This window comes from Psychrobacter glacincola, from assembly GCF_965118485.1.
Classification (GTDB): Bacteria; Pseudomonadota; Gammaproteobacteria; order Pseudomonadales; family Moraxellaceae; genus Psychrobacter; species Psychrobacter glacincola_D.
Genome location: NZ_CBCPJH010000016.1, coordinates 1 through 57671 on the forward strand (window position 1 = coordinate 1; position 57671 = coordinate 57671).

Below are 57671 nucleotides of genomic sequence, written 5' to 3' on the forward strand. Positions count from 1 at the left end.
ACTTGAACCGACACGCTTTTAAAGGCAACGGATTTTGAATCCGTCATGTCTACCAATTCCATCACACCGGCGTGTTAGGTAATAACGTTGATACTGCCAAACATTATTGAATTGGGCTACAGGGTTATCTCTGTATAGGCTGCGTATTATAGCAGCCTATTTTTGAGCGTCAAGAATTATTTATGTTATTTTGAATAAAAATCAGTTTTTAACCAACGAAGGCACGTTCAACGGCATAATCTGCCTGCACACCCATACGCGGTGAAACCGTCAGACCAAAATCATCCAAGATAGCCGAGACTTCAGCATTAAACGGCATACTACCGCATATGAGTACACGATCATCTTCTTTATTCATAGGAGGAAGACCGATATCCTCGAAAAATTTGCCAGATTTCATTAAATCGGTAATACGACCCGTATTTCTAAATTCTTCACGCGTGACAGTCGGATAATAAATGAATTTTTCACGGAAATCTTCACCAAAAATTTCATCATTTGGGAGCTCGTTTTCGAACATATCACGATAAGCCAAGTCGCTAACGCCGCGTACGCCATGTACCAAAATCACCTTTTCAAAACACTCATAGACTTCAGGATCACGTGCTAATGCTAAAAATGGCGCAACACCGGTACCCGTTGACAGCATATAGAGATTTTTACCTGGTAATAGATCGTCTAATACCAAAGTGCCCGTTGGTTTCTTACTCACCAACAGCTCATCGCCGACTTTAATATGCTGCAGACGCGAGGTTAATGGACCGTCTTGCACCTTGATGGAAAAAAACTCTAAATGTTCTTCATAATTAGGACTGGCAATCGAATAAGCGCGCAGCAACGGCCTGCCATCAACGACCAAACCAATCATCGCAAACTCGCCATTACGAAAGCGTAGGCCATCGTCGCGAGTGGTTTTGATGCTAAACAAGGAATCATTCCAGTGATGAACCTCTGTGACTGTTTCGGTGCGGAGTTTTGACATAAATTCCTCGTTAATAAGTGGTTGTCTGTATCGATTAATTAGTCTAAATAAATGCTCATTTGCTATGATAAAGTCAAAATGATGCAAATTTTTAATAGAAGATGAATGCTATCAATGTTATTAGTACTAATTAAGTCATCACGCTGTTATTTTAACATTATTATTCGGCGTTATAAGGGGATGCGGCACGTATAAGCGCAATTTCTAAGCCGTTATTGATGAATGCAAGCCATTCTCAATAAATTTCTCGCTCATCATAACAAACTTTAAAATAAAAATCTGTCAAGCAGCTTTGGGAGGGCATGATAAAATGGAATATCGTTAGTGGATTATTTTCTATGATTTACCGTTTATTCTTGTAGCGCGCTTATTTTAGCTATAAAAACCTGTTTTTTTGGATTTAATTTATGTCTTGTCAGGCGGATTTTCCTTTGAGTAATCATATAGCACCAATTATCGGCTATCATCATGCGCCACTTTCACAGAAATTTGGCGCGCCAAGACAGCCAAATTTGGCTGCATTAACCAGTATTATTGAGATGATTGCGCCTTATGATACGCCAGCTGCGTTTGTTGGTTTGGAAGATTTCAGCCATATTTGGGTCAGCTGGCAGTTTCATCATAATTATCAACATAAAGACAAACAGACTAATAAAGACGATAGTAGCTTTCGTGCACAAGTGCGACCGCCGCGTTTGGGTGGCAATCAAAAAATAGGCGTCTTTGCCAGTCGTAGTATGTACCGCCCGTCAGCGCTAGGATTGTCTGTCGTTAAGCTTGAACAGATTGAGGTTGTAGAAGGGCGGGTGTTACTTATCATTAGCGGTGCTGATATGATAGATGGAACGCCCATTATCGATATCAAGCCTTATGTGGCTTATAGTGATGCGCTACTTGACATAAAAAGTGGCTTTGCGCCCGCTGCGCCGCATTTATTAGAAGTTGTAATCACTGAACTTGCCTATGAGCAATTTGTGCAAATTATAGATAAGCAACATAATTATAATAAAACAGAAAATGCTGCAAATGAAAAACCAACGGTTGAAGGTGTTATTTACGAAACGCAGAAACAGTTGCTTATCTCTGATTTCGATAATATCAAAGCATTGATCGCCCAAGACCCGCGTCCTGCTTATCGACGTAAGGAGATAAATACGCTATTTGTTATGCGTTATAAGTCTATTGATATAAGTTTTCAATTGATATATTCAGGTGAGTTGCAGATAACCGCAGTGGTAGAAATATAAAACATCGCATTGTATATGCTTACTTATAAACTGATTTAAACTATAGAAGAAGAAAATTATGCCTGCTCAACCGTACTCGATAGTGATTGACTTGCGTTGGTGTCTGGATGAGTTATTGGCAGATAAAGTCATCGATCAACGTGGCTATAACTTAGTGATTACTAGCCGACGTACTAAGGCGCAGCATCCGCTATTGACGATTAGCGAGTTTGGCTTATCAAATGGTCATGCACTTGATAATAATAGTGACAATAAATTAACGCTGGCTTGGCTCAATCAATGGCTAGCTGCCAAAGCAGATATGCCACTTATACGTATTGACCCATTAAAGGTCGATGTACCGGCAGTAACGCAGTTGATGTCGTTTGAGTATGCGCGTTCGCAGCATATTTTGCCGATTGAAGTGACGCTTGATGAGGTAGTCATAGGTACCGACCAGCCTTTTTATACTGACTGGCATGCCAATATTGAAAAACTGATTAAATCAAAAAGCTATCGTACGGTCTTTATCAATCCTGAGCAGATGAGTCGCTACCGTCAGGAGTTTTATCAAGTGACGCAAGCGATTGCGGGCGCAAACTCTCTGCATAAGCGTACAGCATCTGATATCACTAACGTCGAAGCGCTATTGCAGCTAGGCGACAACACCAATCCTGATGCCAATGACCAGCATATTGTGAAGGTGGTTGATTGGTTATTGCAGTATGCCTTTGAGCAGCGCGCCAGTGATATTCATCTAGAGCCACGCCGCGAGACAGGCAAGGTGCGTTTTCGTATTGATGGCGTGCTGCATAGCGTCTATGAGATGCCGCTTGCGATTATCGTAGCGGTGACCGCACGTATTAAAATCTTAGGACGGCTTAATGTAGCAGAAAAGCGTAAGCCGCAGGATGGACGACTAAAAACGCGCACGCCAAAAGGTTTAGAGACTGAGCTGCGTCTTTCTACTATGCCGACTGCTTTTGGTGAAAAGCTGGTGATGCGGGTATTTGACCCTGAAGTGCTGGTACGCTCGTTTGCACAACTTGGTCTATCGGGAAAGCAGTTAGAAACGTGGCACGAGCTGACCGCGCATCCTAATGGTATTATTCTGGTCACCGGTCCGACAGGTTCGGGTAAAACGACTACTTTATATAGTACGCTTAAACAGTTAGCGACTGAGCAAATTAATGTCTGTACCATTGAAGACCCCATTGAGATGATTGAGCCCGCCTTCAATCAAATGCAGGTCAATCCTGGGGTTGATTTGCATTTTGCCGACGGTATTCGCTCTTTAATGCGTCAAGATCCAGATATCATTATGATCGGTGAGATTCGTGATGCTGAGACTGCCAATATGGCAGTACAAGCGTCCTTGACAGGGCATTTGGTATTATCAACGCTACATACTAATGATGCGCCAAGCTCGATTACTCGTTTGCATGATTTAGGTATTCAGCCGTTTTTAACCTCAGCGACGATACTGGGCGTCATGGCGCAGCGTCTGTTACGGACATTGTGCCCCCACTGCAAACAAGCGCTCGATGTTACTGCAGATAGTGAAATAGCGATACAATGGCAAGAATTGGTGCAACCATGGCGCGCGCCCGTTCCAGCACAAATATATAAAGCGCAGGGCTGCGAGCACTGTCGTCATACCGGTTATCAAGGTCGCGTTGGTCTATATGAGATTATGCCGTTGTCGAATGAGTTAAAAAAGCTGGTTGCCGCCGATGCGAATTTAGATGTGTTGAAGCAGCAAGCCTACCGCGAAGGCGTACAGCCGCTACGCTTATCTGGTGCAAAGCGTATTAGCGAGGGAGTAACAACTATGGAAGAGGTGATGCGAGTAGTTCCGCTTCATTAAAAACTGCCTTTGCATTAAAAATACGATTATTCAAAATTACTTGAAAAATACTTCTTTTAGAGCAATAAAAATAGATACCCATTTAAACACCTAATTTCAAATCCTTTTTTAATGATAAATTTTTAATAACGAGATCGTTTATGTTTACTGATAGCCACTGCCATCTTAGTCGTCTAGATTTAACCAAGTACGATGCTCAATTATCTGGCGCGATTGCGGCGATGAAAGAAGCTAATGTCACCCGTGCGATGGCAATAATGTGTGATTTTTCTGAATATGATGAGATTGCTAATATCGTCAAGACTTATGGCGACGATACTTTAAATCTTGGTATGAGCGTTGGCATTCATCCTTGTGAAGATATCAGCGTCTTACAAGCGGCAACCGTTGAGCGTTTAATAGCAACGGCAAACGCTGACCATGTATGGGCAATAGGCGAGACGGGATTGGATTATTACTGGTCAACAGAAAATAAAAAAGAGCAGCAAGCCAGCCTTGCGCGCCATATTCATGCCAGTAAAAGCCTGAAAAAACCCCTTGTCATCCATATGCGTGACGCCAAAGAAGATACGATTGATATTTTAAGATCAGAAGGTGCTGAACACGGCATTATTCATTGCTTTACTGAAGATTGGGAAACCGCAAAACGTGCTTTGGATTTAGGGTTTTACATATCATTTTCAGGCATAGTGAGCTTTAAAAGTGCACTAAATATTAAAGATGCAGCAAAAAATATGCCAAGGGACAGAATACTGATCGAAACAGACAGTCCTTATCTAGCCCCTGTTCCTAAACGTGGTCGACCTAATGAGCCTGCGTATGTACCTTATGTCGCTAGTTGTATTGCAGAGATGTATGGCTGTAGTGCGCAGGAGGTCGGAGCTTTGACTGCAAAAAACTTTGAGAATTTACTGGCACAGTACCAGTAAAATGGTTATGCTATGACCACTCAGTCATTTATTGGCTACTTTGACAGTTTACCAGTTACATGATAACAGATTTAGACGTAACTATATGATTGTAAAACCTTAGTTAATAAAAAACGCATAGTACTTTAGTGTGGTCTTCGCGCAGACATTGTATGACTTCATACTCTAGATGGCGATATACCAACGCAAACTGTGGTCATATGCATGATATTGTCAAGTTTTAGGAGAGGTTATGAGTCGTCAGCATCAGTTCAAGGCACGAGAAGAGAATATCTTAGCGATGGCGGAGCAATTGCTTCTTGAGTCAGGCGATGGTGATATCACCTTAGACAGTTTGGCAGACCAGCTTGATTTGGCTAAAGGAACTTTATACAAGCATTTTTCCAGTAAAGATGAGCTCTATTTGCGCATTATTATTCGTTATGAAGAGCAGTTGTTTGAGATTAATCGTATTGATGACTGCCCATCAGCGGGCGTTGCTCGTATGATTTTTCAGCAACTGTTTAACCCACAAAAAGCCATGTTGCTTAATCAAATCGAAGAGCGTTTGGCGGCATCAGTAACGGGTCTTAATCGCTTGTTCGGTGAACTGTATGATATTCGCCGTCAGCGCCTGAAGCGTTTGATTGATATCATTAGTTCTTATTTACAAGAGCAGCACAGTAGCCTAAGTACGCGTGATTATCTATCGTCTATTTGGGCGATGGGTCAAGGCGGTGCAGGATTATTGAACTCAAGCTTTTATCAGCGTTACTTGGGACGCCGTGATACTCTGCGTTATGCCTTTGTGCAGCAAATACTAGAGCTGCCAAGCCATTATCCGGCAGCTGAGCATGAAGTGATGGATGAGGATATGCAGGAATTGGTTGAACAGATTGAGACCGAGTCAGAAGAGCATCGCAACACCAATTATTAAATTTTTACTATATCGTGACAGCTGCGAGTAGTTATTTTATGAAAAGCTGTGTTGTTATATGCTATATAGCAGCACATTAATTTTTATTTGACACAGTCAATCATATCTATCGTTTTATATCTTACCCAATATACTGTCATCCTTAATAGGATGGCACTGTTCTAGATGACCTCTGTATGTCAAAACCCTTATCAGCAATGAAAAATCATCATCCGCAAGCTGGCTTTACGCTGGTTGAGATTGTGGTGGTAGTGGTCATTATATCTATATTTGCTGGCATGATGAGCTTATCGGTGGGTAGCAGTGAGTCACGTAAAAACCGCGCATTCTATGAGCATCTGACGGATTCATTGAACTATGTTCGGCTCCTATCTGCTGAGCGTATGCAGCCGATGGGACTGAGTCTACAAGCCAATAAGCAAGGTCAAGTTACTCCGGTTATTGTCACTCTATCTAATCCGTATATTTCTTATCAAACCGACACTTCTACATCATCTAGGGGCGATAGTACTCCTAAAAACTCAATGGAGCTGTCGGCGGATTTATCCAGTATGTCTAGTGCGATTGAAGATAAATTACAAACGCCAAGCTGGGAGGTTGAGTCAGAAGTTACCTTGCCTGAATTGCCTGCTGGGGTGAGCTTAAGTGTGCAAAGCCTAGATGCTAGTAATATATCCAATGTCGGACAAACCCAAGCGCTACAACCTTGGTTTGCAGATCAAACGGTACCGCAAGTCTTATGGTTTGGTACAGGGCAAGCTGCACCAGTAACCATTGAGGTGCGCCATAATTCGCGTTTGGTCGGTGAAGTCATCACCATTATGCCCGATGGCAGTATGTCGATAGGACAAGGGCAATAACTGATGATTAATAATGAGAAAGCCAAACCTACCTATATAAACCGAAAGCCAACCCTATCAAAGTATGAACACGGATTTACCCTGATTGAAGTGATGGTTGCTCTAGCAATCTTAGCGGTCGTTGCGGTTGCTGCAAGCCGTGCCAGTAGTGCTTATCTGAGCTCAGTCGATATATTACGGACGCGCACGCTTGCACATTTTGTTGCGCAAAACGCTGCAGCTGATTTGCGGATTCAAGAGACTTGGTTGACGGCTAATAAAACCCAAACTATTAATGCCCAAGGTCGTGATTGGCAAGTGACTATGAGTGTTTCTAATGGCATCACACTAGCACTAAAAAAGGTAAATATTGCCGTCGCACCTATTATAGAGGGACAGACACGCACCGCAGTGACGGATATTAATATAATGCTAAGTAACGTTGAGCAAGATATTGGTAGTTTGGACTTAACTGGCTCAAACCCAAATGGAGGTAGTCAGTGAAATCGCAGCATGGATTTACCTTACTTGAGTTGATGGTAGCCATGGCGATATTTGCGATGCTGGCAGTGGCTGGCTGGCAGGTATTTGATAGCGTCACCCGTGCTCGTGAACGGGCACAATTCCATGCAGATAATTTAGCTGTTTTACAGTACGCTTATTTGCAGCTACAACAAGATATCGGACAAATTATTCCTTATCAAGCTTTGAGCGGTCAAAATTCTGTCACTACTAACGATGCCATTACTGATGGTCAAGAAAAAATGCCTTTACCTGAACCTTTTATGAGTTTGGATGGGGAGCGTCTTAGCTTTGTCCGTTTTGCTGACCCTGACCCACGTTATCAAAGCAGTGCTAGCATGCAGCATGTTGAGTACGTTTTTGCCGATGAACGTCTGATTCGCCGTCAATATAGCAGTATAGGCAGAGGCACTGACAATATTAGCTTGGACAGCATATTGCTTGAAGGTGTGACAGCGGCGCGTTGGCAAGCCTATTTACCAGAAATAAGTACAAAGTTTCCCAATAAAGACAGCAGCAGTAATAATGCCAGTTTGAATAGCCAATTTGGGCAAGGGGCAGCTTCAGTCAATGGTCAGCCAGAGATTATGCTTTTACCAAAGGGAGTTGCTGTCACTTTCACTTATCAAGATATACCGATTACTTGGCAATGGGCGCTTGCTCCTCAGCCGATACCCAATAACAGCAAGAGTAATGGGAATACAAACAAGAACGTAGCTAATAATCCCAATGATAACGGTAGTGGTGGCAATAATAGTAACGGCAGCACTGATAGCACAACCGATGGCAAGGTAGAAAGCAATCGCTCAGAGAATAGCATTGAAAATGCGCCGTTTGGTCAATGATAGGGGTTATGATGCCAAGTAAGCCAAGCACACCAATGAAACCTGACTCTCAGCGCGGGGTAGCGCTATTAACTATTTTACTCTTGGTAGTTAGCATTACGGTGGTCGCAGGAGCGATGCTTGCCAGTCAAAAGATTGCAATTAGGCGCAGCGGCTTACTGTTTGATCAAAATCAGCTTTCACAGGATATTAATGCTGGTCAACAATTGGCAGTGACGATGATTCGTGCTGACGCTAAGCTGAATGATACCGATAGTCAGCAAGATATTTGGGCAAAGCCAGTACCGCCTTATATGTTTGGCACGCATGGCATTGGCATCGAATTACGGGATGAAGCCAGTCGCTTTAATATCAATAACTTATATCATAATGGCGCAGTTGATACTGATGCCTTAGACATATTTCAAAGATTGCTAACGCAATTAAATTTGGCGCCAGAAATTGCTGTTGCTGTCCTTGATTACCAAGATGCAGATAGTGAGGTTTATAAAGATGGCGGTGATGAAAGTACAGTTTATGCCCAGCAGTCTACTAACTCAGCGGATAACAGTTTACCTAATCAAGCATTGGTTAATATTGATCAGCTACAAAATATGAAAGGCGTAGATGCTGAAGTATTGGCAGCGTTACGACCTTATATCACTACGGTACCGTATTATTTACCCATTAATATTAATACGGCAAGTCCAGTGTTGCTTGCTGCCTTGCTCGAGGGCGCAAGCAGTCAGCAAATGCAGATGGTCGTGGAATTTCGAGAAAAGCAAGTATTTGAATCTATTGATGGACTTTGGCAACTGCCTATATTTGCAAGCTTAAATCAAGAGCAGAAAAAATCAATAACACCATTATTAGCAGTTGATAGCCAAGCTTTTACTGCGCTGATAACTGCTAGCGATAGTGCCGATGATGGGCAAGAAAGACAACGCTATGCGACCATTATCATTAGTAAAACTGCTGCTGATGCTACGGAAAATAGCAGTGGTAATAATGGTGGCAATAACGGTAATAGCGCTAACAATACTAAAAATGCTGATAATAAAAAGCCCAAAAACGTTAAAGTGGTTTCCCAGCGCCTTTGGGCATTCCGACCTGTTTTTTAGCCGGTATTATTAAAAATCGATAGTGTAGTAAACAGTAAACAGTAAACAGTAAACAGTAAAGGGCTAGTAAAAAGCTAATCACTTAAATGAGTTTCTTCGGTAGATTTCCAGTTATAAGCGCCATAAAACAGCATCTGCGCTTGGCGCGTGCAGTTATGTAGCATCAGCTGTTTTTTCCTTTCAATATCAGCTAAATCAACCTCATCATCATGATCTTCGGTATAAGTCAGCTCGAGCCAATCAATAATCCAAGAAAAGAACATATTGACCCCAGCCTCTGCCAGTAGTCTACGATCGTAAGTATTGATGTGGGTAAAAGCAGGTTGTAGCGCCAAGTCTTCTGCTAAGCTTTGCCCATGTTTTTTGATAAGCTCATTAATGGCTTTACGTACAGAATCTGAGCCACCATAGCGTTCACTGACCAAAAATTGCCAATAGTAAGGCTGCTCACTGACCATATGCAAAAACAACTGAATACTTTTAGCAATTTGACGCTCAAAGCTACGTTTACGTCCAATCTGTAGGCTTTCACTCAAAGTGGCTAGCGTACCACCCAATTCCTCAATAACCAAGGCGCGACCGAGCGATTCCATATCGTCAAAATGGCGATAAAAAGCTGTTGGCACTACACCAACTTCACGCGTCACCTGCCTGAGGCTAATAGAACTAAAGGATTGCCCGGTCATACATAAATCGAGCACCGCATTAAAAAAAGCGTGCCGAGTTTGAAGTTTTTTTTGTTCGCGACTGCTCATAATATTTCAAAATTACCAGATAGATGTCTATCATACTCATTTCATTGCAAAAATACGAATGAAATACGAATGAAGTACGTGGATATGATCTTAAATGTGGCTTTTAAACGATGGTTCCCCAATGTCCTTGCAGCTCTTGAGCAAGTTGATACGCTTCATGGTCATTCATGCCAGTGATAAAATCTAAAATATTAAGCATATTGTGATAGATATCATCGGCTAAGACACGGCGATGCTCATCAAGATGTGGCTGTAGCAATCTTAGTAGGCGCTGCTGCTCAAAGGACATCGATGTGCTGTGCTGATTTGTCCAAGCTAACGGCATAAATGCATCAAGCAGGCGTTGCAGGCATTGATTGGCCATCAACTCCATACGCACTTTACTTGGATGATTAAATATCTTTTCACGAGCCAATTGCTTAGCTTGGGCGATACCGCTCTGAACGCTGGCATCACAATGCGCAAATAGACTGCCTTGTAATGTACCCGCTAGCATCGCATCGCTATTGTTAATAAAAGCGTCAGTGACGGCATTGACTAAGCGCATCATTGCTCTTGCGCGTAATGATGCCAAATGCTGCCTGACCGACATATGTGCTGGCAAGCTAATGCTACTTGGACGCTCGCCAATCAGCTCATAAAAGATAGCAGCTACCTCGTTATAGGTAAGCATATTCAGATTGATACCATCTTCTAAATCTATTAGCGCATAGCAGATATCGTCGGCGGCTTCCAATAAGTAGGCGAGTGGATGACGGGAAAAACCCTCATGCTGCTGCGAGCGCGGTAGACTTAAGCAGGCGGCTAGCTCTTCTAATTGCACGGCTTCACTATAAAAGCAGCCAAATTTCTGAACATTACTAATAGGTTTCCCTTGATAAAGCTCATTGCTATGGGTGGCAAGCCAAGGGTATTTCATAAATGCGCCCAAAGTCGCGCAGGTTAAGCGCATACCGCCCATATCAGGATGATGCTCATTACGGGTAAGTATGCGAAAACCTTGCGCATTACCTTCATAAGCGAGCAAGTCCAATTGTTCATTGCTACTCATGCTTTTCAGCATTGCTTGGCGATCAGGGTGCATAAACCAGTCGCGAATAGCGTACTCTCCAGCATGACCAAATGGTGGATTACCAATATCATGGGCAAGGCAAGCTGCTTGTACAATCACACCAACATCAGCTGGCGATACATTGTTAGGTAAACCACCGTCTAATTTATCATGCAGCTTTTCTGCTGCCATAACGCCTAAAGAGCGTCCAATACACGAGACTTCAAGCGAATGCGTTAAGCGCGTATGAATGCCCAATTGATTGGTCAATGGATGGACTTGCGTTTTTTGATTGAGTTGACGGAAGGAGTGCGAAAACACCAATCGGTCATAGTCTTTATGAAAAGAGGAACGGGCGCTATCTTGCGCCGCGGCTTTTTTATTACTGCCTAAACGCTGGGCACTAAACAGCTTTGCCCAATGGCTACGGCTATTAAGGGGTTTATTAATAGAAGTGGTCATAGTTTATAATCCTTTATTTTTATTATTTAAATATTATTACTCCCAGTATAATAAAAAAAGCCAGCATCGAGGCTGGCTTTTGGTTGTTCTATGCTAAGACTGTGTAAATATACTATCTAATATTAAAGGTTAAGCATTAAACGTTAAAACGGAAATGCATGACATCGCCATCTTGTACGATATAGGTTTTACCTTCTAAACGCGATTTACCGGCAGCCGCAGCGCCTTTTTCACCGTTAAATTCTATAAAGTCGTCATAAGCAATCACTTCGGCACGAATAAAGCCGCGCTCAAAGTCAGTATGAATCACGCCAGCTGCTTGCGGAGCGGTTGCGCCAACAGCGACTGTCCAAGCTCGTACTTCTTTTACGCCTGCCGTAAAGTAAGTCTGCATATCTAGCAAGTCATAACCACCACGAATCACTTGGTCAAGACCGGCTTCTTCCATGTCCATCTCAGCTAAGAAGTCTTTTTTATCGTCTTCATCAAGCTGGGCAATCTCAGATTCGATTTGGTTGCATAGGGCGATAACGATAGAGTCTTCACCAGTAGCGTAATTGCGTACTGCATCTAGATATGGGTTATTTTCAAAGCCATCTTCACTGACGTTAGCGATATACATGGTAGGCTTTAGAGTAATTAAGCCATAACTTCTAATCAGTTTTTTCTCATCAGCATCAAGATTGGCAGCGCGCGCAGCTTGACCGTCGGCTAATAATGGCTCGATTTTCTTAAAGATATCAAGCATAGCTTGCGCATCTTTGTCGCCGCCTTTGGCTTTTTTGCTTAAGTTGTGGATAGCACGTTCAACGGCTTCTAAGTCGGCCAATGCCAATTCAGTATTAATGGTTTCGATATCATCAATCGGGCTAACGCGGCCATCAACGTGTACGACGTTGTCATCATCAAAGCAGCGTACTACGTGTGCAATGGCATCGGTCTCACGAATATTGGCTAAGAACTGGTTACCCATGCCTTCGCCTTTAGAAGCACCGGCGACCAAGCCTGCGATATCGACAAACTCCATCGTGGTTGGCAATACGCGCTCAGGGTTGACGATGTCAGCCAGTGCTTTTAGGCGTGGATCTGGCACAGGAACGATACCGGTATTGGGATCTTTGGTACAAAAGGGGAAGTTTTCAGCGGCGATACCCGCTTTGGTCAAGGCATTAAACAGGGTGGATTTACCCACGTTTGGTAGACCGACGATGCCGCAATTAAAACCCATAACATGCTCTCAATATATTGATAAAATCAGTTGGTATAAAGCTTAAATAAATAGTAAATCAAAATTGGGCGTATTGTAGCAAATTTATCCCAATATGGGTGAGGTTGTTATACTGGGTATTTGGATTTGCATGCCTCATGATCAGTTGCGTTTCGCGCTTTCATTATTATGCTAAGCTATGTTTTATAAATTGAACTTAATGCTGTTCAGCTATCATTGGTAGGTGAGCAATAGCATAAACTTTCATTATAAGCCTCAAAGGCTTTCATCAGATTAAATGCCTCTTTATCTCATATAGTGATAGAGGGTACTGCAAATAATATCAAAGGCAATCGCTCATAATGACCACCACAACTTTTGCGACACACCATTATAATTATCCACAAAACTTCATCGAAATGAAGCCTAAGCTTACGCGGCTTGAGCAGGCGATTAAAAAACTTGAAACCAATCTGATCACTGCGGATACTGAGGTATTAGAGCAAAGGCTTGCCAGTCATTTAGGGTTGCAAGTGGATTATGCCAGTGAACTCAATCCCAATCAGTTATTGGCTGCCACCACCATTGAAGGCAAGGTGTTAGTGATTGCCGGGGCGGGTTCTGGCAAAACCAAAACTTTAACGTATAGAACCAGCTACTTGATAGAAAATGGCGTGTCGCCAAAAGAGATTTTACTGTTAACCTTTACCCGTAAGGCGGCCAATGAAATCAAAAACCGCGCTAAGACATTGCTAGCAAGTTCTTTTTCTGGAGATAATCTAAGCAGTAACGAAGCGCTAAACGATATTACTAGCGGCACCTTCCATTCATTTTGTAATATGCTATTGCGCCAATATTCAGGGCTGCTCGGTATCAATCCGCGCTTTACTATTTTAGATACTGGCGATAGTGAAGATGCCATCGACTTAATTAATAAAGAAAAAAAGTATCCAACCAAAATAACCAATCAAGCGTTTCCGCGCAAAAAAACCTTGCAAAACATCTTTTCAACTTCTAGAAATCGGCGCATTCATATCCGCGAGTTAATCGAAAACAGCTATCCTGATATCGCTGTACACATTCCAGTTATTGAGCAATTGGCGGTCGATTTTCATGAATATAAACGCGCCAATCATTTATACGATTTTGACGACATCATCAGCCAAGTAGTACGGCACCTAAAGCGCAATGACACCTTTCGTCAGCTGCTACAAAACCAATATCGTTACATCATGGTTGATGAATATCAAGACACTAATATTCCTCAAAAAGAATTGATTGACCTTATATGTGCGCCCGCGTCGGTATCGCTGATGGTCGTTGGTGATGACAACCAAAGTATTTATGCCTTTCGCGGTGCCAATTATGAAAATATCTTATTATTTGGTGAAAGCTATCCCGAAGCAAAGCTGATTAAACTTGAGCAAAATTATCGTAGTACGCCAGCTGTTTTAGACTATATCAATGCCTTGTCTGCACAAATCACCTTGGGCTATCAAAAGCAGTTGTACTCTGGTATCGCTATCGACGGATTAAAGCCTATATTTCGCCGTTTGAGTGACGAGGCGAAAGAAGCGAAATATATCGCTGATAAAATTATCGAATTAAAACCCGACTACGGTTATCAAGACTTTGCGGTATTGTGCCGAACATCCTTTCAGTCAAACTATGTCCAACTAGAGTTTATGGAACGTAACATTCCGTTTATCGTTGTAGGCGGTATCCGTTTTATTGAGCGGCGCCATATCAAAGATGTCTTAGCATTTGTTAAAATACTCTATAACCCCAATGACACCATTGCATGGCATCGTATTTTGACTTTGTTTAAAGGGGTAGGGTCAGTGACAGCAACACGCTTGACTCAAGCAATCAATGCCGACAATAACTCATTTGAATCATTGTTAGCGAAAAATTTTGCCAAAAAAAGCCCACAACTTGAGCCACTTTACCAAATGCTGAGTAAAGCCAGTCAAGCAGAATCCGTAGAGAAAATTATCGAGCTGATTCTTGAGTTTTATATGCCAGTTTTAAAAATTAACGAAGATAATTGGCGTGAGCGTAGCGAAGATTTTCGTGTGCTCAAAAATCTAGCGACAGAGCATGATAGCCTTGATAAATTTCTAGAAAATCTTGCTCTTGATCCGCCTAATGATTCAGTGGCGACCGCAGGCGATCTTGAGCAAGGAGATGCGGATAATGACAAAGTCACTATCTCGACTATTCATAGTGCCAAAGGGCTTGAATGGCCAGTGGTATTTGTGAATTCGTTGGTCGATGGTATGACGCCGCATTACCGTTCATTAAGTGATTTTGAAGAGCTTGAAGAAGAGCGTAAGCTATTCTATGTCGCTTGTAGTCGTGCAAAAAGCAGGCTATTTTTAACGGCACCAGATTATTTTTCGAGCTATTCAGGGTATTTCGATAAAGTATCACGGTTTATAGCGGAGTTGCCCGCTGATAAGGTAACGATTGAGACTAGCAAAAAGGCTATAGATGAGAGTGATGATCCAGTTTGGTGGTAATGGAGTGAATCCAATGTCAAGGTAGATACGATATTAAAATCTATTAAGCTGATATTTTAACTTTTTCTAGAATTTAATGTTTTAAAGAACTGCTTTTTTGAATAAATATTTTCATTATTCCTTTTGCTATTCCTTCCAAAAATAGCTTCTGAAAAAATACATAACCAAAAGTATTTAATAGCAAAAATATTTATCAGATAAGGGTTTAATATTTGCCTCAATGCGTTACTATGACTACCTTATCTGTTATATCTATTTTATTACACACTCTGTATTAAGACCTTAAAAAAAGGACAGGTTATGCGCTATGAAGTTATCGTTATCGGTGCAGGTATGGTTGGCACATCGGTTGCTTGGCATCTACAAAAAAATAATACTGAAGTTTTGCTTTTAGATAAAAAACTGCCAGGTTCAGAAACTTCGTATGGCAATGCTGGATTGATTCAACGCGAAGCGATACATACGCATCCGTTTCCGCGCCATCTGACTGAGATGATACGGGTATTGCCGAACCAAGGGACGGACATTCGCTATCGTATACCGGCGATTCTTCGTTATCATCAGGCGCTATTACAATACTGGAAGTACTCTACTCCGGCTTCAGTGAAAAAAATCGAAGCCGAATGGCAGACCCTGATTGCGCATTGCACCAGTGAACACCAAACCATGATTAGCGCCGCGGACGCTGAATATCTGATCAGCCGGAAAGGTTGGTTGCAGTTGCATCGTTCTGAAGAGACTTTGAAAGTAGCTGTTGCTGCCGCAATCAAAGATCGCAATCAGGGCGTTGAGCATAATGTATTGACAGTAGAAGAATTAAAAGTCATGGAGCCTAGCGCAAATTTTGATGGCTTTGTCGGTGCGATTCATTGGTTAAACTCTTGGCAAGTTTCAAACCCAAGCTTATTGGTTAAAGCCTATGCAAAAAACTTCCAAGAAATGGGCGGCACCATTAAAGAAACCAGCGTCAAAGAAATCGTACAAGAAGCAGACGGTTGGAAAGTCATCACTGATAGCGAGACGTTTTATAGTGATAAATTAGTCATCGCAGCAGGACCTTGGTCTAATGATTTGATTAAGCCGCTTGGTTATGATTTGCCATTATTCCCAATGCGTGGCTATCATCAGCATTTTAAAGTGACGGATAAAAATACCATCAATCACAGTATGTTTGATATGGACAAAGGCTTTGTCATGGGTCCGATGCAACAAGGTATCCGTATTACTACCGGTGCTGAGATGACTACCATGGATGCGCCAAAGAATTTTGGACAATTAAATACGGTGCTCAAACTGGCACGTAAAATATTACCATTGGAAGATGCAGTCGAGAGCGAAGCATGGGCAGGTTCACGTCCTTGTATGCCAGATATGAAACCGGTTATTGGTCCTGCTGATAAACATGATAAGCTATGGTTTGCCTTTGGTCACAGTCATCAAGGTTTCACTTTAGGACCGATGACTGGTCGTCTGGTTGAAGAGATGATTCATGAAAAGCCACTATTGGTCGATATTGCACCCTTTAGCGCCGATCGCTTTTCTAAATAATGTACCCAGCCTATAAATATAATGCTATAAGGATAAAAAATAATGAAAAAGCTGCATAGTAGTGAGCGCATGAGTAAGATTGTCATTCATAACAATACGATTTATTTGTCAGGTCAAGTTGGTAACGCTGAAGATGATATCAAAGCCCAAACGCTAACTTGCCTAGAAAAAATCGAAGGCTTGCTACAAGAAGTTGGTAGTGACAAATCAAAGCTACTCATGGCGACTGTTTGGGTAAAAAGCATGTCAGATTTTGCAGCGATGAATGAAGTATGGGACAAGTGGTTTGAGGGTGTACAACCACCCGCCCGTGCATGCGGTGAATCTGCACTGGCACGTCCTGAGCTGTTGGTTGAGATTACCGCTATCGCTGCTGAATAAATATCGGCATCGAAAATTGAGTAATGATAAAAGGGTGTGATATGACTATCACGCCCTTTTTGATGAGCAACACATGCAAATAGTCTATAATCAACTTCGTTGACAGTATTGACAGTTATTTGATGAGCAGCAAAAAAGGGTTATAAAGAATGATTAATAATAAAATCTATCACTCAATTTATGTATTGGCAGAAAAGCTATTAGAAGCTGATAGTGCCAATGATAAAAAGACGTTTGATATGCTGTATATACAGCTAAAAGAGTTGTGCATTGAAAATGAGAAAGGCAATAAAGATCATCCAGAGCAGTGGGAGACATTGGCTGATTTTACAGAAGATTTGGATGAAGCACTGCTTATCTACCAAAAAGCCCTGAATAAAGCCGCAGCGCTTGATTCAAAAGAGCATTTATCATCGATAGCCTTCTCTATGGCTGAGCTACAGAGCGAGCTTGGACAGACAGAGGCGGCGATTAAGAGCTTACAAAATGCTAAAATAACGGCCAGTAAGCTCGATGATAAAGCGTTTAGAGTTGAGATAAGTAAAATGCTTGCGGAATTACTAGCAGAATAATCCTAGCTGTCGCTATTTGTTATGTATACAGCGCCCTTGTCATTTAGAAAGGTGACGCTGCCAACGTTAACACCAAAATCAAAACAGATATTCTGCATTATAAAATAATGATATCACTCTTATTGTCCTGTCCATACCGCAGGACGCTTTTCGATAAAGGCGTTGATGCCTTCGCTCACGTCATCCGCCATCATATTGCAGGTCATCACCTCACCGGCATATTCATAAGCTTCTGCCAACTCCATATCCAATTGCTTATAAAACATATTTTTTCCTGTTCTAACAGCGACTGAAGATTTAGCAGTAATAGCGTCTATCAAAGATTGCAGCGTCTGGTCTAATTGTTCAGCGCTTGCTACACGATTGATGAGTCCTTGCTGCAGTGCAGTATGCGCATCAATAAATTCACCAGTAATCAACATCTCAAATGCTTGCTTGCGAGATAGATTGCGGCTGACTGCCACAGCAGGCGTAGAACAAAACAGTCCGACATTTATTCCAGAGGTTGCAAATTTTGCATTATCAGAGGCAACCGCCAAGTCACACGCGGCGACCAGCTGACAGCCAGCAGCGGTAGCGATGCCTTCTACTTTAGCTATCACCACTTGCGGCATACGATTGATGGTCAGCATCATCTGACTACACTGCTCAAATAAGGCGCGCTGAAAAGCCTCATCTGGATTGGCACGCATCTCTTTGAGGTTATGTCCGGCACAAAACGCCTTGCCATTTGCGGCAATCACCACCACTTGAATATTGCGGTCTTGAGCAATATTGTCCAGCTCTGCTTGCATGGTGGTTAGCAGCTCAACCGATAAAGCATTAAATTGTTTGGGGCTATTGAGTGTCAACGTTACAATGCTGTCTGAGTTTTCTCTGATAACTAATAGCTTGTTAGAGCTTGTATCTATCGAGGAGGGCACTGATTGATTGGAATTAAACTGGGTCATTTATCATCCTTGATAATATGTGGCTAAGTTTAGAGTAAAGTATAAAGCCTATTTAAATTATGACTCAAATAGTAGCATGCTTAATCAGTTAAGCAAGAGGTCGTTGATACTGTATAAAAATAGCGCTCTTATATGCTAAGAGCGCTATTGCCGTAAGGAATTATTTTTTATAAAATGGTGTGCTTACTACAAGTGATTATGTTTATTTTATACTTTGACCCAATTTTATCGCCGCAGCAATATTGGCAGCGGTAGTTTCAATATTGCGGTAAGCATTTTTAAAAACGTTATCGATGGACTCTAGCTTTTGGATACTGGGCATAATGACATTGAACTGACTTGTTTGAGCCGTTTCTAGATTATCTACACTACCGCAAATAGCAATCACTGGCGTGTTGCTGGTTTTAGCAATTTGGCTGATGCCGCCAGCTACCTTACCCATGGCAGTTTGGGCGTCAAGTTTGCCTTCGCCAGTGATGACCAAGTCTGCATCAGCGATATGCTGTGATAAGTTGGCAACTTCTGCAACGGTGTTAAAACCTGACTTCAACTCAGCTTTGCAAAAGCTCATTAATGCATAGCCAAGCCCACCTGCAGCGCCCGCGCCCGCTATCTCTTGATAATTTTGATAGCCTTGCTGCTCGCATATAGCGGCAAAATGACTTAACGCTTGGTCCAAATCATTGACTTGCTGCGGATTGGCACCTTTTTGAGGACCAAATATTGCACTCGCACCCAAAGTGCCACATAGAGGGTTAGTGACATCACAAGCCACCTCAAATACAGTCTCTAACACGCTGGCATGGAAGCTTGTCGCATCTAATCGTTGTAAGTTGGCAAGCGCACCGCCGCCTTGGACTAACGTATTATCATCACTATCATAAAACGTCATGCCAAGTGCCGTTAGCATACCAAGTCCTGCATCATTGGTAGCACTACCACCGAGACCAATGATAATACGCTTGACCCCTTCATCCAAAGCATCCACAATCAGCTCGCCAACGCCATAGCTGCTCGCGATGACGGGATTGCGCTCTGCCACAGTCAATAAATGTAAACCACAGGCTTGAGCAATTTCAATTACTGCCGTCGCATCAGGCAGTAATAAATACTTTGCGCTAATGGGTCGCATCAACGGGTCATGGACACGCACTTCTTTCCAGCGTCCACCTAACACATAAGACAATACTGCAGAGGTGCCTTCGCCACCGTCTGCCATGGGTAGCAGCTTATAGTCAGCGTCAGGGAATACTTGACTGAATCCAGCTTGGATAGCATGGCAGACTTCTAAAGCTTCTAAGCTTTCCTTAAACGAGTCGGGGGCGATTAAAATTTTCATTAGTCTCTCTGTCTATTGATAGATCAAAATATTTAAATAAATACTAAAGTTAATAACCAAATAAAGAGAATACTAGTAACCCCTTGAATACCAGTGGCGACTGAATGCGCTTTATAGGCTTGTGACACACTCATACGACTAAACTGACTGACAATCCAAAAGAAGCTGTCGTTAGCATGTGAGATAGTCATCGCACCGGCACCGATAGCCATCACACAAAAAACCCGACCAAGCTCACTATCAAGTCCAATCTGATCCAATAACGGTGCGACCATGGCAGATGTGGTCACCAAGGCAACCGTAGTTGAACCTTGAGCTGTTTTTAGGGCGGCTGAAACGATAAATGGCATAAATATACCAAGACCTAATGCTGATAAAGTCGTTCCTAGATAGTCGCCTATTGGGGTAACTTTAAGCATGGCACCAAATGCACCGCCAGCACCAGTGATTAAAAGAATAGGTGCTGCGACGACCAAGCCTTGAGCAATGCTATCACTAATTTGCTGAGTTTTATTACTACCATTGATTAATAAGAACGATAAAAACAGACCAATAAGTAAGGCGGTCAGTGGATTACCGATAAATACTAAGATATCAATAATGAATCCCGTGCCTAAAGGTGCAGTAGGGACGTTGGCAACAGAGGATAAGCATATTAAAAGGATGGGAACGATAATAGGTAAGAAAGCCATAATGGCTGACGGCATACTATTATAGTCTTCACGAGATTTCATGTTTGCAGGGACAATGGGTATATTGTCAGCGTCTATATTGTCTGGTTCAACATCAAGAAAACGGTTAGACCACAACCAGCCTGCCAAGACAGCAACAACGGTCACAACTACACCAACCATGATGACCAAACCCAAATTTGACTCAAGTCCTAAGTTGCCAGCCGCAGCGATAGGTCCGGGGGTAGGTGGTACAAAGGTATGAGTTGCATACAATCCAGTCGCTAAAGCAATACTCATTGCCACGCTAGATACTTTTAAGCGTTCAGCCAAAGACTCTTTTAAAGAGTTTAGGATGATGTAGCCTGAATCACAAAACACTGGAATGGAAACCACCGCGCCGACGATAGACATCGTCAATGTGGGAAAGCGTGGCCCTAAAAAATTGATGACTGTTTCAGCCATCACAATTGCCGCACCTGTCTTTTCCAGTATCAGTCCAATAATAGTACCAAATACAATCACCAAACCGATATAACCTAAGATACCACCGAAGCCATCAGAAATGGTTTTTGCGACTGTATCAAGGGGCACTTGATAAAATAATGCCACCAAAAAAGCAGACAGTATCAAGACTAAAAAGGGATGCCACTTCAGTTTTGCCGTCGCAAAAATAATAAAAAGAATGGTCAGTACAAGCCAAAATACAATCATTACCGTCTCTATATGTATTATTGATATCTTAATTACTTACGCCGCTATCACTTAACTTGGCATAAATAATGATATGGATTTTTAAAGGGGCGTATTCTATAGTAAATTCACGTTACTAGGGAATCTATTCGGCTCATATTTGATTTTATACATGGTAAAGCCTAGATACTCTGCTAGTATGTGATTTTTGTTTAACATGTGCCACATTTAGGATACCTCCCTTGACTATATTTACTGTTCCAGTAATTCCTAATATCGAAAATAATGAGCTACGCCAGCAGCTACAGCAGATTATAGATCTAAAGACCAAGCCGCTTGGTGCGCTTGGTCGTTTAGAAGAGCTTGCCCTACAATTGGGCATGATTCAAGGGTCAATAACGCCAAAAATTGAGCAGCCAAAAATTCGAGTATTTGCAGCAGACCATGGTTTAACCAAGCATGGCACTTCTGCGTTTCCTAGTGCGGTCACAGCGCAAATGGTTTATAACTTTCTGCAGGGCGGCGCTGCTATCAACGTCTTAGCACGCCAGCATAATATTGAACTTAAAGTAGTCGATGCTGGGGTAGATACTGACTTTGACGACTCTCCTTTTAAAGACCATCCGCAACTACTCGATTATAAAGTCCGTCTTGCTAGTCGCGACGCCTTAACAGAACCTGCGATGACCGAGACAGAATGCTTAGCTGCATTAGAGAACGGCATGAGTGTGGTTAAAAACATGGCAGGCAATCTATTGATTGTTGGTGAAATGGGCATCGGTAATACTTCAGCAGCGAGTCTTTTATTGGCAAGACTGGGTGATGTGCCTATCAGAGATTGTATCGGTCGCGGCACAGGACTCGATGATGCAGGATTGGCGCATAAACAACATATCTTAACCCAAGTATTAGAGCGCCATAGTCAAGCACAAGCGCCATTGAACGTACTTGCGGCACTAGGTGGACTTGAGATTGCTATGATGGCAGGCGCGCTGCTTCAGGCTGCCAGTGAGCGCCGTATTTTATTAATCGATGGTTTTATCGCTAGTAGCGCATTATTGGTCGCCGAGCGCTTAGCGCCGGGTGTTGCTCAATATGCTATCTTTGCTCATCACTCTGTTGAGCCGGGGCATGCGCATTTACTCAAGCTGCTCAATGCTGAGCCACTACTGAATATGGGCATGCGCTTAGGCGAAGGTAGTGGCGCAGCATTAGCATATCCAATTTTGCAATCGGCCTGTGCCATTATCAATGAGATGGCAAGTTTTAGTGATGCTGGTATCAGTGAGCAAAGCAAGTGATGTTAAGCTCATCTCCAAAGCTATCTCTATTGCAGCGTCTCCGTTATGAAGCTCGATTGGTATTGGTAGCTATTCAGTTTTTAACCCGCCTACCTATACCGTCTTTTAGTCATTATGAGCCGCAATGGCTACATCAAAGCAGCCGCTATTTTCCAGCAGTAGGCTTATTGATTGGTGTCCTTTGTGCTGGCGTATTTTGGCTGGGCAGTATTTTATTTACGCCATTGGTCGCAGCAGTGATAAGTACAGCGTTTGGGATTAAGCTTACTGGCGCTTTTCATGAAGATGGACTTGCTGATAGCTGCGATGGGCTAGGCGGTGGTTTAACCCGTGAGCGTACCTTGGAGATTATGAAAGACTCGCGTTTAGGCACTTATGGCGTATTGGGTTTGGTGTCAGCGTTATTGCTTAAAATAAGCTTGCTTGCAGCTATGCCACTATCCGTTGCTATCGTCGCGCTTATTATTGGACATACGGCTTCACGTTTACTTTGTATTAGCTTGCTTACTTTACTGCCTTATGGCGGTGAGATAGAGCATGCTAAAGCCAAGCCAATGGCGCAGCAGCTGACACCATTACAAGCGCTATATAGTAGTGGCTGGCTCATATTAGCGATTGTTTTGGTCACAATTATATTTCCCAATACGATGCAGCAGATTGGTCTTGGTAAATGGCTGCTAGCATTGGTGTTGGCTTTGATAGCCACTGATTATATGCGCCGTTTATTACGTAGGCGTCTAGATGGCTATACGGGTGATGGATTGGGTGCAACGCAACAGCTTAGCGAGATGGCCATTTATGTAGGGCTTGCTGCTACCGTTCCATTTATATAATATTTAAAAATCCATTAAAGGAAATAATCATTAATGATTCTCTATATTTGGCGTCATCCCAAGCCGCTAAGTACCGACGGACTTTGTATTGGACAAACCGACGTCAATGTAAATAGGCGCAAACTAAAGCGGCTTGCCAATAAAATACAGCGCTTTGTACGACTACATCAATTACCCAAAATGATTTGGGTCAGCCCGTTACAGCGCTCGTTAAAAGTTGGGCAAATATTAGCGCAGCGCGGCTTTCAATATCAAGTTGCGCCTGAATTAGCTGAGATTCATTTCGGTGAATGGGATGGTAAGTTTTGGCAGCAGATAGAAAAACAAGCAATTGATGAATGGTGCGATAACTTTGCCAATTTCTCGCCTGCTAATGGCGAAAGCTTGCAACAGCTATTTAATCGAGCTGAGATTTGGTTAGATAAAATAGCTGTTGAGCAAGTAAATACACCAGTATTGGCTATCGGACATGCTGGTTGGATCAATGCCGCTAAGATGATTGCGACTGATCAAGCGGTGCCGAATCTTGCAATTAACTGGCTACGCTCTGTCGCATATCTGTCTTGTAATCGCATTGATATTTAAGAAAAAAAATGGTCATTATATTGACCATTTTTGATGTTTGATAGATTTAAATTCTTATTAACAGTCAGCTTGTAGCTCATCGATTTTCTCAAAACGTGCTCTCTCGTTTTCTGCTACTCCTGAGTCCGAATCAAAACTCACATAAATGCCCTGATCATCTAGTGTCGCATACCAATGGTCTGTATTATTATCAGTTAAGATTTGAAAGTATTTATCATTAACGATTCTACCCACTTTATAAATCTCACCTTCGTTATAAAAGTGATTGCCTTGGGTACAGCGTAATTTGTCATCAGTATTTATCATTTATCATAACGTCCTATATTTAAGATACTAAATAATATAGAGACAGCATAGCAACCATAGATGTAGGAATACAGAGGAATTTGGCGGCAATACTTTATCATTACGTATACAATGTTTACCACATGTATCAGCACCAATCTAAAAGACAAATTCTAAAATCAACACAAAAAAAACCAGCAACGTAAAGTTGCTGGTTTTTTATTGCGACTAAAACTTAGTATGCTAAAGATTACTCTTCGTTTTCGTCTGCAGCGTTGTCTGCGTCTAAATCTTCGTTGTCGCCATCTTCAGAAAGAATGGTCACTAGAATAGTAGCAGTAACGTCATGATGTAGTTGAATATCAACATTATATTCACCAATTTGACGCAAAGTGCCTTCAGGTAGCTTGATTTCAGCACGGTCTACTTCTAGACCTGAGTTAGTCAATGCTTCAGCGATATCGCGTGTACCGATAGAGCCGAATAGCTTGCCTTCGTCACCTGATTTAGCACGCATGATCACATTAACGTCAGTTAATGCATCAGCACGTTCTTGAGCAACAGCTACTTCTTTTGCTTCTTCAGCTTCAAGTTCAGCACGACGTGCTTCGAACTTTTCAATGTTAAGCTTAGTAGCAGGTAGTGCTTTACCCAAAGGGATAAGAAAGTTACGTCCGTAACCTGGTTTCACATCGACAGTTTCACCGAGTTTACCAAGGTTGACGATACGCTGTAACAAAATAATTTGCATGAGTCATTCCTAGTTAACGGTTAACCCTGATGGTTATCAGTGTATGGAAGTAGCGATAAATAACGAGCTTGCTTGATAGCAGTCGCTAGTTGACGCTGATATTTAGTAGATGTACCGGTAATGCGGCTTGGTACGATCTTGCCATTATCACTGATATACTGTTTTAGCAATTCAACATCTTTATAATCGATGTGAGTGATGCCTTCAGCAGTGAAACGGCAGAATTTGCGACGGCGATAGAAACGTGCCATGAGTATTCTCCTTTAATTAGTCTTCACTGTGGTCGTTGTCGTCGTTATCATCACGATCTGGACGACGAGTAGTTGCTTTGCGTGCGCGTTTTTCATCGGCATTCTTGGCTAACTGCGACTCTTCAGTGACAGCATCGTCACGGCGCATAACTAGACTACGAATGATCGCGTCGTTATAACGGAATAATTCTTCAAGTTCAGCTAAAGTCTCGCCGTCAGTTTCGATGTTGAAAAGAACGTAATGAGCTTTGTGAATCTTGTTGATTGGGTAAGCCAGTTGACGACGACCCCAATCTTCTAGACGATGGATGGTGCCGTTGTTGTCTTGAACTAACTTGATATAGCGTTCAACCATGCCGACCACTTGGTCGCTTTGGTCTGGGTGTACAAGTAACACCAGTTCGTAATGTCGCATTATGACTCCTTACGGATTAGTAGCTATTAACCCTATGTTAATAGCAAGGAGATTTATAAGGTAAGCTCAAATCCTACCCATTATTATAAATAATTAACAGAGAATAAGCTTAGTTTATAAAGCGCCGTATTATAACAGTAGTCACTGGTTAACACAAAGGTTAATCAATGTGCTGCTATTAATAAAGATTATTAATCGAAAACAGATGTTTTTTATCAATAAAAAAACAACGCTGATATGCTGCCTTTTTGACAAAATAATAAAAGTTGTCGTTGATAAAAAACTATTTTATTTTAGGCTCTTTTACTAATTGACTGCTGTCAGCTTTAACTACTAGGGTTTTAGCCAATTTGTCATGCCAACCGATATTTTCAGGGCTTTTAGAAGCCATGTAATAATGAATAGCAATGATGACAAAACCTAAAAAGCTGGTAAAAGAGAACAGTAAGTTATAAATAATGAATAACAACAAGGTACGCATACCGATAAGCTTGGTAAAAGAAGGCAGGCGATGCGTGGTTTGATCGACGACACGGATACCAGTAATCAGCTTACCTAATGATTGCCCACGCAAAGTAATAAATATCAATTGTAGCGCAAACAAACCAAAGACCATGACTTGCGATATCATCAAGGTGCTACTAGGTAGGCTTTCCATCAATTTTACTGAGTATTGATAAGCGACGTCCATATTTTGGATGTTCTGGAATTTACTATAATCCACATCCATTTTGGTCAATGCCATCACAAGAGGGAAAATCGCCAATACATACAGTAAGCCATTTAATATAGTTGCTAAGACTCGCGACATAATAGGCGCCAGTACAACATTACCAATGACTTTGTCGTTGGCAGTGGCATTTTTATTCGCACCAGGCTTATTTAATGAGGCATTGCCAGTTGGCTTATATTGACGATTGGTCGTCATGTCTGTTTTGGTCGTGTTTTTTGAACGTTCAGGCTTGCCATATAAGCGATCTAGTGATACTGATTTTTTGTCTTTATTGGCATCTGCGTCATCATCCTCTGGGAAGATAGTAACATTGTTGATAATAGAGTCATTAACCTCATGCGTTGCTATATGAGCAGCTGCAGGGCGATAAAAAGCTTGATTGTTAGTCAAATTACCAACGCGCTGCCACTGATCTAAGCCTTCGTGCCAGATCAAATCATCTAATTGCACTTCACCAGAGGTGAGCATAATATTGAGCTGATCCAAGGTGTATGGACCGGCTTGAACGTTATTTCGAGCAAGGAAAATCTGCATAGTTGCCTACATCGTTGGTCATATCTTAGATCACTATATTAGGGCGTATTTAAAATTCACAAGTCGTCTTTTTTAGAAATATACTCTTGTGCTAAATACAGCATAGGGTTTGCTGCCATTTCATCAAAATAGATGATAATTGGTAAACAAACCCTAATAATAAAGTGTACAAGTATTACTTGTTACTATTAATCTTTATTAAGTAACCTTTAAACGGCAGCTTACTTTACTTCTTCACCTGCTAAGAAGAACCAAGTATCTAGTACTGAGTCAGGATTTAATGACACTGAGCTGATACCTTGCTCCATTAGCCACATAGCTAGATCTGGATGGTCTGATGGACCTTGACCACAGATACCGACGTATTTGCCTGCTTTACGGCAAGCATCAATCGCCATTGATAACAGCTTTTTAACCGCAGGATCGCGCTCATCAAACAGATGTGAGACGATACCTGAGTCACGGTCAAGACCTAGGGTCAACTGTGTCAAGTCATTTGAGCCGATTGAGAAACCATCGAAGTGTTCTAAGAACTCTTCTGCTAGTAAGCAGTTGGTTGGCAGCTCACACATCATGATGATACGTAGACCGTTTTCACCACGTTTTAGACCATTTTTCTCAAGCAATTCAATCACTTGTTTGGCTTCGCCAACCGTACGGACGAATGGAATCATAATCTCAACGTTGGTCAAGCCCATCTCATCACGTACGCGCTTTAGTGCTTTACACTCAAGCTCGAAGCAATCACGGAAGTTATCAGAGACGTAGCGACTAGCACCACGGAAACCAAGCATTGGGTTCTCTTCTGATGGCTCATACAATTTGCCACCTAAAAGATTGGCGTATTCGTTCGATTTAAAATCTGACATACGAACGATAACTGGCTGATCCATAAAGGCAACGGCTAGGGTAGAGATACCTTCGACCAATTTATCAACGTAAAAATCAACTGGTGAAGCATAACCTGCAATGCGCTCATTGATCGCTTGTGAGATTTCACGTGGCAAGCTGTTCATGTTAAGCAGCGCTTTTGGATGCACACCAATCATACGGTTAATGATGAATTCAAGACGGGCAAGACCAATACCTTCGTTTGGCATTTGGGTAAATGAGAAAGCACGATCTGGGTTACCAACGTTCATCATTACTTTAAATGCAAGCTCTGGCATAGATTCAACAGAGTTGGTCTGTACTTCAAAATCAATCTGACCTTCATAAATAAAACCAGTATCACCTTCAGCACAAGAAACTGTTACGTCTTGACCATCAACCAATAATTCAGTGGCATTACCACAACCAACGATTGCTGGTACACCAAGCTCACGCGCGATAATCGCTGCGTGACAGGTACGACCACCACGGTTAGTGATGATAGCAGAGGCGCGCTTCATGACTGGTTCCCAATCCGGATCGGTCATGTCTGATACGAGTACGTCGCCGTCTTGTACTTTGTCCATCTCGTTTAGGTTGCTAACGACACGTACTTTACCAGCGCCGATACGTTGACCGATTGAGCGACCTTCGCATAAAATTTTAGCATCACCAGTATTGATGATATAACGCTCCATGACATTGCTATCTTGGCGGCTCTTAACCGTTTCAGGACGTGCCTGAACAATAAAGATTTCATTGGTGTCGCCGTCTTTTGCCCACTCGATATCCATCGCTTGACCGTAATGCTTTTCAATGGTCATTGCTTGTTTGGCAAGTGAGTTCAGCTCTTCAGTTGATAAAGAGAACTGCATACGATCTTGTTTCTCGACATCAATAATTTTTACAGATTTAGTAGTACTACCTTCATCACCATAAATCATTTTCTTATGCTTGCTACCTAGGTTGCGACGGATAATCGCCGGTTTGCCATTAGCAAGTAGTTGTTTTGATACATAGAATTCATCAGGGTTAACCGCGCCCTGTACGACCATTTCACCTAAGCCGTAGCTTGAGGTGATAAAGACCACTTGGTCAAAACCACTTTCTGTATCTAGAGTGAACATGACACCAGCGGCGCCAGTTTCTGAGCGTACCATACGCTGTACAGCAGCAGATAGCGCTACGCCCTCATGTTCAAAGCCTTTATGGACACGATAAGAGATAGCACGGTCATTATATAAAGAAGCAAATACTTCTTTAATCGCAATAAGAACGTTATCAATACCACGAATGTTCAAAAAGGTTTCTTGTTGACCAGCAAACGAGGCATCTGGCAAATCTTCAGCAGTGGCAGAAGAACGTACCGCAACGGCAATCTCTTTACCATCGCTCATTGCTTCGAATGATGCACGAACCGCTTGCTCAAGATCTTTTGGCAGTTCTTGCTCAATAATCCAAGTACGGATTTTTTTGCCAGTTTCAGCAAGCTTATTCACATCATTGACATCTAAGCTTTTAAGCTCGCTGTTAATTTTGTCAAGTAAGCCAGTTTCTGTTAAAAACTGGTTAAAAGCATTTGAAGTTGTGGCAAAGCCGCCTGGAACACTAACGCCCAAATCAGATAGATGACTGATCATTTCACCAAGTGAAGCGTTTTTGCCACCGACCATTTCAATGTCGTCTTTTCCTAACTGATCAAGGTTGATTACAAGTGCTGTAGATTGCGCTGCCATGATAACTCCAGAAAATAAGGTTATTTAGTAAAGATTATAATGGTCGATTATACCTCTATATTTTGAGAAATTCGAGAGCTTGAAGCAAAAAAATGATGAAAAAGGTACAAATTGTGGCTTTTGCTACATATTTATGAGTAGAGCTCATCAGATTTAGCGAACTTAATATTGGTTTTCCTTTGAGCTGTGATATCAAAATCTGCGTAATGCTAAGTGTACGCTTGTAACATTGGTTACTATTAAGCGCCTATTATGCGTATAATATAGGGTATAAATCTGAGACACAGATGACCAAACTATTCAGCGCTAAATGCTAAAAATTAAAGGCTGCTATTGAGTTTTCAACCAAGGTTAAAACAAGGGTATCAACGTTATGTACGTAAATCATTCGTCCCCACAAACCAATTCTACGATTCAGAACAAGCAGGCTTTAGAAGTCGATAACGCAGAAAACATAAGAACCGCGTTTTTTATCTCTGACGGTACAGCTATTACAGCAGAGACCCTTGGACGCGCTATTTTGAGTCAGTTTGCCTCAGTACCGTTTGAAACTCGAGTGTTGCCTTATGTGGATAATCTAGAGCGTGCTGAAGATGCCGTTGAGCAAATCAATATCGCTTATCAGCGAGATGGCTTGTTGCCATTAGTGTTCGATACCATCGTCAGTCCTGAGATTCGTGAGAAAATCAATTCAGCGCACAGCTGTAATTTGGATATGTACGAAGGTTTAATCGGTCGCGTAGCAGAAGAGACGGGCGTGGAGCCGGATGGGCATTCAGGTCATGCACATGATAACGTTGACTCTGAGACTTATAAAGAGCGTATCGATGCTGTGCATTTTGCCCTAGATAACGATGATGGCGCCCGTACCCGTCATTATCATGCAGCAGATATTATTCTTATCGGCGTTTCGCGCTCTGGTAAGACGCCAACCTCATTATATTTGGCGCTACAATTTGGCATTCGGGCGGCAAATTATCCTTTGACTGAAGAAGATTTAAATCATAATCAACTACCAAAAGCACTACGTGAGCACAAACATAAGCTATTTGGTTTGATTATCGATACCGATCGTTTAGTGAAAATTCGTCAAGAGCGCCGCGCAGGCAGTCGTTATTCAAGCTATCAGCAATGTCAGCAAGAGCAGCGTGCGATACAAGGGATTTATACCTCGCAAGGCATTCCAAGTCTTGATGTCTCAGAGATGTCGGTTGAAGAGATTGCCACTCGTATCCTACAGATGACCGGTCTAAAACGCCGTATTGGCTAATTAACGTTATCAATCTCATAACGACTGCCATTATATTTTAAAAAGCAATAGCAAAAAATAGCCAGCAGAATAGAACTGTGATAGCTGTATTGTAAAACAACGTCTCACCACGTATGGTGGTCGAACTTTAGCACGACAAGAGTTTGTCTAAACACTGATGCAGATAGTAATGACATCCGCCTGCTAAAAACATACTGAAAAACAGATTCATAAATTAATAAAGAGGATACGATGGTAAGCAAACCTATAAGCGACGCAACCAATGATACTGGTAAAGACACCAAAACTGAGGTATCTAATAAAGAGAGTGGTCGTCCGCCAACTCTTGAGCATACTAAAGGTAAGAATAAAGAACAAAAAATCGAACAAACGCATGAGCAAGTCACTGAAGACATCATGCATCATCCAGATTTGGTGAATCCACTGGATGATACGCGTATTGATGTAAAATCTGGCTTTACTAAGGATTCACAACGTTTAAAAAGTGATAAGCATGAGTTTGAATACGATGCGGTTGTCTTAGGCGCAGGTCCTGCTGGCGAAGCGGCTGCCATGAAGCTTGCCAAATCAGGCAAAAAAGTGGTGGTCATTGACCCGCGTGAACAAGTAGGTGGTAACTGTACTCATGTTGGTACGATTCCAAGCAAAGCTTTGCGCCAGTCAGTTTTTAACTTGATTAACTTTCGCCGTGATCAGATGTTTACCAAGGCGATGGACTATCATCAAGTGCCGCTGAATATTGTGTTAGCCAAAGCTCGAAAAGTCATTCTTCAACAGGTTCAAACGCATACCCGCTTTTATGAGCGTAACCAGATTGAAGTTATTCATGGTTGGGCAAATTTCATCGATAAAAACACCATACGTATCGAGATTGATGAAAATACCTTTGAAACCATTACCTTTAATAAGGCAATCATTACCGTTGGTAGCCGACCGTATCGCCCTGATATCTTAGACTTTAATCATCCGCGTGTGTTTGATTCTGATAAAATTCTACAGATGGATTATGTGGTTAAGAAAATCATTATTTATGGCGCTGGCGTGATTGGCTGTGAGTATGCTTCTATTTTCACCGGTCTTGGCTATAAAGTAGATTTGATTAATAACCAAAACCAACTGCTAAGCTATTTGGATAGTGAAATCAGTGACGCCATTGCTCATGATTTCCGTCAATTTGGTGTGGTTATCCGTAGCAATGAAGAGATTGACCATTTAGAAACACATGATGACTGTGTGATTTTGCATCTAAAAAGTGGTAAAAAAATCAAGTCTGATGCGATTTTGTGGTCGAATGGACGCTCAGGTAATACTGAAGGCTTAAACTTAGAATGTCTTGGACTTACAGCCAATAGCCGCGGTCAGTTGAAAGTCGATGATACTTACTGTACCGAAGTTGAAAATATTTATGCAGCAGGCGACGTTATTGGTTGGCCGTCATTAGCATCTGCCGCTTATGACCAAGGGCGCTGTGCGGCGGCATTTATGGTCGGTGACCGCGATGCAGAGCCAGTATCAAGCGTGCCAACGGGCATTTATACCATTCCTGAGATTTCATGTATCGGTAAAACGGAACAAGAATTAACCGATGCTAAAGTTCCTTATGAAGTCGGTCAGGCTTTCTTTAAGCATCTTGCACGTGCCCAAATTATCGGCGAGCGCTCGGGCGTTTTAAAAATCTTGTTCCACCGTGAGACCTTAGAGATTTTAGGGATTCATTGCTACGGTAATCATGCCTCAGAGATTATTCACATTGGGCAAGCCGTTATGAAATGTAATGCCACGCTTGAATACTTTGTTAATACCACCTTTAACTATCCAACGATGGCAGAAGCCTATCGCGTTGCGGCATTAAATGGTCTTAATCGGGTTTTCTAACGATTAGACGTATTAAGCTGAGTCAATAAAAAAGCGTCTGCAATTTAGCAGGCGCTTTTTTATCATTTCTATTATGGTCAAGGGTGGATTATATATTACTGACTTTAATAAGCGCTTTTACGCTCTGCAGTAAACCAGCGAAATAGCAAAAGTAGAATGAAGTAAAAGATCCACAATCCTGCCAACGCATAAAACCCTGTCGCTACTTGTGCAATACTAGCGCCCATTTGGTTAAGCTGCACCGAAGTATTGATACCTGGTGTTGTCGGCAATAACCAACGAATGATTTGCAAAGCTTCGGGCAGCTGATGGGCAGGCCACGGATAACCACTGACAAAAAACATCGGTAATGAGCTAAAAATTAAAATTTGCATACTACGCTCGCGCTGGCGGAACCAAAGCCCAAGGACGCAACCAAGTGTGGCGACTGTCGGACAAAATAGCAGCAAGAATAATAAACTGCCGAGCATGTTTTGCCCACGTGGATAGTCATGAAGCTCAAATGCCCAGCCGTAATAAAAACAGCCAATCACAAAGCTAAACATACTTAGCGCTGCAATCCGTCCAAGCCAGCCACGAATATTGGTTCTATGACGCCTCTGCTCATACCAAGTGCCGATTAACATCGCCGTTGACATCAAAAGCGTTTGCTGCAAGATAAGAATAGATACTGCTGGCACGACGTACGCGCCATAACCTTCGGTTTGATTGTATAAAGGCATAATCTTTAATGGCACGGCTTGAGTATTTGCCGCAGCAGTAGCTAAATACGCCCCTTGTGCGACATTTTTCTTTACTTCAATACCTGCCGAAACAGTACTAACCGCTTGTAAGAATCCCATCTGTACGTTTTTGTTCAACAGAAAATATCCGCCATTACCAAGCACACTGACGCTAGCAGCTTTACCTGACAATACTTGCTGTTCAAGCCCGCTTGGAATAATCATATAACCTGCGATGTCATCTGCCCACATGGCATCGATGGCTTGCTGCTCATTTAAAAAGCGTTTTGTATCTAATTGCGGGCTGGCACTGGCATAGCGAATGATGGTTTGCGATAAAGGACTATTGTCTTTATCAACAATACCAACAGGCACGTGATTCACAACTTCGGTAGAATACGGCCAAGGATAAAAGAAACCATAAATAATTGGCGCAATCATCAGTAATAACAGCACGCCTTTATCAGAAAACACGTCTTTTATCGTTTGTAAAAAACTGCCAAAAAAGCTTGCTGATGCTAGAGTTTCTTCTGATACTAAGGGTGTAGTAGAAGGTTTATAATTTGGTTTGGATGACATCAGCGTGCTCCCCAGCGTTCAGGATGCGCTAATGCGCGTTTACTTAATAAAGCCGTTAGATATAGCGTAACGAGTGTTGCTAGCGTCAGCCCATAAACAATGGGTAAGGATATGATGACAGGTGCTTGCATCTGTAACTGTGCAATATGCAGCTTAAGATAATGAGTGAGCGGCAACACATCTGACCAATGCTGGGCATTTTTACTGATAGCAACATAAGGAAATGTCACGCCAGCAAAGGCATATGACGGTGCTGAAATAAAACCTGTCGCCGATAAACCCATACGTAATGAGAATGAACTTAAGGTAAATATAGCGCCAAGCCAAAAAGACAGCATCATTAATAATACAAGGCTGACATAGGTGACCATGAGAGCGCTGATAGCAATCGATTGTTGCGGTGCTGCTAGCCATAAAGCCAATATTGACCAAACACTATAAGCCAATAGCGGCCAAAAATATTTACCTAATAAACCAAATATCAATACCAAAACACTCACCTTTTCTGGTGTTTGGTATTGGCTTTTTGAGACATTATTTGATGGGCTAGGTTGGTTGTCATTAGACGGTACTGTTAAATGAGCACGACTGCCATTAATAAAGCGATACCAACGATCTATTCGCTTATCACGCAGTTCACGACCGATCGTCGTTGCCCCAATGACCATTGCTAAAATATGTAACAAGGCAGGAATCACCGTCGATGCCAAAAACTGCTGATAGTCAGTCGCGGCATTAAACAAGCTAATACGCTGAATCTTAATAGGAGAGTAAGCAATCGCGGCTTGCGATGGTGCCATACCTTGTTTGACCAAGCGCTTCATCTCAACGCCTGCTGATAAGGTACCGATGACAGATTGCACGCTAGTTTGAATAATGCCAGAGTGAGTGCCGTACTGGGCATTAACCTGCAAGATGATGGGCGCAGGTTTACTTGATGAGATATTACGAGAAAAACCCTCAGGGATAATAACCACGCCATAAATATCACGTTGTAAGATAGCGGCTTTTGCCGCAGCCGGCGTGTGATATAGCTGTTTCACCGTCAAATTGGGGTTGGCTTCCAGATAACGTACAGCGGTATTGGCGATAGGACCACGGTCGTTATCAATTACCCCTATCGGCAAATCAGTAATTTGTATTTGTGAAAAAATCCACCAAATTAGCAGCACGGTAGTCAGCGGTATCCAAACCACCATTGCCAAATCCCACGGATTTTTGGCTAAAAATCGCCGCTCGTAAGCTGCACTACGTAAGAAAGCATCTCCCAACTTTGTCAGGCTCATGGCTTACTCTTGGCTCTTGTTAACAAGGGTAGGATCGATGCGAACAACCACGCTCATACCTGAGCGAATACGTCTATCAGGGGCAGTCGGTCGGGCTTTAACTTCAAAGGTACGAACATCAAAACCATCGTCATTATTGGTCGGACGCCACGTAGCAAAGTCAGACAAGGTTGAAGTAGCATAGACGGTAAATTGCTTAGTATAAGGTTTTTCAGGTGATGATAAAGCGGGAATAGTACCCATAAATCGTTGACCAATCGCAAACTGATTTAAGTAGGTTTCCGTGACATTTAAGACCACCCATTGGTCGTTGTTATTGACTAAGGTTAATAAAGGCACGCCTTGACCAATGACTTCACCGGCATTGACGATGACATTATCCACGACACCAGAGATTGGGCTTTTTAAGTTGGCTTCTTCTTTTGCCACCAATGCCTCCTCTAACTGCGCATCGACTTGCGCAACTTGTGCAGTCGCCGCTGACTTATCTTCGCTGCGAGCGCCTTCCATCGCTAGCTCATACTGCAAACGTGCCGCTTCCGTTTGGTCTTGGGTTGCTAAATATTGCGCATAAGCTTCATCGCGTTTTTGCCGTGCCATCAGTCCTTCTTCATACAGACGATTGACGCGTTGATAGGTATTTTCTGCCAAGTCAGATGCTGCTTTATGAGCTTGCCACGCCGCTTTTGCTTGGGCGATTTCTTGCGGACGGGCCCCGTTTTCAGCTTTATCCAGCTGACTTTGTGCCATTTGTTTGCCAGCACGCGCTTGACTAATTTTTGCGTTAATTTCAGGCGAATCCATCTCAATTAATTGCTGACCGACCGTTACCGCATCACCTTCTGTGACCAGTATTTTTGCAATACGCCCCGGTACTTTTGCCGCGATAGACGTTTGCTGCATTTGCATTTGCCCTTGTAGAGTAATGACTTGCGGCTCGCTATGCTGATTGCTCTTATATAAACCATAAGCAATCACGCCCAAGATGATTAAAATTACCAGCGCCAAAATCATCTTTTTAATCTTTGCTGATTTATCTTTCTTTGCTGACTGACGTTTATAGCTTGGCGCTGTTTGCTCAGGCTCAATGCTAGTATTGGTATCCATATCGACATCAGCGCTGTTATTCATATCAGTCTTAGACGGGTCAGAATCATTTGCATCGACCGCCGAATCCATGTTCGTGGGCGCAGAATTATTATTAGTATTGGTTGATTCAGCTGCTGAGTTTGAGCTGTTTAATTTGCGCGAGTCGCCTGATTCGTTGTTAGATTCAGTCATGACAGTGAGATTCCTAAAGCAATAAAGTCAGTAATAAGCAAAATAAATCGTTTGTCGTCTGATATTGCTAAGACGATAAATGGGCGATGTTATTTGTCATATAAAGTGGGTAGCCGAATGTCGGCGGCATTAAGGTAAGCATTAAACGCAAGGGGCGTACCACAGCTTTGCATAAGAGCAGCAAGCGACTGAACATAGCTATAAGCTGCTTGCGCTTGCTCAGTACGTGCTTTTAACGACTGCGTTTGCGCTTGGGCAATCTCGATTGGCGTATTTAAGCCTTCTTGTAATCCGAGTCTGCGTAAACGCAAGACTTCGGCAGCAAGCTCTACATTGCTTTGTAGGGCTTGATAGCGCGATTGGGCGTTATTCACGTCGTGCCAGTTTTTTTCAACCAGCAATAATAGATTGTCACTAACTTCAATCTCAGATAAGTCAGCTTGGCGTATTTTGGCATTACTTGATGCGAGTGACGCAGTTTTATCAAGACCACCCCATAATTTCCAACTTGCTGATACGCCAGCGACCCAGCTTGGGTCCTTTTCGATTTGCCCATAGCCATATAGCATGACAGTAGGTTTATAACCGGTATCTGATAGCGCATGTAGCTGCTGTGCCTGCGCACGTTTAGCGGCGACTTTTTGTAGACCTGGATGATTGGTCAGCGCCAAATCTTGAAAGTAGGTGACATCAGGTAGAGGACGGCTTGAGACAAATAAAGGTGTGCGAGGTTTGATGCGATACTCAGTACGCAATAAACGCTGTAATGCCATCATAGCAAGGCGCGCATCATTATTGGCATTGACGGATTCGCTTTTGGCATCAGCAAGCGCCGATTGCGCCTCCAAACGATCAACCCGCGATATAAAACCTTCCTCAAAAAGCCGCTGCGCCATATGGTCAGTCTGCTGCAAAGTATCATAGGCATCGTCGCGTAAATAAGCGGCAATGATTGCCAGTTGCGCTTTAAAATAACGCTCTATTAAAGTGTTATAAAGCTCATTTTCATCCAATAAGCTGTCAGCTACTGCTTCCTGAGTACGGGCATTAGACACACCTGTCAGAGCGGCAGTACGTCCAGCGGTATAAATAGGCCATACTACTCCAAGTCCTGCGCCTGCTGTAGAGCCTGAGCGTTTTAACTCATAGTTATCTGGGATACGCTGACCAACCAATTCACCAAAATTTGGTAAGTCTGGAATGGGCGGAATAATATCACCAACACCATTATTGATATCAGTAACAATGCCATTTTTTAGCGATGATAAATCAATGTCCGCATCCAAGTTATAGGCGTTGGCTGAAACACGGGCGAATACAAGCGGATGATCTATGGTTTTCAGGGCATCTGTTTGATACTCACTGGCGGCAATGGCGGCTTGATTGGCAGCGATTTTTGGGGATACTTGCAGTAAGATATTTTGCGCTTGTTCAAGACTCAACAGGCTGGACACTTCTAATGGATAGCTATTCTCAACGCTTTTATGAGTAATAGGATCGATAAGCGTATTTAGAGCTGCTTGACGCTTAGAGGTGTCGCTCGTACTGTCTATATGCGTCGTCGTTGTTTTTGTAGAAGCTTTATTTATAGAAGATTTGCTTGTAGAGGAGTTGTTTGCAGAAAATATATTTCTAGCGGATACCTTTTGAGTCGTGATATCTTGATTAAGTGCAGTGAATGCATTTGGAGTATCGTTTTGGTTGTCAGCATCGATAATCTGTGTCACATTGACAGCTATCATCTCATTTTGTGATTCATTTATATCATCAGCGCGTGCAGAGGTAGTCGCCACTATGCTTATGAGCGTAATCGTCATCACAGCAGTAGATAGAGTCGATAGAGCAAATTTCATAAGTCACATAAGCCATTATTAGTATGCAAGGTATTTATAATCGCCCGCCGCGTATCGATAGTATTGTTAATGATAGAGACGGTCTCTGCCAGAAATAAGGCAAAACGCGCCGCCAAAAATAAGAAATCATCTAATACGAGCCAAAGCTAAAATTTGTTATAGATAACAAAGCGTACACTGTAGTGCCACAATGGTGACGGGTCAATGCTCAGTATTTGCTTATTTTGCATTGTAGAAAACTGTCTTTTGTGATAGATGCTTTGTTTAAAGCAAATAATAGCATTATTTATAAGCGGTCTGTTATAGATTAACGGGTTGTTTTTCTTTGATTTTCGCTGACTGATAAATAGTCAACATGAGAGCGGTAAGAGTATTTATACTACAAGAGTATCTATACTGCATCTAGGCTTTGATAAACTTATAATGAATACGATAAATAAAATAAGATGGTGTGTGTGATGGCAGGATATATTTTAGCGTTAGATCAAGGTACTACCTCGAGTCGAGCGATATTGTACGATGATCATGCGCGCCCGATAAAAATGGCGCAACAGCCAACGATTCTAAAAACCCCGCAAGCAGGCTTTGTTGAGCAAGATGCTCAGCAGATTTGGCAGACGCAAATCAGCTGCGCCCATGATGTCATCAATCAGGCGGGGCTGCTCGCTACCGATGTTAGCAGTATTGCGATTACCAATCAGCGTGAGTCTATCGTCATTTGGGATAAGCAAACCGGTAAGCCGCTTGCGCCAGCTATCATTTGGCAAGACAGACGTACTGCGAGCTACTGTGAAGCGCTTGCTGCTGAAAGCGCTACGAGCATGGTTAATGACGATAATGGCACTCAGGAAGATATGGCAAGTGCTGTGCAACGTATCACAGGTCTGCGCTTAGACCCTTATTTTAGTGCTAGTAAAATCGCTTGGCTGTTAGACAATAATCCCAAGTTGCGTGCACGCGCTAATAAAGGTGAGATAGCAGTTGGCACTATAGACAGCTGGCTGATATATAAGCTAACTGGTGGCGAGCATGTCATTGATGTAACCAACGCTTCTCGTACCTTGTTATACGATATTCATAAGCTGGCATGGTCGGAGGAGCTGTGCGCCCGTTTTGCGATACCCATGAATATTTTACCCAAAGTTCTACCATCCGATGATGACTTTGGTAAAACCAAAAAAGGTCTGTTTGCCAAACAAATTCCTATACATGCGGTATTGGGTGATCAGCAAGCAGCGCTTTTTGGGCAAGGCTGTCTTGAAGCTGGCATGGCAAAAAATACCTATGGTACTGGCTGTTTTATGCTGATGAATATTGGTCAAAAGCCTAAGCTCAGTGAGCATAAGCTACTGACAACTATCGCGTGGCAACGAAAGTCTGCGCCAACGCGTCCAGATAACTTGTCGTTTGAGCAGATGGTACAATCTGGCAAACGTATGCTACAGCCACCCAAAAGAGAAGTGACTTATGCCTTAGAAGGCAGTGTGTTTATGGCAGGTGCCATTGTACAGTGGCTTCGGGATAATTTGGGCTTGTTCCAAAAAAGTGGCGAAGTAGAAGACTTAGCGCGGCAAGTCGAGAGCAGTGCAGAGGTGGTATTGCTACCTGCATTTACGGGATTGGGCGCCCCTTATTGGCGCTCAGATATCAGTGCTAGTATCACGGGCATGAGTCGCGGCACGACCAAAGCGCATATTGCGCGGGCGGCACTCGAGGCAGTGGCTTATCAGACCTATGATGTGCTTATCGCTATGCAAAAAGACAGTCCGCATCCATTGACTGAGCTAAGAGTCGATGGCGGTGCCGCAAATAATGATTTGCTAATGCAGTTTCAAGCAGATTTACTAGGCGTGCCTGTACTGCGTCCTAAAGATACAGAAATCACGGCGAAAGGTGCCGCTTTACTGGCAGGTTTAAAAACTGGCCTATACGATGAAGCAACGATGCAGACTTCATGGCAAGTAGATCGTATTTTTGAGCCTAGTATGTCTACAGATATACGTGCTCAACATCTTAATAAGTGGCAACAAGCTATTAAGAGAGCATTGATAGTTCTCTAAAATAGTTCCCTAAATCTTTTTTAATAATGAAAGCTTCAAATTTAATGTAGTTAATTAACCTAAACACTCATGGCAAACGACAAAACTTTGATATAGATACAGACAGTAACGTAAGGTCATCGTAATTTTGACACAGTTTACATATTCAGCCTAGCTGTGCTTGCTATCAATTCCTATACTTTAGAAGAGTTTAATAAAAAAGTTAATTTACTTTAGATTAGCAATAAACGAATTGAGTTTATAACAAATTAATTAAGGAAGATATTATGAATAACGACGGCCGTATTACAGACCCTAACAATCGTGTTATTGATGAAGATTATCTTGAAGTAGGCGATAGAGAGCGGATTATTGATGACAACGAACGTAGATTAACGGGTAGTGATCATACGATAGATAACAGGGTGATTAGACATGAAAACGACAACATTATAGAAGACCATGGTGCTATCGATCGTACTGCTGTTAAGCATATGTCTAAAGAAGCCAAGAAAGATTTGAATGCTGATATCATTACAGGTGAGCCAGGTTCACACCCAGTAGGTACAGGTATTGGTGGTATTGGCGGCGCAGCAGCAGGTGCAGCTCTTGGTACGATGGCAGGTCCACTTGGTACACTAATTGGTGGTGCTATCGGTGCTATTGTCGGTGGTGGTGCAGGTCATGCAGCAGCCGAAGCAATTGATCCAACACGTGAAGAAGCATACTGGCGCGCAGAGCATGCAAATGCTGATTATTACAGAGAAGGTCATGATTTTGACCGTGATTTACATCCAGCCTATGCGGTAGGCTATGCTAACCGTGCACGTTATCCTGCCGATGCTCGTTTTGAAGATCATGAAGCGGATTTAGAGCGTTCATGGCATGAAGTAAAAGGAGAATCTCGTATGGAGTGGAATGAAGCTCGTCGAGCATCTCTTGATGCGTGGAACCGTATTTCTTAAATTTTGAATATTTTTATAAGTTCTATAGGTCAGTCTTAACAGCGACTAAATAATTAAGTATAACTAATGGTATATTTAATCTAAGTAAGTAAACATTGCAATAGCTTGCAGTCGCATTACTGGATTTAGTTCGATTGTAGGTATTCAATTGTTAACGAACTGAATAATTTGAATTTATGCTATTTTAAAGCCTCCAAAGATTTCTTTGGAGGCTTTTTTACTGTATATTGATATATATGAATATAAGGTATTGAGTCTACTGGATGGCTAGAATTAGCTAATAATAAAAAACAGTACTTAAAAATAATAATAGGCAGTTTATGACCAATAATAGTGAAAGTAATCATAAGCAATTTTATCTAGCGACCGCTAATTTGCTCAATTTTGCCAACCCAAATCGGTTATATTATCCAAATGCACCTGCTTACAGTAATCATGAATATGAGCATAAATTACGCGGTATCACTGATTTACTCTCAAAAGCACACGCTGATATTCTTGCTGTACAAGAAGTGTGGGATAGCGAAGCGTTGATAGCATTAGCAGTATCATTAGGTTTTAAACCTGAGCATGTGGTTATTCCATTAGCAAGCAATGATAGTGCAAGCCCTTATACACAAGGTAAGGGTGCGCAAAATACCCCTGCAGTCGGTATTATTAGTCGGTTTGTACATTTAGAGAGTCGCTTACTTGAAGAGATTTTACCAAAAGCGGTCATTGATGTGCCAGATATAGGTCTTTATCAGCGCTTTAACCGTCCGCCGCTTGTATTACGAGTAGATGCTTTTGGTCAGCCGATTACAATTATCACTGCTCATCTAAAAAGTAAACGGGCGTTTTTCTTACGTGATGAGACAGGTAATCTGATAGAGGATATGGATGATCCAAATATCCGTATTCGTGCCAAGTTGCGTAGCTTATGTATGCGTGCGGCAGAAGCGGCATCTATTAGGCTCTCTATCATTGATATATTAAAGAATACGCGTGAGCCGCTGATTTTACTTGGTGATATGAATGATGTGACTGAAAGCGTGACTACGCAGCTGCTTACTGAAACTGGCGAGGTCAATTATGACAAGAGCATGCGTGATGTTGCGTTATTTGATGCCGCCCGTATCCAAGCGCGTTATGGTTGGATGAAGGATGTGGCATATACCCATATTTATCAGGGTATGCCAGAAGTCATTGATCAGTTATTTGTCTCTGAAGAATTTCTACCTGATAGCAAGTTTTCGCTCGGTCAGGTTGAACGGGTTGACTATTTTAATGACCACTTAAAGTGGGATTATGAAGACAGAGTCATCGATCACGGTATTATAAGAGCGAAAATACAGCTTCACAATTAACGGTATTTTATAATTAATCGGCGAATTATTTTTTAACCTATTACTGTCCCTTGCTTGATAGTGTACAAGCGTTTATTATGCTTGCTCGTTGAGTATAGTAGCGGTACTATCAGCCCATATATGGTTGATAGGAATGGTCCTTTGGTTTAGGGCGCATACTATCCGATGAACACTATATTTATAAAGATAGGGCATAACATTAAGAGATTTCTCATGAGTGAAAATAAAGACGACAAAATCGAAGACGTACTGGTAGACTCTGAGCTGGCAAAAAAGCTAGTGCCTAATAAGTTTAAATTTACCAGCCAACAAGGGCGCGCCCGCCGTCAAAAACTATTGATGGGTGCAAAAAAACTGAGTGAAACTCAATCTATTAATGATATTACACTTGCTGCCGTCTGTGAGGAAGCAGGTATTCCAAGAGCTTCTGCTTATCATTTTTTTCCGAATATTGAAGCGATATTCTTGGCGCTGCGTTTCTTAGATGCTATTGATATTTTAGAGATCTTAAGAACTGTTGAAACGGTCAATTATGACAGATGGCAGGGCTATCTCACTGCGATGATTGATCGCTGTGTTAAGATCTTTGATGAAGACGAAACTAAAGCTAAATTGATTTACGATACCAATACTCCTGATTTTGAAGGCGATAGCTTTGGTGAGCAGATGGATCATCAGGTGGTCAAATTGGTTTATGAGCGTTTGGCTGAACGCTATGAAGTACCGAATTTTGAAGATATTCAAGATGTATTATTGATTACTTTTAGTATTGTTAATGCTATTTTTACTGTATCTTATCGTCGCCATCAGCGTATCACTGATAAATATCTGCAAGAAGCGAATACAGCGTCTATCGCTTATCTACGTTGTTATTTACCAGAGAAGCTACCACGTAAAAATCGTTAATCCTTGTACACGATATTTTTCCGATAAAAAATCCGATATTTATGTCGGATTTTTTATCGGAAAAATTTGATCAATATACTTTATGACAAGACATCAATGATAACGCTGTTATATCCGATCTAACGGCGGCAATACCTGACCTGTACAGTGATCATTCGTTGAATCTAAAGAAGCGTACTGCTCAAAATAACGAACGATAAGCGCTTCTATAGCCACGTTAGTTTTATCGTCATGAGCATTAACAAAAGCTTCGTGTGCTTGTTCAAGCCAGCGGTCTGCCATACGAAAATGCGTGCCTGCCTGTCGTGAATTTTTTGCGCACTGCTCATTAGCCGCCCATATTAACGCCACTTCACTAAATGCCAACTCACGCGGCGCATTGATAATAGCACCACTGTCTTTTAGCGCGCTTAGATTCGCCCACAAATCAGGTCGCATCAATGCTGATGACGCAGGGATATCTTGAATCAGCATAATATCGTTTTCTGAGCCTTTTTTTAATGCTTGTAAAATAGCTTCTGCTGATAGAGCGGCCTCTGTTCCAGTAAGCGAGCGGCTATTCATGCTATCTTTATGAATAGTATAGTTGAGCCAAGCTTGGGCTTTATAAGCAAGGTACTGCTGCTGTGGCGTTTTATCTTTTTGCTGATAGTGCTGTATTTCTGCCAACATGCAGCTCATCGCACGCTGCTGCGTATTTTGATTTTTATAAGTCGCTTCTAACCCTTGGCTGTGGCAATAATCGGCGGTGTTTGCAGTCGCTATGTTAGCGCTATTTTGAGTAGCTGTCGTTGATACACATGAGGTAGTCGATAAAAGTAAGACTGCCGATAATGTAGCGAGTTTTACTTGTTTATTCATGGCTACTTTGATAGCAGAGTGAAGCATAACGCGAAAACCTTATAGTAAATAGTAAGCAGATAAATATCAGTGCTGGTAATGTGAGACTGATTTTATCGCTTATGAAAGGCGATAGTCAATTTACTTTAAGAGTATCGCGCTATTCCAGATGACAGTTTTTATACCAACTGCCCATATTATAATGTAGAAGTAGGGGTTATACGTTTGTTTTTACGGGGGTCTTCACGCTTAAATAAATCTTCATCAAACTTGAAGCGTAGTCTAAAGTAAGCGCCTTCTATGGTTGTATCATCATAAGCAATATCTTCGTCTTCAAAGCCCATAAAGTTATAACCAAGTGACAACCAAAGGTTGGTCATTGGGCTATAGCCAACTTCAGCGCCAACTAAATAGGCTAGGTCATTTGCTTGCTTATTCCAGTAAGTACCTGCTTGTAAACTAATATCCCAGCGCTCGCCAATATCATACAATCCACGAGCATAAACAGCGTGAGCGGTATTATCGCTTGCGATACCTTGAGCGTCATATTCAGTATACTTACCGGCATAATGTCCTGATAACGTCAATGGACGCGTTGGATGGTAGTTACCACTCCATGACCAGACCAGCGCATCTTTTTGGTAAGGATTATCACCAGTCGCATTGTCATCTAAGCGATACTCAAGCTTAGCAAGCATATCGAGCTGGTTACTATCGTAATCACGGTAGGCAGCACCTAGTTGAAAGCGATTGATCGTACGATAACCATCATCATAATCAACCTTTGAATAGATATCTTTGGCTAATAACGTAACCTCTTCGCTATAACGATAAGCAATACCTGCACTACCTAGTAAAGTGTCACTGGTATCGCCCCAGCGTTTTTCTAAGCGAGCTGATGCTTTGTAGTTCTCGTTCGCCAAATACTCAACGCCAAAACCTGCTGCAGTTGCAGTGCTGTCTTTTTCGCCTTCTAAAGACTCAACACGCTCTAGTAAGGTATTAAGCGTAAAACCTTCTTGGACATACCATTTATTCTTTAGACCAATGGCAGCTTCCGCTTCACGAGCACTGATGGCATCACGCATACGGTATTCACTATAAACCTTGCCGTCTTTCATATAAGTGGCATCAAAACCAACAACGGTACGTTGACGCTCTTCAGAGTCGTCTAATCCGTAGCTGCCTGATAAGCTATTGATTAAATCATGACGAGCATAAAGTCGACCTAAATTACCGAGTGCAGCTTCACCACCGATAGAGGTTGCATTACGTGAGCTATGTTCAATATCTTGTTCGTACTCAGCAAATACTAATGAGTTATTCAGCTTTGGTAAACGCGCAGTTAAACGCGCGCGTGCAGTAGTACCTTCAATGTCTTTTTCTATAGTATTAACGCCATTAAGCGCTGATTGGTTAATGAGGTCATCATTAAAAATAGTGTCTTTAGTAATATCGACGACATCGGTTGCTGCTTGGATATTACGTGAAGCTGCTGCTTCTTGCTTGTAGTAACGTACGCCAATTTCACCAACGATGTTTTTGCTTAAACGTTGTTCAACGCTGGCTTGTACGCCTTCAATGCTGGCATCGGTAGTATGGTCTTTAGTACGTACGCCTTCTAGCTTTAGTGCAGTATTTTTATTACTTAAAGTATGAGTAACTTCTACACCTGATTCTGTACGTCCAGCAGTTTGAGGGGACGCGCCTGTGACAAAACCGATATCAGTATCGTTATGATAGGCTTTTGCACGGGTGTTTTTCTTATTATCATAGTCAAGCTCAATACGTAGTGCATCGCCTTCGACGTCATTACTCGTTAGTTCTGTGACATTGATCTGATTACTTGGTTGGAAGTTTGAGTTCTCAGCTTTATTTTTGGCATATTCTGCGACCAGTTTTAACTTATCGTTAATTTTAATCACAGTATTAACGCTGGCAAGCTCTTCTTTATTCAGTGGATCATCACTGTTGATATAGCTACCGCCAATAGAGACTTTATCGGTTAATTGTTGCTTGGCTGCGACGCCACCAACCCAATATTTCTCGCCGCCTTCATCGACTTCGACAGTGATGCGTAGATAGATAGGGTTACCGTCAATATCTTGGCTGGCAATTGGTGCTTTTAGATATAAGCTACGGCTGATAGGATCGATTTCATAATCAGCAAAACGTGTTAAAGTCTCACGGCGTACGATACGTCCTGGGTTATTGGCATCACGCGTAATCACCTCGATGGTTTCAGAGTTTTCTAATACCGCATCAAAGTTGTTAGCAAGTGGGTAAGGACCTGAAATACCAAGACCGCGAGTTTCATTGACGCGCTGTGACGTGCTAGTCTCAGCAGCAAACGCAGTAGTGCGTGTATTGCTATCTTCAAACTGTGCTTTAACGCCAGTCAACGTACGGTTGTATTGACCAAGCTTGATACCATCATCATTGTCGATTTGGGTTTTTAAATCACCATACATGGCAAATGAGCGACCTTTATCAAGACGCACATATAGCTTGCTAGTCGATTGCGCATCAAAACCTTTGGCTGATGAGTCACCATAGACAGGGTAGTATTCGCCTGGCTCGATATCACGGAACAGACGCTCGCCTTTTTTGTCACTATCATAAGCCAGCGTTAGTAGGTAATCACCGCGTACTTTACCTTTTAAGAACATCGCCGCGCGACCTGTCGCTGAGTAATCATCGTTACCGGCGATTTCACGCAATTCTTTTTCAAAAGCACCTTGTGCGTCAGTGATATTGCTACCATCGAAGTCTTTAAGCGAGATAGCGCCTTCAACAATACCAACCGCAATCAGTGGACGCAGCTGAGCCGTAAACTGTAGCGGAATGACTTGCTTACTGCTACCAGTATTGATAACCAGCTCGCCTTTACCGGGTACGTTTGGCGCCGTCACAGCGACTAAAAGCTCACCGCCATTAACAGTCACTTGCGTGCCTGCTTGGTCTTTATTGCTGTCTTCTAAGTTAATACGACCAATGTTGGTATCAATAGTGATAGGGGTTGATGCTATATAAGGACGACCATCACGATCTTTTAGACTAATAACGATTTGATAGTCGCTGACACCGTCCGCTGCTACCAATTGCTTTTGGGTACGATAATCAATAGATTGCAAGCTATCTGGCGTTAACACTTTGATAGTCTGCTCAGAGATAACTTTGCCATTTACGTCAGTAGCGACACCGCGTAGTGTATTAGCGCCGCGTTGTAAATCGACCGCGTAATAATCAAAAGCGGTAACGTTTTGCTTTTCTTGTTCAGCCGTTTTTCCGATTTGTTCTGCTGATACGGCTTTGCCGTTAGCATATAAGGTAAAGTTAGAGCCAAGTGGTGCTTGTACTTGCACCATTTGTTTGTAAGTACTCAGCTGCTGACCCTCATTTAGATTAATGAAAGCAACGTCATTGGTAACGACTTCTTTTAGATATTCCTCTAATTCTTTTTCTACTGGAGGAGCAACTTTAGTGACTGCCATATCAATGCGATTGGCAGAGGGGTTGACCATTTCGTTGACGATGGCTGAGTCGCATTGGATACCCGCATCTAGCACGTCATTAGACTTACAGCCGCTAGCGTCGACATTGTCTTTATTATCACGGTTATAGTCAGGCTCTAAAGTGAGCTCGCTTTTAACGGCTTGCTCTAAGCGATCGTTTTTGGCGCCAATACTTTTACTACGAGCTACAAGCTCTTTATTTAAACGTTCGGTAGTATCTGCCATACCGCCAACGATACCGAAGTCAGCGCGATGCAGCTCGCCATATTTTAGGTCGACAAAACGGCTACCGGCATCGCCAGCATTACGGTTACTTTGGGTGACCAGTTCGGTGGCGTTTGGAATAGTGGTGCGGTCAATTTTTAGGACGTGGGTCTTGGCACTGATACCATAAAAGTTGTATTTACCTTCAGAATCGGTGACGACAAAGTTGCCGTTTTCCATATAGAGTCGTACACCAGCAACGCCAAGCTCGCCAGCTTCTTTTTGCTGAATGCCGTCACGGTTGATATCGTGATAGACCTTACCGACGATGATGCCGTCCGTATTCATGACACCGCGACTTACTTCGATTGGCCACTGAGCCTCCATAGAAGCAAATGTTTTATTTTTTTCGTCACGACCATAAGCGGTTGCGCGATTGATACCATCACCACCTAATGCTGATGATCCTATTAAGACACGGTAGGTAATTTCTTTTGTTTCATTAATATCCATATTACCCAAGCTCAAGACTTGATATTTACCATCAGTCTTAAATTCAGTAGTCTGAGCCTTATCAATACGTACACTGCCTTGAACATAATCAAAGCCACGCGGTAGTGCGTCTTTTAACTCCACATCATAAGCAGTCGCTTTACCATCATTTTTAACGGTAATATTATAATTAACATAATCACCAAGCTCAGCAGTCTTTACGCTACTTTCTTTAGTTACTTGTAAATTTGGATATTCATTAACAATCGCAATATTACTGCTGATATCTTCAGTAATAGCGGTCAAGTCAGATGGGCCTGGCTGTTGGTCAGGATCAAGACCAACTGATGGTGCGATACAAGCTTCTAAGGTTGCAGTTAACGTATCACCTTGTAATGTTTGAATAAACTTGTCATCAATACTATTGGCGTTATATTGTGTCGGTGCTGATAGTCGATACTTACCAGTATTTTTACCAGTTTCTATTGCTTTCAGCGAGTACGTATCACCAGTGAGAGATGAGGTGACAGTAACCCAAATTTGATCAGGAGCATCGAATTGGACGTTACATTGTGCGTAGCTGGCTTCGATATAGATATCTTCGCTAACCTGTGATTTCTTTTTATATCCATCCCATGAGAAAAACATAAAGTCAATGCTAGGTGCAACGATAACCAGACTGTCAGTTGCTACTGCTTTCACTGACTTATCTTCAACAACCGCCGCACCGAGCTTGATATCTATTATGTCACCATCGCGAGCATCGATATCAGTGAGCGCTTGAATAATGAGCTGAATACTCTCTTCTTGACCGATGGTAATCTGACTTAAATTGGACAGTAGTAAATCACCAGCATCAATCAGGCCGTTTTGATTGATGTCTTGGTAAACTTGTAGATTGGATAAAGTAGCAGGTATCGACCAACTTAGTTCAATAGTTGCATCACCAGTGCTGGTGTTTTTTAGGGTATTGAGCCAGCTAACGTTAGCACCAGGAGCAATCGTCTGTACTGGCGGCTGGGTTAAGCTAATGTTATACACAATTGGTACTGAGGAGTTGACTTGTACTTGGTTAGACGTACTGCTCAAACCAACGCTAGTATCGTTATTGACATGGTAGCTAGCTTGAGCGGTATTATTAATTAGCTCAACGAGTGCGTTGGGTGCAGCAAACGCTGTATTTGATTGGATAAACAACATCGCTAATGACAGCGCAGAGATCTTTGCGGTACATAAGGCAGTACGATTAGACGGTGTCATGGTAGATAGAGTCATATGTCGCTTATCCAATAAAATATCGGTGAGGGCAAAGGTGGAGATTCCCTAGCCTAGATAATATAAAGTGATTAGTTAAAGCTAGAGGGTTGGTCTATAAGCATTATTTTATGTTTATAGATGGAGCTTCCCTAAACTACTGTTAGGGAAGCTCTTTCAACTAAGTATAATATGTTAGATAGAAATGTTAAGGTTTACCGGTTTGAGAAGTCGTCACAGAGAACTTAATGACGCCTTTCGCCTGAGGTGCTATGGTATTAAAAATACCTATAATTTCAGGGTTTGTGCCAGTATTACTTGTTACAGGTGTAGCCTCGAAATCACCTCTATAGGCAATTTTACTATTTAGAATATCTGATATAGTTACATCTTTAATGGTTACACTGCTAGCAGTCGTGAATGTATTGGTGGCTTCAAGCTTATAGAAGATACATTGACCTGCTAATGCAGTAGCAGGAGTTTTAAGCCAAAGCGCACTATTGTTAGGGATATTGGATACAGCTGTAGTGCAGTCAGCAACCGTTTGATATTTCTGTAAATCAATACCTTGCATAGTGGTTGTAGTGGTTGCGACAGTAGCTACAGGGGCAGCCGTACCGGCTATTGCTGTTTTCGGTGTTATGGTAACAGCCATTGTCTCAGACGTATTGAGATTGCTAGCAGTCGCTTCATTAGAGCCTACACCGTTAGTTTTTACCTGTACCAAGATTTTCACTTCTTCGGTAGGAGCTAATTTAGTCTTTCCTAATGCAACTAATACGTCGTTTAGGTCGTATTCACCAGATAGTTTTTTAGCTAGCTCTACGTCACCAGTGTCGAATACACCGTTACCGTTTTTATCAACATAAACCTTTTCAATAGTAACTTGGTCGTTGTTAGTGGTCGGTGCAACTGTGAATAAAACATCACCCGCAGTGACAGCTTCATTAATGTCAGTACCATCGTTCTTTATTGTATAGCTGTAGTAGGTGTCACTTTTTAAAGCCACTTCTTTATCATCATCTTTAGTAATGGTGATCTTACGAGTTTGTGAGTTCGTCGTAATTTCTGAAGTGTTCGCATCCTCACCTTTGTAGTCAGCTCCAGTTTTATCTTCATAGTTGACGTCATCGGTGTCCTTTGTACTATCAATCATGCCATTTTTGTCATCGACAATGGCATGGTTAACGATTTTACTAGCGTTAGTTAGCGTCGTGCCATCTTGTTTCGCATAAAAAACGATAGTAATTGTCTCTCCCTCCTTGATCCCTTGACCGACAACTTCAATACCTCCATTGGTAGCTATAAAGGTAGCTGCTACAGGTGTACTACCATTACTTGCGGTAACTACAGGAGCTTTAGTGAGATCAATAATCAGTCCAGCTGGTAGGGTATCTGAAATGGTAAGGCCCGTTCCATTTGTATTACCTTCGTTTTTCACTGCAATAGTATATTTAATGAATGAAGCAGAGTTTGCTATATCGAAAGTTTTATTGTCCAGGTTAGTAGTTGCCGATTTAGTAATAGCATAAACAGGCGTAGTGGTTTTTGCACTGTCAGTATTCGATGCAGTATAAGCGTTTGCATTTCCTGAATTCTTAACTTTCAAATAAGCACTTTCAGCACTTACTACAAGAATACCGTTCTTGTCGATAGTTCGTACAGTATCAGCAGTCGCTACAATAGTGATATTAGCAGAGTCTTTAGCATTCAGAGAGATAGCGCCAGTAAATTTGCCATTAGCATTAGTTATAGGAACGTTAATATCTGCACCAGTACCATTTAGTTTATAAGTAACGGTATAGCCGCTATAGTCAAAATCATCTCCAGTAACGTTTTTTAGCTCCAAAGTATAAGTGTCATTTACGTTACCTTCGTTCTTTAGGGTGTGCGTAAAGCTAGCTGTTGAATTAGCCTGTGGGTTAATCGGACGACCAACATTATCAGTAAGTAAAGTAAACGAGCTGGTTTCGTTTACTTTGACAGTTACTTCGTTAGAAAAAGCTTCCTGTTGTGTAGTGTTACCTGCAACAGTGTATTTAGCAGATGCTTTGTTTGTAACATCGAAGCTACCAGTGCCAGTACCACCAGTAGGTTCAGCAGCATTTACGCCAGTAGATAAACTCATTACTGCAGCAACACCTACAGCTAGGAGAGAATAATTAAAAGTTTTTGATTTCATATAGATATCCTAAAATTAAAAAAGCAATGTTTTATGGGTTGAAGTAGACGACTAATTAACGATTGTATTCAGTGCGACAGCGGCAGATTTCTGTGCTGGTAATAGCTTGATATTCCAACGCAGAGTACGGTATTCAGAAAACGGAATTTTGACCATCTTGCCATCGACTTTACGCATCAATGGCATATCCATATAGTTCTTGCCATCGATACTGGCTTGAGCACTTGATGGATTTGCTTCACCAGTGAAGGTCATATTGGCAGGGATAGGTAGGATGACTGCTAAATCTTGGATATCTTTATTAATCGTATTGCTATAGGTCGCTTTATACTGAATAACCGTACCAGCTGGAGCGGTACGGACTGGAGAGTAACTGGTTTTACCTTCAGTATTTTTGATAACTTGATTGACGGTTAAATCCATTTTCAAAGCGTCATCGGCATGCGCTGTACTGAATAAAATGACCGATGCTAAGCTTGCTAATAAGGTGCTGCGTAAAACATTAAAACCTTTCATAGTGTATTCCTTGCTTAAACCGTTACTATCAATCTGACTTCAATTACTGCTATAAAAATAAAGTTTTTTAGTGAATAAAAGTCAGTGATAGAGTGAGTGTTATTTCTTGATGCCATTGTCACAAAGTAAATACAATCTTTCACTATAAAAGCGACAAATGGCACTTTTAAGTAGCCGAACGGTAAAAGCCCTATCTCGAGAGATAGGGCTTTTGTTTAAAAAAATAAATTCTTTAAGATTATGAATAATGCAAGAGGAAATAGAGACTAAGGATCTACAGTAGTTCCGTATTTGGTGTTGAAATAGAAAACGCGTTTTGATCTTAAAGGTAAAACAAAAGAATTGGTTTTTACTACACCATTTTGACCAATGGGCACGCTGTCAGAAGCATAATCGACCGTATTAGATATCGGATTCGCTAACACTGAAGTAACCAAAGCACCACCTGGCTCTTTTTTCTGTAACTTGTCTTGCATTACAAAATTGTTAATAGGAGAATTCGCACGATTGGTAGCTGTTATTCTATAAGCAATACACTGTCCTAGATTGAGATTATCTGTGATACTGTATTCACTAAATCCAGTATTAGGGTTTGTATTACCTGCAATATTGAGTTTACTATCAGTATAATTTATGTCTGCACGACAATTATTTACATATTGAGCTTTCCTAAGCACCAAAGCAGCATTTTCAGCTATAACCCTACCAAAGTTATTATCAGGATAGTTATAATTAGTCGTCGTAAAGCCCACATTTTTGTTCTCATTAGAAGTGCGGATAGGATAAGTATCGCCAGTACGATTTTCTATTAAACAGAGATTGGTGTTATTACCTAGAGTAGTTTTAGGTATACTGATTTGATACTCACCGACGGGAGCACCATTTTTAAGAACTGATTGTGTTGGATAAGTAGTCGATGTATTAGAACAATTAGTTAACCTTACTGTACTGCCAGAAATGCCCGTCTCAGAGAAGGTAGGGTCATACTCACCATTAAAGTATTTAGGTCGATTTGTATAAATACTACTAGGCGTAGTAATGTCAGCATTGTCTTTATTAGCTCTATTTTCAGGGATACCACCATTGTCATCGAATACTGTACCTGAGAAGATATATTCGGGAACATAACAGTAGTTATCTACTCGGAAATCAATCTCTTGATTAGTCGGAGATTTGTTACTGTTTAAAGTATAATTGGTGTAACGAATTTTTACTGATTTTATAGGTTGAGAAAACTTTATTGAAGCTTGACACTTTACATCCATAGATTGACCTGTACAGTTAGGGTCAGAAGTGTTAGATGTATATATACCTCGGCTACCAGAGGTAATATTTGATCCTGCTATTGTTTGTAATGTTCCACTAATTTCAACATTGTTCTGATCGCGACCAGTTACTATAATATTGTCATCAAAATAATTACTAGTGTTGTTTGAATAATCAACATCAAATGCACTAAGAGCAAAATTAGTAAGGTAGATAGGTTGTAGTGTTGTGTTATTACGAAAATCAAAAGTAATATCAGTATAATCAGAAACTGTAGGAAATGTCCGTCTAGTATTAATAGCGGTAATTGTGGAATCGCTAGATTGTGTAACAATACCAAAGTTAGCTTTTGTGGTACTTGCACTAGATTCGGACGTGCTTACCTTTATTTGTAAGGGAATACTGCCTGCTGCATTACCTAATATATTCACGTAACTATTATCATCAACAGCTGATACTAGATTATTGTAATCTCTACTGGTAAAGCTTCCCTGAGCAAAGTTTGTATTACAAGTTGCCCCAGGATTTTTAACTACTACTGCTAAAGCAGGACTGTTACATAATAGAAAAGTCAATATCGCTACAAATACTAGTATTCGATATGTATATTTATTAAATATTTGTAGAACTGTAGAATTTGAAAAGCTTTGAGTCTGAGTCATATTGATATCCCTGTAAGCTAAAACTTGCCCTGAACATTTACCAAGAATCTGAATTTAAAAGTCACCAAAATATTGTTTACATTACGTAACTTAATATATTAAGCAATAATCTTGTAAAAATCTTATAAAACGGATGAATGGTACTTTTAGTACGACAAAATACATTTCCATGCTCAAAAAATCTTGTGCGTTAGTAAATACCCAAAATTTTTCTTTAACACCCCAAAAAAATAATCAGTATTTATTTTAAAAATACTTGTCATATCGTCATTTCTCTACAGCTATAAACAATCCGTTGATAATCCCCTATAATAGAGCGTCAATATAATTTGATGATAAAAATCGCATATCGGCTGTCGTTTACTTTTACTCCGATGTCTGTTCGACCCCATGCCAAAGTACAGTTGCTGTTCACTAGCAACTGCTCTGTAATCACCACGACATATAATGGAATGACGAGATGCATCAAGGAAGGCATTAAGTAAATCGCTCGCTTACAAAATATGTATAACTCTGTAATTTAATAATATCCTGCCATCATGCAGGAATGACCAATAACAAGGATTGAAAGAGATGAATTATTACAAGGATGCTGATAGCAGCGAAACGCAGGAATGGCTTCAGGCTTTTGAGTCTGTCATTAAGCATGCTGATAAAGATCGTGCGCAGTTTTTATTAAAAGCCCTATATAACATGGGTGTACAAGAGGGTCTGCCATTTAACCGTTTGGATACGGCCTATATCAATACCATCGCCGTTGAAGATGAGCCAATGTACCCAGGTGACTTAGCGATTGAGCGCAAAATTCGCGCCTTGATTCGCTACAATGCCTTGGCAATGGTTATGCGTGCCAATAAAAACGATGACGATTTGGGTGGTCATTTAGCCTCATTTGCCTCTAGTGCGACGTTATACGAAACTGGTTTTAACCACTTCTTCCGTGCTGCCAGCGATCATTTCGGCGGCGATATGATTTACTACCAAGGTCACTCAGCGCCAGGTATGTATGCGCGTTCTTATCTAGAAGGTCGCTTAAGCGAAGATCAGTTGGATAATTTCCGCCGTGAAGTTGGTGGTAAAGGCTTATCAAGCTATCCACATCCATACTTAATGCCGGACTATTGGCAGTTCCCAACGGTGTCGATGGGTTTAGGTCCTATCATGTCAATCTACCATGCCCATGTACATCGCTATATGGAAAACCGCAAGCTGCTAGAATCGGAAGGTCGTAAGATTTGGGCATTCTTAGGTGATGGTGAAACGGATGAGCCAGAAAGCTTAGGTGCTATCTCTCTTGCTGGTCGTGAGAAATTAGATAACCTCATATGGGTGGTCAACTGTAACCTGCAACGCCTTGATGGTCCAGTTCGTGGTAATGGCAAAATTATTCAAGAACTTGAATCAGTATTCCGCGGTGCCGGCTGGCGAGTGATTAAAGTCGTTTGGGGTGGTAACTGGGACAGTCTGCTTGCCAATGATGATACCGGCGTTCTAAAGCATCGCATGGAAGAAGCAGTTGATGGCGAATATCAGTTATATGAAGCGCGCGATGCTAAATTTACCCGTGAACATTTCTTTAATAAATATCCTGAATTAAAAGAGATGGCAGATGCCTTAACGGATGAAGATATTTCACGTCTGAACCGTGGTGGTCATGATCCTATGAAGGTTTATGCTGCATTTAGTGAGGCGATGAAAACCAAAGGTCAACCAACCGTTATTTTAGTGAAAACGGTAAAAGGTTATGGTCTATCCACCACCCAAGCAGTTAACAAATCGCATCAAGTCAAGAAGCTCGATCAAGAAGCATTGGTGTATTTCCGTGATCGTTTTGACTTACCCTTTACTGATGAGCAGTTAGAGACGCTTCCGTTCTATCGTCCAGCTGAAGATTCAGCAGAGATGAAGTATCTAAAAGGTCGCCGCGAAGCGTTAGGTGGTCATTTGCCAAATCGTCGCAGTGGGCATATTCCATTAAATATTCCTGAATTGTCGATTTTTGATCGTGTCTTGAAAGGTAGTAACGGTAAAGAGCAATCAACGACGATGGTGTTTGTACGTCTGCTTGCTGCGATGTTAAAAAACAAAGATATTCAAGATCGCGTTGTTCCTATCGTTCCTGATGAAGCGCGTACCTTTGGTTTAGAAGGTATGTTCCGTCAATTGGGCATCTACTCGGCGGTTGGGCAAAAATATACGCCTGAAGACAGTGAAGCCTTGATGGGTTACAAAGAAGCCATCGACGGTCATATGTTAGAAGAAGGTATCAACGAAGCGGGTGCAATGAGTGCGTGGATTGCTCTAGCAACCAGTTACTCGACTAACGCTTTGCCAATGATCCCAATGTATATCTACTATTCAATGTTTGGTTTCCAACGTGTTGGCGATTTGGCTTGGGCGGCAGGTGATTGTCAAGCACAGGGCTTCTTACTGGGTGCAACGGCAGGTCGCACCACGTTAAATGGTGAAGGTCTACAGCATCAAGATGGTCATTCGCAAATTTTATTCAACGTCGTTCCTAACTGTGTGAGCTATGATCCGTGCTTTGGTTATGAATTGGCAGTGATTATGCATGATGGTTTACGCCGCATGTATGCTGAAGGCGAGCGTATTTATTATTATCTCACCGTGATGAATGAGAACTATGAGCAACCTGCCATGCCAGAAGGTGTTGAAGAAGGCATCAAGCGTGGTATGTATCTATTAGAAGATAATGGTTCTGCACAAGTTCAATTATTAGGTTCTGGTGTTATCTTACGCGAAGTACAAAAAGCGGCACGTATCTTAAAAGATGAGTTCAATATCTCATCTAACGTTTGGAGTGTCACCAGCTTTAATGAGTTAACTCGTGACGGCATGGCTTGTGATGACTACAATCGCCTACATCCAATGGATGAAGAGCGTGTGCCATGGGTTACTGAACAGCTTGCTCCGCATGAAGGTGTAG

General features: G+C 41.8%; 44 protein-coding genes (1 of these 44 running past the window's edge). 22 read left to right on the forward strand and 22 right to left on the reverse strand.

Annotation, left to right across the window (positions count from 1 at the left end; translation table 11 throughout):
• Positions 1 to 208 precede the first annotated feature (208 nt).
• Entirely contained in the window at positions 209 to 982 is a 774-nt protein-coding gene (locus tag ACMHKH_RS07550) for a ferredoxin--NADP reductase (protein WP_413520031.1), read from the reverse strand.
• A 407-nt stretch (positions 983 to 1389) separates the two neighbouring features.
• Here ACMHKH_RS07550 and tsaA point away from each other — a divergent pair, with 407 nt between their 5' ends.
• From tsaA to gspK, 8 genes are all read left to right on the forward strand, one after another.
• Entirely contained in the window at positions 1390 to 2229 is an 840-nt protein-coding gene (gene tsaA, locus ACMHKH_RS07555; protein WP_413520032.1) for a tRNA (N6-threonylcarbamoyladenosine(37)-N6)-methyltransferase TrmO, read from the forward strand.
• A gap of 58 nt (positions 2230 to 2287) precedes the next feature.
• Positions 2288 to 4075, forward strand: a complete 1788-nt coding sequence (locus ACMHKH_RS07560; RefSeq protein ID WP_413520033.1) for a GspE/PulE family protein — start codon at positions 2288 to 2290, stop codon at positions 4073 to 4075.
• A 140-nt stretch (positions 4076 to 4215) separates the two neighbouring features.
• Positions 4216 to 5004 carry a TatD family hydrolase gene (locus ACMHKH_RS07565; protein ID WP_413520034.1) on the forward strand — a complete coding sequence of 263 codons (789 nt, stop codon included), beginning with the start codon at positions 4216 to 4218 and terminating at the stop codon, positions 5002 to 5004.
• 232 nt (positions 5005 to 5236) lie between these two features.
• The gene (locus ACMHKH_RS07570; RefSeq protein WP_413520035.1) at positions 5237 to 5920 is read left to right on the forward strand and encodes a TetR/AcrR family transcriptional regulator; all 684 of its coding nucleotides are present in this window, start codon (positions 5237 to 5239) and stop codon (positions 5918 to 5920) included.
• A 176-nt stretch (positions 5921 to 6096) separates the two neighbouring features.
• Positions 6097 to 6780 carry a prepilin-type N-terminal cleavage/methylation domain-containing protein gene (locus ACMHKH_RS07575; protein ID WP_413520036.1) on the forward strand — a complete coding sequence of 228 codons (684 nt, stop codon included), beginning with the start codon at positions 6097 to 6099 and terminating at the stop codon, positions 6778 to 6780.
• 3 nt (positions 6781 to 6783) lie between these two features.
• On the forward strand, positions 6784 to 7263 hold the full coding sequence (gene gspI, locus ACMHKH_RS07580) for a type II secretion system minor pseudopilin GspI (RefSeq protein ID WP_413520037.1): 480 nt from the start codon (positions 6784 to 6786) through the stop codon (positions 7261 to 7263).
• Positions 7260 to 8126: a type II secretion system minor pseudopilin GspJ gene (gene gspJ, locus ACMHKH_RS07585; RefSeq protein WP_413520038.1), complete on the forward strand. Its 867-nt coding sequence runs from the start codon at positions 7260 to 7262 to the stop codon at positions 8124 to 8126. The genes gspI and gspJ overlap by 4 nt, the downstream gene beginning before the upstream one ends.
• A gap of 8 nt (positions 8127 to 8134) precedes the next feature.
• Entirely contained in the window at positions 8135 to 9226 is a 1092-nt protein-coding gene (gene gspK / locus ACMHKH_RS07590; RefSeq protein WP_413520039.1) for a type II secretion system minor pseudopilin GspK, read from the forward strand.
• Between the two features lie 74 nt (positions 9227 to 9300).
• Here the strand turns inward: gspK and ACMHKH_RS07595 are convergent, their stop codons facing one another.
• The 3 genes from ACMHKH_RS07595 to ychF form a co-directional block, all read right to left on the reverse strand.
• On the reverse strand, positions 9301 to 9981 hold the full coding sequence (locus tag ACMHKH_RS07595; RefSeq protein WP_413520040.1) for a TetR family transcriptional regulator: 681 nt from the start codon (positions 9979 to 9981) through the stop codon (positions 9301 to 9303).
• 103 nt (positions 9982 to 10084) lie between these two features.
• A complete protein-coding gene (locus tag ACMHKH_RS07600) occupies positions 10085 to 11494 on the reverse strand; it encodes a deoxyguanosinetriphosphate triphosphohydrolase (protein WP_413520041.1) in 1410 nt (469 codons plus the stop codon).
• A 136-nt stretch (positions 11495 to 11630) separates the two neighbouring features.
• Positions 11631 to 12722, reverse strand: a complete 1092-nt coding sequence (gene ychF, locus ACMHKH_RS07605) for a redox-regulated ATPase YchF (protein ID WP_413520042.1) — start codon at positions 12720 to 12722, stop codon at positions 11631 to 11633.
• 341 nt (positions 12723 to 13063) lie between these two features.
• Between ychF and ACMHKH_RS07610 the strand changes: the two genes are divergently transcribed.
• The 4 genes from ACMHKH_RS07610 (at position 13064) to ACMHKH_RS07625 (ending at position 17724) form a co-directional block, all read left to right on the forward strand.
• Positions 13064 to 15223, forward strand: a complete 2160-nt coding sequence (locus tag ACMHKH_RS07610; protein WP_413520043.1) for an ATP-dependent helicase — start codon at positions 13064 to 13066, stop codon at positions 15221 to 15223.
• A gap of 300 nt (positions 15224 to 15523) precedes the next feature.
• A complete protein-coding gene (locus ACMHKH_RS07615) occupies positions 15524 to 16771 on the forward strand; it encodes an NAD(P)/FAD-dependent oxidoreductase (protein WP_413520044.1) in 1248 nt (415 codons plus the stop codon).
• Between the two features lie 42 nt (positions 16772 to 16813).
• Positions 16814 to 17152 carry a RidA family protein gene (locus tag ACMHKH_RS07620; protein ID WP_413520045.1) on the forward strand — a complete coding sequence of 113 codons (339 nt, stop codon included), beginning with the start codon at positions 16814 to 16816 and terminating at the stop codon, positions 17150 to 17152.
• 149 nt (positions 17153 to 17301) lie between these two features.
• Entirely contained in the window at positions 17302 to 17724 is a 423-nt protein-coding gene (locus ACMHKH_RS07625; RefSeq protein WP_413520046.1) for a tetratricopeptide repeat protein, read from the forward strand.
• A 119-nt stretch (positions 17725 to 17843) separates the two neighbouring features.
• On the opposite strand, the gene ACMHKH_RS07630 is transcribed toward ACMHKH_RS07625, so the two are convergent.
• The 3 genes from ACMHKH_RS07630 to ACMHKH_RS07640 all read right to left on the reverse strand — a co-directional run bounded on the left by ACMHKH_RS07630 (position 17844) and on the right by ACMHKH_RS07640 (position 21398).
• A complete protein-coding gene (locus ACMHKH_RS07630; RefSeq protein WP_413520047.1) occupies positions 17844 to 18674 on the reverse strand; it encodes an enoyl-CoA hydratase in 831 nt (276 codons plus the stop codon).
• A 202-nt stretch (positions 18675 to 18876) separates the two neighbouring features.
• Positions 18877 to 20013 carry a glycerate kinase gene (locus tag ACMHKH_RS07635; RefSeq protein WP_413520048.1) on the reverse strand — a complete coding sequence of 379 codons (1137 nt, stop codon included), beginning with the start codon at positions 20011 to 20013 and terminating at the stop codon, positions 18877 to 18879.
• Positions 20014 to 20045: 32 nt separating this feature from the next.
• A complete protein-coding gene (locus ACMHKH_RS07640; protein ID WP_413520049.1) occupies positions 20046 to 21398 on the reverse strand; it encodes a GntP family permease in 1353 nt (450 codons plus the stop codon).
• Positions 21399 to 21619: 221 nt separating this feature from the next.
• Between ACMHKH_RS07640 and cobT the strand changes: the two genes are divergently transcribed.
• From cobT to ACMHKH_RS07655, 3 genes are read left to right on the forward strand one after another with little or no spacing between them, the layout of a single operon-like run.
• Entirely contained in the window at positions 21620 to 22678 is a 1059-nt protein-coding gene (gene cobT, locus ACMHKH_RS07645; RefSeq protein ID WP_413520050.1) for a nicotinate-nucleotide--dimethylbenzimidazole phosphoribosyltransferase, read from the forward strand.
• Positions 22678 to 23511, forward strand: coding sequence for an adenosylcobinamide-GDP ribazoletransferase (cobS, locus tag ACMHKH_RS07650; RefSeq protein WP_413520051.1), 834 nt, complete (start codon positions 22678 to 22680; stop codon positions 23509 to 23511). The genes cobT and cobS overlap by 1 nt, the downstream gene beginning before the upstream one ends.
• 33 nt (positions 23512 to 23544) lie before the next feature.
• Positions 23545 to 24096 (forward strand): histidine phosphatase family protein, encoded by a 552-nt coding sequence (locus ACMHKH_RS07655; protein ID WP_413520052.1) that lies wholly within the window; start codon positions 23545 to 23547, stop codon positions 24094 to 24096.
• Positions 24097 to 24153: 57 nt separating this feature from the next.
• Here the strand turns inward: ACMHKH_RS07655 and ACMHKH_RS07660 are convergent, their stop codons facing one another.
• From ACMHKH_RS07660 to ppsA, 6 genes are all read right to left on the reverse strand, one after another.
• A complete protein-coding gene (locus ACMHKH_RS07660; RefSeq protein WP_413520053.1) occupies positions 24154 to 24402 on the reverse strand; it encodes a hypothetical protein in 249 nt (82 codons plus the stop codon).
• Between the two features lie 229 nt (positions 24403 to 24631).
• Positions 24632 to 25132, reverse strand: coding sequence for a 50S ribosomal protein L9 (rplI, locus tag ACMHKH_RS07665; RefSeq protein ID WP_413520054.1), 501 nt, complete (start codon positions 25130 to 25132; stop codon positions 24632 to 24634).
• Positions 25133 to 25152: 20 nt separating this feature from the next.
• Positions 25153 to 25383, reverse strand: coding sequence for a 30S ribosomal protein S18 (gene rpsR, locus ACMHKH_RS07670; RefSeq protein WP_010198808.1), 231 nt, complete (start codon positions 25381 to 25383; stop codon positions 25153 to 25155).
• A gap of 16 nt (positions 25384 to 25399) precedes the next feature.
• Positions 25400 to 25798 carry a 30S ribosomal protein S6 gene (gene rpsF / locus ACMHKH_RS07675; protein ID WP_201564287.1) on the reverse strand — a complete coding sequence of 133 codons (399 nt, stop codon included), beginning with the start codon at positions 25796 to 25798 and terminating at the stop codon, positions 25400 to 25402.
• 283 nt (positions 25799 to 26081) lie between these two features.
• Positions 26082 to 27065, reverse strand: a complete 984-nt coding sequence (locus ACMHKH_RS07680) for an RDD family protein (RefSeq protein WP_413520055.1) — start codon at positions 27063 to 27065, stop codon at positions 26082 to 26084.
• 221 nt (positions 27066 to 27286) lie between these two features.
• Positions 27287 to 29671: a phosphoenolpyruvate synthase gene (ppsA, locus tag ACMHKH_RS07685; RefSeq protein WP_413520056.1), complete on the reverse strand. Its 2385-nt coding sequence runs from the start codon at positions 29669 to 29671 to the stop codon at positions 27287 to 27289.
• A gap of 373 nt (positions 29672 to 30044) precedes the next feature.
• On the opposite strand from ppsA, the gene ACMHKH_RS07690 reads away from it, so the two are divergent.
• Both ACMHKH_RS07690 and sthA read left to right on the forward strand, forming a co-directional pair.
• Entirely contained in the window at positions 30045 to 30941 is an 897-nt protein-coding gene (locus ACMHKH_RS07690) for a pyruvate, water dikinase regulatory protein (protein ID WP_413520057.1), read from the forward strand.
• Positions 30942 to 31172: 231 nt separating this feature from the next.
• On the forward strand, positions 31173 to 32816 hold the full coding sequence (gene sthA / locus ACMHKH_RS07695) for a Si-specific NAD(P)(+) transhydrogenase (RefSeq protein WP_413520058.1): 1644 nt from the start codon (positions 31173 to 31175) through the stop codon (positions 32814 to 32816).
• Between the two features lie 104 nt (positions 32817 to 32920).
• Here sthA and ACMHKH_RS07700 read toward each other — a convergent pair whose 3' ends face one another.
• The 4 genes from ACMHKH_RS07700 to ACMHKH_RS07715 all read right to left on the reverse strand — a co-directional run bounded on the left by ACMHKH_RS07700 (position 32921) and on the right by ACMHKH_RS07715 (position 38537).
• Positions 32921 to 34117 (reverse strand): ABC transporter permease, encoded by a 1197-nt coding sequence (locus ACMHKH_RS07700; protein ID WP_413520059.1) that lies wholly within the window; start codon positions 34115 to 34117, stop codon positions 32921 to 32923.
• On the reverse strand, positions 34117 to 35403 hold the full coding sequence (locus tag ACMHKH_RS07705) for an ABC transporter permease (protein WP_413520060.1): 1287 nt from the start codon (positions 35401 to 35403) through the stop codon (positions 34117 to 34119). Before ACMHKH_RS07705 ends, ACMHKH_RS07700 begins: the two co-directional genes overlap by 1 nt.
• A 3-nt stretch (positions 35404 to 35406) precedes the next feature.
• Complete coding sequence (locus ACMHKH_RS07710) at positions 35407 to 36684, reverse strand: HlyD family secretion protein (RefSeq protein ID WP_413520061.1); 1278 nt, start codon at positions 36682 to 36684, stop codon at positions 35407 to 35409.
• A gap of 89 nt (positions 36685 to 36773) precedes the next feature.
• On the reverse strand, positions 36774 to 38537 hold the full coding sequence (locus tag ACMHKH_RS07715) for a TolC family protein (RefSeq protein WP_413520062.1): 1764 nt from the start codon (positions 38535 to 38537) through the stop codon (positions 36774 to 36776).
• A 458-nt stretch (positions 38538 to 38995) separates the two neighbouring features.
• On the opposite strand from ACMHKH_RS07715, the gene glpK reads away from it, so the two are divergent.
• The 4 genes from glpK to ACMHKH_RS07735 all read left to right on the forward strand — a co-directional run bounded on the left by glpK (position 38996) and on the right by ACMHKH_RS07735 (position 43793).
• Positions 38996 to 40597, forward strand: coding sequence for a glycerol kinase GlpK (glpK, locus tag ACMHKH_RS07720; protein ID WP_413520063.1), 1602 nt, complete (start codon positions 38996 to 38998; stop codon positions 40595 to 40597).
• A gap of 473 nt (positions 40598 to 41070) precedes the next feature.
• Positions 41071 to 41541, forward strand: a complete 471-nt coding sequence (locus tag ACMHKH_RS07725; RefSeq protein ID WP_413520087.1) for a hypothetical protein — start codon at positions 41071 to 41073, stop codon at positions 41539 to 41541.
• A gap of 320 nt (positions 41542 to 41861) precedes the next feature.
• Complete coding sequence (locus tag ACMHKH_RS07730) at positions 41862 to 42887, forward strand: endonuclease/exonuclease/phosphatase family protein (protein ID WP_413520064.1); 1026 nt, start codon at positions 41862 to 41864, stop codon at positions 42885 to 42887.
• Positions 42888 to 43100: 213 nt separating this feature from the next.
• Positions 43101 to 43793 carry a TetR/AcrR family transcriptional regulator gene (locus ACMHKH_RS07735; protein WP_413520065.1) on the forward strand — a complete coding sequence of 231 codons (693 nt, stop codon included), beginning with the start codon at positions 43101 to 43103 and terminating at the stop codon, positions 43791 to 43793.
• 108 nt (positions 43794 to 43901) lie between these two features.
• On the opposite strand, the gene ACMHKH_RS07740 is transcribed toward ACMHKH_RS07735, so the two are convergent.
• From ACMHKH_RS07740 to ACMHKH_RS07760, 5 genes are all read right to left on the reverse strand, one after another.
• Positions 43902 to 44681, reverse strand: coding sequence for a hypothetical protein (locus ACMHKH_RS07740; RefSeq protein ID WP_413520066.1), 780 nt, complete (start codon positions 44679 to 44681; stop codon positions 43902 to 43904).
• Between the two features lie 149 nt (positions 44682 to 44830).
• Positions 44831 to 50119 carry an SdrD B-like domain-containing protein gene (locus ACMHKH_RS07745; RefSeq protein WP_413520067.1) on the reverse strand — a complete coding sequence of 1763 codons (5289 nt, stop codon included), beginning with the start codon at positions 50117 to 50119 and terminating at the stop codon, positions 44831 to 44833.
• Between the two features lie 187 nt (positions 50120 to 50306).
• Positions 50307 to 52280: a hypothetical protein gene (locus ACMHKH_RS07750; protein WP_413520068.1), complete on the reverse strand. Its 1974-nt coding sequence runs from the start codon at positions 52278 to 52280 to the stop codon at positions 50307 to 50309.
• A gap of 51 nt (positions 52281 to 52331) precedes the next feature.
• Positions 52332 to 52796, reverse strand: a complete 465-nt coding sequence (locus ACMHKH_RS07755) for a hypothetical protein (RefSeq protein WP_274902151.1) — start codon at positions 52794 to 52796, stop codon at positions 52332 to 52334.
• Positions 52797 to 53062: 266 nt separating this feature from the next.
• On the reverse strand, positions 53063 to 54724 hold the full coding sequence (locus tag ACMHKH_RS07760; RefSeq protein WP_413520069.1) for a hypothetical protein: 1662 nt from the start codon (positions 54722 to 54724) through the stop codon (positions 53063 to 53065).
• A 573-nt stretch (positions 54725 to 55297) separates the two neighbouring features.
• Between ACMHKH_RS07760 and aceE the strand changes: the two genes are divergently transcribed.
• On the forward strand, positions 55298 to 57671 hold the 5' portion of the coding sequence (gene aceE, locus ACMHKH_RS07765; protein ID WP_413520070.1) for a pyruvate dehydrogenase (acetyl-transferring), homodimeric type. 440 nt of this gene lie beyond the right edge of the window; only the first 2374 of its 2814 coding nucleotides appear in the window; its start codon is at positions 55298 to 55300; its stop codon lies off the right edge, out of view.

Coding starts and splice junctions, on each gene's coding strand:
- ACMHKH_RS07550 (WP_413520031.1), bottom strand. CDS start 982: ATGTCAAAACTCCGCACCGAAACAGTCACAGAGGTTCATCACTGGAAT.
- tsaA (WP_413520032.1), top strand. CDS start 1,390: ATGTCTTGTCAGGCGGATTTTCCTTTGAGTAATCATATAGCACCAATT.
- ACMHKH_RS07560 (WP_413520033.1), top strand. CDS start 2,288: ATGCCTGCTCAACCGTACTCGATAGTGATTGACTTGCGTTGGTGTCTG.
- ACMHKH_RS07565 (WP_413520034.1), top strand. CDS start 4,216: ATGTTTACTGATAGCCACTGCCATCTTAGTCGTCTAGATTTAACCAAG.
- ACMHKH_RS07570 (WP_413520035.1), top strand. CDS start 5,237: ATGAGTCGTCAGCATCAGTTCAAGGCACGAGAAGAGAATATCTTAGCG.
- ACMHKH_RS07575 (WP_413520036.1), top strand. CDS start 6,097: ATGTCAAAACCCTTATCAGCAATGAAAAATCATCATCCGCAAGCTGGC.
- gspI (WP_413520037.1), top strand. CDS start 6,784: ATGATTAATAATGAGAAAGCCAAACCTACCTATATAAACCGAAAGCCA.
- gspK (WP_413520039.1), top strand. CDS start 8,135: ATGATGCCAAGTAAGCCAAGCACACCAATGAAACCTGACTCTCAGCGC.
- ACMHKH_RS07595 (WP_413520040.1), bottom strand. CDS start 9,981: ATGAGCAGTCGCGAACAAAAAAAACTTCAAACTCGGCACGCTTTTTTT.
- ACMHKH_RS07600 (WP_413520041.1), bottom strand. CDS start 11,494: ATGACCACTTCTATTAATAAACCCCTTAATAGCCGTAGCCATTGGGCA.
- ychF (WP_413520042.1), bottom strand. CDS start 12,722: ATGGGTTTTAATTGCGGCATCGTCGGTCTACCAAACGTGGGTAAATCC.
- ACMHKH_RS07610 (WP_413520043.1), top strand. CDS start 13,064: ATGACCACCACAACTTTTGCGACACACCATTATAATTATCCACAAAAC.
- ACMHKH_RS07615 (WP_413520044.1), top strand. CDS start 15,524: ATGCGCTATGAAGTTATCGTTATCGGTGCAGGTATGGTTGGCACATCG.
- ACMHKH_RS07620 (WP_413520045.1), top strand. CDS start 16,814: ATGAAAAAGCTGCATAGTAGTGAGCGCATGAGTAAGATTGTCATTCAT.
- ACMHKH_RS07625 (WP_413520046.1), top strand. CDS start 17,302: ATGATTAATAATAAAATCTATCACTCAATTTATGTATTGGCAGAAAAG.
- ACMHKH_RS07630 (WP_413520047.1), bottom strand. CDS start 18,674: ATGACCCAGTTTAATTCCAATCAATCAGTGCCCTCCTCGATAGATACA.
- ACMHKH_RS07635 (WP_413520048.1), bottom strand. CDS start 20,013: ATGAAAATTTTAATCGCCCCCGACTCGTTTAAGGAAAGCTTAGAAGCT.
- ACMHKH_RS07640 (WP_413520049.1), bottom strand. CDS start 21,398: ATGATTGTATTTTGGCTTGTACTGACCATTCTTTTTATTATTTTTGCG.
- cobS (WP_413520051.1), top strand. CDS start 22,678: ATGTTAAGCTCATCTCCAAAGCTATCTCTATTGCAGCGTCTCCGTTAT.
- ACMHKH_RS07655 (WP_413520052.1), top strand. CDS start 23,545: ATGATTCTCTATATTTGGCGTCATCCCAAGCCGCTAAGTACCGACGGA.
- ACMHKH_RS07660 (WP_413520053.1), bottom strand. CDS start 24,402: ATGATAAATACTGATGACAAATTACGCTGTACCCAAGGCAATCACTTT.
- rplI (WP_413520054.1), bottom strand. CDS start 25,132: ATGCAAATTATTTTGTTACAGCGTATCGTCAACCTTGGTAAACTCGGT.
- rpsR (WP_010198808.1), bottom strand. CDS start 25,383: ATGGCACGTTTCTATCGCCGTCGCAAATTCTGCCGTTTCACTGCTGAA.
- rpsF (WP_201564287.1), bottom strand. CDS start 25,798: ATGCGACATTACGAACTGGTGTTACTTGTACACCCAGACCAAAGCGAC.
- ACMHKH_RS07680 (WP_413520055.1), bottom strand. CDS start 27,065: ATGCAGATTTTCCTTGCTCGAAATAACGTTCAAGCCGGTCCATACACC.
- ppsA (WP_413520056.1), bottom strand. CDS start 29,671: ATGGCAGCGCAATCTACAGCACTTGTAATCAACCTTGATCAGTTAGGA.
- ACMHKH_RS07690 (WP_413520057.1), top strand. CDS start 30,045: ATGTACGTAAATCATTCGTCCCCACAAACCAATTCTACGATTCAGAAC.
- sthA (WP_413520058.1), top strand. CDS start 31,173: ATGGTAAGCAAACCTATAAGCGACGCAACCAATGATACTGGTAAAGAC.
- ACMHKH_RS07700 (WP_413520059.1), bottom strand. CDS start 34,117: ATGTCATCCAAACCAAATTATAAACCTTCTACTACACCCTTAGTATCA.
- ACMHKH_RS07705 (WP_413520060.1), bottom strand. CDS start 35,403: ATGAGCCTGACAAAGTTGGGAGATGCTTTCTTACGTAGTGCAGCTTAC.
- ACMHKH_RS07710 (WP_413520061.1), bottom strand. CDS start 36,684: ATGACTGAATCTAACAACGAATCAGGCGACTCGCGCAAATTAAACAGC.
- ACMHKH_RS07715 (WP_413520062.1), bottom strand. CDS start 38,537: ATGAAATTTGCTCTATCGACTCTATCTACTGCTGTGATGACGATTACG.
- glpK (WP_413520063.1), top strand. CDS start 38,996: ATGGCAGGATATATTTTAGCGTTAGATCAAGGTACTACCTCGAGTCGA.
- ACMHKH_RS07725 (WP_413520087.1), top strand. CDS start 41,071: ATGTCTAAAGAAGCCAAGAAAGATTTGAATGCTGATATCATTACAGGT.
- ACMHKH_RS07730 (WP_413520064.1), top strand. CDS start 41,862: ATGACCAATAATAGTGAAAGTAATCATAAGCAATTTTATCTAGCGACC.
- ACMHKH_RS07735 (WP_413520065.1), top strand. CDS start 43,101: ATGAGTGAAAATAAAGACGACAAAATCGAAGACGTACTGGTAGACTCT.
- ACMHKH_RS07740 (WP_413520066.1), bottom strand. CDS start 44,681: ATGCTTCACTCTGCTATCAAAGTAGCCATGAATAAACAAGTAAAACTC.
- ACMHKH_RS07745 (WP_413520067.1), bottom strand. CDS start 50,119: ATGACTCTATCTACCATGACACCGTCTAATCGTACTGCCTTATGTACC.
- ACMHKH_RS07750 (WP_413520068.1), bottom strand. CDS start 52,280: ATGAAATCAAAAACTTTTAATTATTCTCTCCTAGCTGTAGGTGTTGCT.
- ACMHKH_RS07755 (WP_274902151.1), bottom strand. CDS start 52,796: ATGAAAGGTTTTAATGTTTTACGCAGCACCTTATTAGCAAGCTTAGCA.
- ACMHKH_RS07760 (WP_413520069.1), bottom strand. CDS start 54,724: ATGACTCAGACTCAAAGCTTTTCAAATTCTACAGTTCTACAAATATTT.